The sequence below is a fragment of the Vibrio sp. Vb1026 genome (genome assembly GCF_033338745.1).
Classification (GTDB): domain Bacteria; phylum Pseudomonadota; class Gammaproteobacteria; order Enterobacterales; family Vibrionaceae; genus Vibrio; species Vibrio alginolyticus.
On the sequence record NZ_JAWOTH010000007.1, the window covers coordinates 173015 to 228570 of the forward strand.

Below are 55556 nucleotides of genomic sequence, written 5' to 3' on the forward strand. Positions count from 1 at the left end.
ATTCTATACCTAAGTAACATTTACTTTGGTCATCACAATGTTACTTAGGTATAAACTGCGAAAGCATCTTTATATACAAGAAATCACATAATGCAAGCTCTATCACAGTGAGGATTTCTGCATTATGTAAATTCGGGGTATGATAGCAACTACGCGGGAAGCGAGCATTAAATTCCAATCCATCAAGGACTTCTATGGACGCACTGGCACTGATAATGACAATGGCCGCCTATTTATTAGGTTCGGTTTCCAGTGCGGTTTTGATCTGTCGACTCTTAAAACTGCCAGACCCACGCAGTGTGGGATCTAACAATCCTGGAGCAACGAACGTATTGCGTATTGGCGGACGAGGAGCCGCTGTTTCAGTCTTGTTGTGCGATATGCTCAAAGGCACTATCCCCGTGTGGGGCGGATACTTTCTTGGTATCGACCCTATCATTCTTGGCGTCATCGCCATTGCTGCCTGTCTTGGCCACATGTACCCCATCTTTTTCCACTTTAAAGGCGGAAAAGGTGTCGCAACCGCGCTTGGCGCTATCGCTCCGATTGGTTTGGACTTAACAGGATTGGTGATGTTAACTTGGCTGTCAGTAGCCGCGCTATTCCGCTATTCATCCTTAGCGGCTCTCGTCACGGTTTTGGTCACTCCGTTTTATACTTGGATGTTTAAACCGCAATACACGTTACCTGTTGCTATGCTGTGTTGCTTAATCGTATTTAAGCATCATCAAAATATTCGTCGGCTTTTGTCTGGCGACGAGCCAAAAATCGGCGAGAAGAAACTGACACAAAAAAACTCGGCTTAATGCCGAGTTTTTCGTTTAAAGAGGGATGCATTGGTTACGCATGAACTCGATTCAGGAAGTTCAACAACATTTGGTTGACGAACTCCGGCTGTTCTAAACAACTGATGTGTCCCGCTTGCGGAATTTCTACCAACTCACTGCCCGTGATACAGTCTTTCATTAAATACGATTCGAAAACCGGGCGAGGCTTATCTTCACAGCCCACCGCAATTAACGTCGGCAGAGCGAATTTTTCCGAATCTTCAATCACATCACGGCGACCAAACACCATGCGCCCCATGCGAGCTACTTCCACCGCACGCTCACCGTTCAGCTCTTCTAAACTGCGTTTGAATGAAGCGACAAGTTTAGGGTTATCCTGATTGACGTTGTTGGCAAAGAACAGCGGCACAACGGCTTCAATAATTGGCGCAGGCACTGCTTGGACTTGGCTGATGGTATCAAGCATTGCAAAATACTTTTTATACGTAACTTCTGGCTCCCAGCCAATGAAGGTATCCATCAATACCAGTGACTTAACACGTTGCGGCGCTTGAGCCGTTAGCTCAGCTCCCCACATGCCGCCAACAGATAAGCCCACTATCGAGAATTCTTCGATATCTAAATGATCCATCAATGCCAACATATGTTGTGCATAGTCGGCCAATGACTGTGTCGATGCAGGTGCAGCGTCCGATTCACCATGTGCCCAAAGATCTGGCACAATACAACGGAATGACTGGCTTAAAACCTCAACTTGTGGCGCCCACATTTGGCTATCCCAAAGGTAACTATGACCAAATAGAAGCACAGGGCCCTCACCTTTATCTAGATAAGCAAGTTGCTGACCTTCAATTTCAAACTTATTCATTGTTATATCCATTTCTTATTCTTCCACGTCATCCTAGCACTGAAACAATCGCGAACTGATCGCATCAGTCAGAATGTAAAACGAGGCGGTTCATTGAATAATTAAAAATAAAGGCCTCTGAGGAGCAGAGACCTTTATTACAAAGAACCGGTTTCAAACCTACCGCATAAATTTGACTAAGCGACAGGTGTTAGTTGATCAATTGGCCAACGTGGACGAGCCTCTACTGACATATCAGCCACTTCGCCATTCTTCAAGCGCTGCATGCCTGCGTAAGCGATCATCGCACCGTTATCTGTACAGAACTCAGTACGTGGGTAGTAAACTTCGCCGCCAACTTTCTTCGCTAACTTCTCTAACTCAGCTCGCAAACGACGGTTAGCACTCACACCACCAGCAATAACAATGCGTTTCATGCCTGTTTGCTCAAGCGCGCGCTTACATTTAATAGCCAACGTAGCACACACAGCCTCTTCAAATGCCAATGCGATATCCGCGCGGGTTTGCTCGTCATCACCGTTTGCAGCAATCGTGTTAGCCGTAAAGGTTTTTAGACCAGAGAAACTCATGTCCAAACCTGGCACATTCGTCATTGGGCGCGGGAACTTAAAGCGGCCCGGTGTACCTTTTTCCGCCAGTTTAGATAATAGTGGACCGCCTGGGTAATCCAAACCCATTAGCTTCGCTGTTTTATCAAACGCTTCGCCCGCCGCATCATCAATCGACTCACCTAGAATTTTGTACTCACCGATGCCTCTCACTTCCACCATCATAGAGTGACCGCCCGATACTAATACCGCCACAAACGGGAACGGTGGAGGGTTATCTTCCAACATTGGGGCCAATAGGTGACCTTCCATATGATGAACAGGTACCGCTGGCACTCCCCAAGCATAAGCAATACTGCGACCGATAGTCGCACCCACTAATAGCGCCCCAACAAGACCAGGCCCCGCGGTATACGCGACACCATCGATGTCTTTTGAAGTTAAGTTCGCTTCTTTTAGTGCCTCTTTAATAAGAGGAATGGTTTTCTTTACGTGGTCACGTGAAGCCAACTCAGGCACCACACCGCCGTAATCTGCGTGCAGTTTTACTTGGCTGTATAGCTTGTGTGACAAGAGACCGTTTTCATCGTCATAAATTGCGATGCCAGTCTCGTCACAAGAGGTTTCAATACCAATAATGCGCATGGTTTTCTCAGTATGCTTTCTGTATAGAGGAAATTTGGGCGTCATATTACCTCGCCTTGGTGCTGCAAACAAATTTTGTACAGACAATAATCGACAAAAGGCTTTACAAAGTAGTTGTGATCGGATTAAAATTCCGCACCATTTTTGATCAAGCTGGTAAGAGACCTAACAATTGTGATTTGGTCTGTTGAATACCAGCGTTAACGAATAACCCCTGAGGTGAAAGGCATATGCCAGTAGTTAAAGTACGTGAAAACGAACCGTTCGACGTTGCTCTACGTCGTTTTAAGCGCTCTTGCGAAAAAGCAGGTATCCTTTCTGAAGTGCGTCGTCGTGAGCACTACGAAAAACCAACTACAGTTCGCAAACGCGCTAAAGCAGCAGCTCAAAAGCGTCACGCTAAGAAGCTAGCTCGCGAAAACGCTCGTCGCGTTCGCCTGTACTAATAACTGAGCTCCAAAAGGAATTTAGTTATGGCTCTGATTGATCAACTCAAAGAAGAGCAAAAATTAGCGATGAAAGCCAAGGACAAATTGCGCCTTGGTACTATTCGTTTAGCCCTATCAGCAATCAAGCAACGTGAAGTTGACGAACAGATTACTCTGAACGATGACGACATTCTTGCAGTATTGACCAAGATGGTTAAACAACGTCGCGATTCTGTAGCGCAGTTTGAAGCAGCGGGTCGTCAAGATCTTGCTGATGCGGAACAAGCAGAAATTACCGTTCTTGAGGACTTTATGCCTCAACCACTGACAGACGAAGAAGTAGCGGCTCTCATCGAGAACGCGATTGCTGAATCTGGCGCAGCTGGCATGCAAGACATGGGCAAAGTAATGGGCGTTCTGAAACCGCAAATTCAAGGGCGTGCAGATATGGGTAAAGTAAGCGGTTTAGTTCGCGCTAAATTGGCTTAAGGTACCCCACCCAATTGCAGCAAGCCGTGCTATCCTTTGGAGCGCACGGCTTGTTTGTATCTGGATGGATGGAATGAAATCAATGGGCAATACGCTCATTCTTTTAAGGCATTCACTCCACTCATCATCTTCTTTTTTTGTTAGGTTTTATGGCTGGACACATCCCTCGCAGTTTTATCGATGACCTTCTAGCTCGACTTGATATTGTCGATATCATCGACGCACGTGTGAAACTTAAGAAAAAAGGCAAAAACTACGGCGCATGCTGCCCGTTCCACAACGAAAAGACACCCTCATTCAGTGTCAGTCAAGAAAAGCAGTTCTACCATTGTTTTGGTTGTGGCGCGCATGGAAATGCCATCGATTTTTTGATGGAATTCGACCGACTAGAATTCGTCGAAGCCATTGAAGAACTCGCTTCATACTTGGGTTTAGATGTTCCTCGCGAACAACGTAGCGGCGGTAATGGTTCGTTTCAATCAGGCCCACAAGCAAGCAGCAGTGAAAAACGTAACCTATACGACTTAATGGGCAGCATTGCTCAATTTTATCGTAACCAACTCAAACAGCCAGCAAGTAAGGTGGCGATTGAGTATCTAAAAGATCGCGGCCTGTCTGGTGAAATCGTCCAGAAGTTTGGCATCGGCTATGTGGCTGATGAATGGGATTTAGTTCGTAAGAACTTTGGCCAGAATAAAGAAAACCAAGACATGCTCGTCACTGGCGGCATGTTGATTGAAAACGATAAAGGCAACCGCTACGACCGATTCCGTGGTCGAGTGATGTTTCCTATTCGAGACAGACGCGGTCGAGTAATAGGCTTTGGTGGTCGAGTATTAGGTGATGGGACACCAAAATATCTCAACTCACCCGAAACCCCGATATTTCATAAAGGTAAAGAGTTGTATGGCCTTTATGAAGTACTACAAGCGTACCGTGAGCCACCACAAATTTTAGTGGTTGAAGGCTATATGGATGTTGTCGCGCTTGCTCAATATGGCGTAGATTATTCCGTTGCCTCATTGGGAACCTCGACAACGGGCGATCACTTGCAAGTGTTATTCAGGCAAACAAGCACCGTCGTGTGTTGTTATGACGGTGACCGCGCAGGCCGTGAAGCCGCGTGGCGTGCCATGGAAAATGCATTGCCTTACCTAACGGATGGTCGCCAGTTAAAATTCATGTTTTTGCCGGATGGAGAAGATCCCGACTCTTATATCCGACAAAACGGAAAACAAGCATTTGAGCAGCAAGTGTCTAATGCGATGCCCTTGTCTGAATTCATGTTCAGCTCATTGACTCAGCAGGTCGATATGAGCACGAAAGAAGGCATGGCAAAACTGAGTACTCTTGCGGTTCCTCTCATTGATAAAGTCCCTGGCGGCACTTTAAGACTATACTTGAGAGAATTGCTTGGCCGCCGTTTGGGTTTGGTTGATGAACGCCAACTACAGCAGCTAATTTCAAAACAAGGTAAAGAGGATAAAAGGCCTCAACCTCATAAAGAAATCAAGCGAACGCCGATGCGAGAAGTGATCGCGTTACTGATTCAAAACCCACAATACGTAAGTATGGTGCCAGATCTAACTAGCGTTAGAGATTTGCCCATTCCTGGTCTAAGTTTATTTGTTGATGTACTTGATAAATGCCAAGCGCATCCCCATATCAACACAGGCCAATTATTAGAGCATTGGCGAAACAGCCAAAATGAGACCCTTCTGTCTCGTCTCGCGAGTTGGGACATTCCACTCGATGAGGACAACCAAGAAGAAATCTTTTTAGACTCACTGGATAAAATTATTGCCCAGTGCGTAGAAAAACAAATTGAAAACCTGCAGGCCAAAGCAAGAAGTGTCGGTTTATCAGCCGAAGAGAAAAGGGAGCTGCTAGCACTTATGCTAGATTTAAAAGCGTAACCCTGTTTAATTAGTCAGCAACGATTTAATTTGTTATAGTAAGTGGTTTGCATTTCGCATACTGATTCCTTCACCAGATTACGAAGTTGGATACCGTCTATGGATCACAATCCGCAGTCACAGCTAAAGTCACTTGTTATTAAAGGCAAGGAACAAGGCTATCTGACCTACGCCGAAGTAAATGACCACCTACCTGCTGAAATCGTAGATTCAGAACAGGTAGAAGACATCATTCAGATGATCAACGACATGGGCATTAAGGTAGTAGAAACTGCTCCTGATGCTGATGATTTAGCACTGAACGATGACACAAATATTACCGATGAAGATGCAGCCGAAGCTGCAGCCGCTGCACTTTCTAGCGTAGAGAGTGAGATTGGTCGTACAACAGACCCAGTACGTATGTACATGCGTGAGATGGGTACTGTCGAACTTCTAACTCGCGAAGGCGAAATCGACATCGCAAAACGTATTGAAGAAGGTATTAACCAAGTTCAATCGTCTGTTGCTGAATACCCAGGCACAATTCCGTACATTCTTGAGCAATTTGACAAAGTTCAAGCTGAAGAACTACGTCTTACAGACCTAATTTCAGGTTTTGTAGATCCAGATGCTGACGACACCGCTGCACCAACGGCAACACACATCGGTTCTGAACTGACTGAATCTCAGTTAGAAGAAGAAGACGATGAAGACGTTGATGACGACGAAGATAGCGATGACGATTCAGATGATTCTGAAGAAGATGTAGGTATCGATCCTGAATTAGCGCTAGAGAAATTCAACCAACTACGCAGCACCTATCAAAATCTTCAATTAGCAATCAACGAGTACGGCTATAACAGCCCGAAAGCAACCGTTGCTAATGAAATGATGCTAGACGTATTCCGCGAGTTTCGTCTAACGCCTAAACAGTTTGATCACCTAGTGAATGAACTGCGTACTGCTATGGATCGCGTTCGTACACAAGAGCGTCTGATCATGAAGTCAGTGGTTGAATACGGCAAAATGCCGAAGAAATCATTCATCGCGCTGTTCACTGGTAATGAATCAAGTGAAGCTTGGCTGGATGAAGTTCTTGCTTCAGACAAGCCATACGCTGAAAAGATCAAACGTAACGAAGAAGAAATCCGTCGTTCAATCGCTAAGCTAAAAATGATTGAAGAAGAGACTTCTCTAAACGTACAGAACATTAAAGACATCAGCCGTCGTATGTCTATCGGTGAAGCAAAAGCTCGCCGTGCGAAGAAAGAGATGGTTGAAGCGAACTTGCGTCTTGTAATTTCTATCGCGAAGAAATACACCAACCGTGGCCTACAGTTCTTGGATCTGATCCAGGAAGGTAACATCGGTCTGATGAAAGCGGTAGATAAGTTCGAATATCGTCGTGGTTACAAGTTCTCGACTTACGCAACGTGGTGGATCCGTCAGGCAATCACTCGTTCAATCGCGGACCAAGCACGTACGATTCGTATCCCGGTACACATGATCGAAACGATCAACAAGCTAAACCGTATTTCTCGTCAAATGTTGCAAGAGATGGGTCGCGAGCCACTACCGGAAGAACTGGCAGAGCGCATGCAAATGCCAGAAGACAAGATTCGTAAAGTTCTAAAAATCGCTAAAGAGCCTATCTCAATGGAGACACCAATCGGTGACGACGAAGATTCGCATCTAGGTGATTTTATCGAAGATACAACGCTAGAACTTCCGCTAGATTCTGCAACAGCAACTAGCCTTAAAGTGGCAACAAAAGACGTGCTTGCAGGTCTAACGCCACGTGAAGCGAAAGTACTTCGTATGCGCTTTGGTATCGACATGAACACTGACCATACTCTAGAAGAAGTTGGTAAGCAGTTCGACGTTACTCGTGAGCGTATCCGTCAGATCGAAGCAAAAGCACTACGTAAACTTCGTCACCCAAGCCGCTCAGAGACTCTGCGCAGCTTCCTAGACGAATAATCGCAGCGCATACAAGCTTTTAGAAATCAAAAAAGGTGACTTTAGGTCACCTTTTTTATTATCTACTGTTCTAAGTGGATAAAAACTAAGCGCAATTGCCCTAGTTGGTATCTAGACACCTTGCAACGCTTCCCCTATAATCGTTGTCCTATTAAGGCCCCTTAGCTCAGTGGTTAGAGCAGTCGACTCATAATCGATTGGTCCGCAGTTCAAGTCTGCGAGGGGCCACCATTCAAATCAAGCACTTATCGCTTATCCTCTTTTGAATGTTGCCTTTCTATACGTCCCGAGGTACAAAATCAGTACAGTGAGTATTCGGGAGTACTTTTATGGCAACCTTAGTTAAAACCCCTTCAGGCACATGGAAAGCTGTTATTAGAAAAACAGGCTGGCCAACTACATCTAAAACTTTTCGCCTCAAACGCGATGCAGAAGATTGGGCTAGGCGTACTGAAGATGAAATTGTTCGTGGCGTGTATATCAAACGCTCTTCTTCAGAACGGATGACGATAGAAGATGCTCTGCAACGTTATTTAGCTGAAGTATCTCCCACGAAGCGCCCAGCCACTGCTGCATGTGATGCAAGACATTCCAAACCAATCATCAAAGCTTTAGGCCAATATTCCCTAGCCGCCCTCACTCCAGATATCATTGCCAAATACCGTGATGACCGTTTAGCTGGCTTAGACCGATGCGACGCCAAAGGGAATCCTGCGCCGAAACCTCGTTCTCCAAACACAGTTCGTATAGACCTAGCGCTGCTCAGCCACCTATACAACATCGCGATTAAAGAATGGGGTATAGGCTTAGCAATTAATCCAGTACAAAATATCCGCAAGCCCTCCCCTCCTTCTGGGCGAGAACGACGCTTAACTCCAGAAGAAGAATTGAAGCTCCTAGAAGCCGTTGAGGCACACTCGAATCCGATGTTAACCTGGATTGTCCGTATAGCCTTAGAAACGGGTATGCGCTCATCAGAGATAACCTCTTTGCGCCGCTCTCAAGTTGATTTGAAAAAACGTGTAGTTTTCCTGGTTGAAACCAAAAACACCATGCCGAGAACCGTTCCGCTTTCTCTCCCGGCGTTAGAATCTTTTAAACAGGCAATTAACAATCCGGTACGGCCAATTGATACTGACCTGATTTTTTTTGGCGAGCCAGGTAAAGACGGCAAAAGACGTCCATACAATTTCAACAAGGTATGGATGAAGATTAAGACCAAGATTGGCCTGAAGGATTTCAAATTCCACGACCTGCGCCACGAGAGCGTCAGCCGTTTAGTAGAAGGCGGATTAAGTGATCAGCAAGTCGCGGCCATCAGCGGCCATAAATCGATGCAGATGCTACGCCGGTACACGCACCTCAGAGCCGAAGACCTGGTTGAAGAGCTGGACGCGATTGCAAAAGAGAAAAAAGCATAGGTAGAAGCGACCCTCAAATGTCAATACTATATCTATTAGATGAGTAATGCCGGCTTGTTCTCCTCTGATAAGCCCGACTTATTGAATCTTGGGGGACTAGAAAGATAAACATACCAGTGCTGACATATGAGGGGCAGCTATACTTGAACTGTGTGAAGCTTTCTCAGGTAAGTGGTAACTGAACTAATAGTAAGTTTTATATAACTCTCCCCTCTATATTTACCGCATACATTGATGTTTCCCCACAGTTACACCTCCCGACCTTTACCATTTATCTCTTTATTTTTTAAGCTGAGTCATAATTCTCGACAATCACATTGCAACCAGTTTCCTATCGATGTTATTACATCAAAAACTCAACACATAGGTATGGAAATGCAAACTGGATTATCTATCGCTGGACATCGTTCAAATCGTCCTGCAAACCCATCAGCGGCAGAATTAGCCTTAGATCGTTACGATATGTTAGTTAAAGACTTCTACGCCAAATATAAGACAAATAAAGCTCGTACCGCACCCAAAGCGCAAGTAAAACGAATGCTTGAAGCTGAACAAAGAGATCTAAAGTTTTTGAAGATGAAGCGTACACAATTGATTGCTCATGCCAAAGTCACAGAGATGGAAGCTGAGCTTCGAGATTATGTAAAGGAAAACCAGAGCAAAAAGTTGAAAGAGCTTGAGGAAGAAGAACATCACCCAACTCAAAAACTTGCAAGAAACCTAACCGCAGCAGGGGAGCCAAAACCTACTACCAATCACGAAGCCCACCACATTATTCCAGGTAAAGGTCGGTTCAAACAAACAGCAATTCAGGCAGCTCGACTTGAGCTGCACATGCACCAAATAGGTATAAATGATCCAAGAAATGGGGTCTGGATGATGAACTTCAAAAAGAACAACGACTTGAATTGGGTTGACCCAAAGTCACCGGCACACCGTTCAATACATCGATTTAACTATGAGAACTGGATCGCAAGAATATTTGTGACTGGTGGTATGACAAAACAGATGGTAATAGCTCGGTTAAATAGGATTAAAATGAGCTTGAAAGATGGAGAATACCCTTCAAAGATTACTCAGAAAAAAGATGTAAGTTGGAATGGCTCATGACCGTTTATAGAATCACAGAAGATCCTACTAAGTTTAAAACTCTTTCATTATTGCCTAGTGACCTAGCTGAACAATTAGGTGACTTTGAGCTTGTAAGAGACATACTGCATCAACCTTCGCACAATTCATCACTCCAACCGATATGGGGTAAGGTTAATTCGGAGTTTGCAGATGTTCTCAAGAAAGATTCGGAAACCCCAGATATAAGTATTTGGTGTAATACATTCCTCATATTTTCACCCAAAGCATTCAATTACTTACATAACAAGTTGTCGACATGTGGAGAGTTTTTGCCAATCAATGTAGGTAGTGAAACTTGGTATTTCTATGCAGCACTGACATTCGCAAGAGAAAACAAACAGTTAACGATTCCCAAAGTTGAATACGGTGAATTGATAGGATTGGAGACACTAGTCTTCGACGAAGAAGATACTCAAGATAAATATATCTTCAAGTCAGTAGAGGAAGGCCCCGTAAATTTATTCTGTACAGATATACTTCGAGAATTAGTGACCGAACATAAGCTGACAGGTATCGGTTTCTCAGAAGATCTAACAGGTTTAGATTTCATTGATGAGGCGGTGTAATTTCTCTTATAGGGTTACTTGGTCTTACTCATTGGTTCAATCATTGGTAGCTAACCAAGATGCTAATTAAAGAATCAGTTGTAATACTACAACCGTCCCGGTTTATCTCCAGGCGTTAGAGTCCTTCAGGTAGGCAAACGGCGTCCTTATAATTTCAATAAGGTATGGACGAAGATTAAAGCCCAAATTGGGCTACAGGACTTTAAGTTTCGCGACTTGCGACACGAAAGCGTCAGCCGATTAGTAGAAGGTGGTTTAAGTACTCAACAAGTCACAGCTATAAGCGGCCATAAGTCGATGCAGATGCTGCGCCGCTACACTCACCTAAGAGCTGAAGATCTGGTTGAAGAACTAGAAAGGCGTCGACAAAAGCGCCCCTCAAATGTCAATACGATTGAGATTAGCCCAGTAATAGAAGCTCATTCTCATTACATAAGTTAGGTTTATTGACACTTGAGGGGCTGTAATACAGAAAGGACTCTGATTGTTACAGCCAATACATTTCTAACTCTTTCATAGTTAAAGCTTAACGTGATTTAACACTCAAACCAAATGTTGGTTTATGTTTAATATTAAACCTAAAGGTAATTATCTTTGTTTAATCAAACTTAGTGAGACACTATGGATATCCTATTAAAACTACCAGCCATCAAAAGCGTTTCAAATTATTTAGTATTTCCTGCATTAGCTGTTGCATACATGAGCTACTTCCCCGCTTCCTTAGCCCAAGAAAACTGGATTGAATTCTTGTATAACCTATTGCCTGGAGTTGGAATTACTGCGAATGTAATCCTAGCCTTGTTAACAGCGATTGCCGGTTATGCAGCTCTTTTTTCATTCGCTAACTATTTTGAGTCTTATCACTCCATTCCAATGTTCATGATTACGGCGGGCCTAATGTTATCTGTCGTTATCGCCGCCACATTTGAAATTAGTGAGTTTAGCTGGGTAAATACACCTCTTTCTTTTGCTTTAGCTACTGTTAGCATGACATTTTTATTGGTAGTAGAAAAAGCTAGTAAAGACCGTCAATGAAGTCCGTACAACTTCAATAAAGTACAGCCTCAACAAAAGTGCCCCTCAAATGTCAATGAAGTCGGCTGGCTCTTGCGAAACTAGAGGGAGCTCGACGAAAGCCATGTTCAGTGATATTTGAGGGATAGATATCTACTCATTGTTCATCAGCTTCATATGAGCCCGATAAGCATCCCTGCCACCTTTTTTATTCATTATAAAACAACACGCATAAAATGGGACGTATACCAAAGAAGCCCCCTAGCTTATTAATTAGTATGGAGTTTAAATCGAATAATAAGGACTTTAATTATGGGTAGTACGGGATCTGGAAGCTTCACTGATTACACTAAGACCAGAAGCGAAGATGGTAGTACAGGTGGCACAAGTGGCGAAGATCAGTGTCAGCTATCAATATCTTGTCTTTTGGAAGAGGTCGCACAGTCGTCTTTTTATAATACAAAACAAGATGTACCTCCTGCTGGTAACACGGTTTTAATTCAATTTATGTCTCCCAGAATTGTGGCAGTTGATGCAATTTCTGGTAAAGACTGCGGCGCACTCCCTACTGGTTACAACTACTTACTCAACTGTATGGAAAATGGCTATTCATATGCTGGTGTTATATCCAACTCTTCGAACGGATTAAATCCAATAATTGAAATAGACATTCGTCCAATCACCACTCCATGATTGAGCAGGTAAGTGAACATGTTGATACTTGGTGAGATATTCATAGATTACACACTACCATCCGAACACAACTCATGCAAAATGCGTTTAGGAGGTATTATTCATGCCGCTAGAGGTCTTTGGGCAAATAACATTAAATACTCTGCTGCAATAATCTGCCCCAGCTACCTTACCTCAGAGGCAACCAATTATCTAAAGTGTCACGGTTGTGATGAAGTAATTGTAATTGGTGAGGTTCTTGGCTCACCGAACATTATGTCTTTAGTTGACCAAAGAGAAGTTGGTCAGCAAGGCTACGAAGAGTTGTTAAGGGATAGAAAAAGTATTGAGTTTACTCAAGACACACAGAAACTAACATCTTTCGATAACGTAATTCTTTTTCCTGGACGATTTTGCGTTAAAACACTAACCGACTGCTTTAGTCCCAATGCGAAGTTTAGCATCGATGTTGCTTACGACATTTCAGATCTAAGCGTGTTAAGCCCAATTACAGGAAAAATCGAAACTATTTACCTCTCTACATCTTCAGATTTATTTCTGGGTCTAGCAGCAAACGACATATCCAGTTTGATTACGGAAGCTCAAAGCTTATCTCCATGTAGCATTGTACTAAAAGAAAATAGAGGAGGAAGTAGGCTATTTGACTTAGCGTCCGATCGAATAGTGTCTGTCCCGGCAATCCTCCAGAAAACAGTGAACTCTGTCGGTGTAGGTGACGTCTTTACTGCTGTAGCAGCAGCTTATCGATTTTCTTCTCATTCAATTGAAGACGCCGTTTGGCGAGGTGCCCTTTCGGCGACTTACTACTCCCAAACAACATTTCCAGACGACTTTAAGAGAACCGTTCAAAGAAGCCACAATACACCTTTAGATAAACACAAAAGCATTGGCGGAACATCCCTGTCTTGGCATGCAAGGAAGAAATATAACATTTATATAGCCGCACCTGACTTCAGCTATATTGATAGAAAACATCTTGACTCAGCTATATCCAGCTTAGAGTACCACAACTTCAATATTAGAAGACCTGTACTTGAGAACGGGGAGCTAAACGAAAAATCTTCCAACTTTGAACGTCGAAAAGCTTATGAGGACGACTGCGCGCTCATTAATGTATGTGACGTGATATTTGCAATTCCACTTCAAAGAGACCCTGGAACATTGGTAGAGGTTGGTATTGGCTTAGCTAAAGGAATACCTGTAATAACTTATGACCCTAATCGAGAGAACGATAATAATATGGTAGTGACTGGTAGTAATAAATACTCTTCCGACCTCGACGAATGTTTGAATCATCTCTACGTTGAACTTTCATATTTGGAGAATAGAAAATGACAAAAGCCATAGTGTTAACATCAGGGGGGCTGGATTCCACCACTGTGGTATATAAACTTCTTGAAAAAGGGCATGAAGTTTATCCACTGTTCTTCGATTACGGACAGCATTGCGTCGAAACAGAATGGTCAAGATTAAATGAGGTCTTACCTGCTTCCTGTCCATGCCCAGAAAGAGTTGATATCAGTGAAATTTTTAGAGGCTCTACATCTAGGTTGATCGATGAAGCTGATTTGTGGGCAGACGACATAGTTGATGATGATCTGTACATCCCATATCGAACTATGCTATTTTTCGCAGCCGCTGCAGCACGAGCCCAGACGATCGGTATTCTCGATGTCTATACTGGTTTCATCAACAGCAATCATGCAAAGGAAATTGACTGTACTTCGAGTTTTATGAATAAGCTTGATGGTCTAACTGAATCCATTGGTCCTGTTAGGTTTCATTCTCCATTTAGATTCTCAAGTAAAGCTGATGTAGTACAAGAAGCTATGAAACTACGTGTACCTATAGGAAGAACGTACTCTTGTCAGGCAGCAAGCAGTTTCCCATGCGGAGCTTGTCCTAATTGTGTCGAAAGACTAAATGCATTGAAAGTTATTAGAGATGAACGCGATCACACCAAACCTGGAAGCGACGATTGAAATTCTTAAGTCCGCAAGAATTTTAGCAAACTATGCCAAAGAGCAAGGCTTGGAAGTTGATGGACATCAATACAGACCAACTTATGACCATATGGGAGCAATCTTAGCTGATTCAGTGCTCCAAGCAGGATTGAACTACACTACTGTAGTCAGACCTAGGGTACTCGCGATACTTAACACATACTCAGAAATGAAAAGTACTTGTGAGTTAGCTCGGTTGCTTCAACAAGATGGTCCACAAAAGATTCTTAACTGGACTCACTCGACAAAGCTCTCTAGATTCGAGAACCTTGTGTCTTATATGTTAAACAATGACATTCATACTGCCAGCGATCTGAAAAACAAACTCATGAAAGATGATTTTTGTTCAGATCTTCAATCCCTAAACGGTATTGGTCCAAAAACTGTTGATTACATGAAGTGTCTAGTTGGTATAGATTCTATTGCTGTAGATAGACACATCCGAAGTTTTGCTAAAAATGCAGGAATAGAGAGTTCCGAATATACTTTTCTGAAAGATGTATTTTGTTCAGCAGCAGACTTGTTAGCAATTTCTAGACGCGAGTTTGATTCATGGGTTTGGAGAACACTTGCATTGCAGACTTCCCCTCAACAATCTCTATTTTAATACTCTTAGGCACTATAGTAATGCATCGTCCTTGGCTTCATGACGAAAAACCACATACATGAACCTAGGAATATAACTTCCGAGAAATCTTTTTTACTCATATAGGCCGGGATAGCAATTGGATTTATGGATACTCGAGCCTTAAACCTCACGTTGTTCCTAAACAATCGTGAGACAGGTATCACATATCTCAAAATATTATTTAAAAAAGCGGCAGGAGTTTAGAAATTAGCATAATTCCTTCCTAAGTTTTCTCCCACTACTCAGTACCTTGAACAAATGATATTTCGCTCCATCCCCTATTCGATATATCGAAACCATTCTAATAAAACTCGCTTTTATCAATATAAAAACAACTTAATTCAAATATATATAATTACAATTAAGACAATATAAAATTTAAAATCCTATATATCGAAACAAAATAACAAATAATATTTCCCATAAAAATTTTAGCCGCTAAAATCCGATCGAAAACATTTAAATAAAATTACGATATATCGAAAACAAAGAAAAATTAATAATTCCAATCTTAAATTGTCGAAAATTTACATATTGATTTTTAGGTAATATTATTGCTTTAATTTACATAGACTGACATAAGGTAGTTGTCATTTTTAATTAAAATATATTCTTAACACTTATTTAAAGTAATTCTCCAGATGAAATAAATAAAATGCAAAGGAGGGCAATATGACCACTGAGGAATGCTTGTATAGAAAGTACGGAGGTTCACCACTTCTTTCGTTTTATCAAGTGGCTGAGATCCTACACCGCAGTCCACAAGGCCTAAGAATGACTCTTCGGAGCAACTGTGAACTGGCACATAAGCTCAAACCGAACCAAGTAAAAATAGGAAGACGTGTTTATTTTAAAGTTTCCGATATTGCTAATTTAATTGACCAATCATCTTATCAATACCAGGAGGCTTGATATGTCTGATTACGTCAAAGAACTACAGTCCTGGGTTATTCAAAGACAAAAAAACAATCGTTCGCCAAATAAGCAAGAAGTGCTTGCAACTTTTCTTGGCGTAAAAACCGATGTAGAGGAAGCAATTAACGCTGGTTACAACTTAAAAACGATTTGGACCTACCTAACAGAGAAGAATCTAATCGCATTTCGCTATGAGACTTTCCTGCGTTATGTGAAGCAATACATAACACAAACCTCAATGGCTACTCCGCCCACTAAAGAGAAATCAGAGAAGTCGCCCCCCTCTCGTGACATAAACGGTTTTTCTTTTAATTCACAGCCAAATAAAGAGGACTTGATATGAATATATTCAAACGCAGTGCATACGCAACTGTATCTCAGTTAAAACGCAACCAGTGCACTATTTTGTCTATTTTGGGCCATTTTCGCACCATTTTATGTCTTTTTCTACGCAATTGCGTGACAACAGTGCGATAGCGCCGCCCTTTTTTGATAACTAATGAGGGCGATATTGCGGGCAGGATGTGTGAAGGAGTCCCACTATGCAAGCATAGCGATGACTCTTCACTTTCCTTATTCGCACCTGCGGCGCTCAACGGCAATCCTGCCCTGCGGGAGCAATTCAGTGATAGATGATTAGATAGGAGAACACGTAATGCAGCATGAAGAAAAAGTCACCAGGAAGAACACAAGCCCTCTTAAAGTCTACTGCCTACCTGATGAACGTGAAGCGATTGAGGTTAATGCCAAACAAGCAGGCCTCAGTGTTTCAACCTATCTACGCCGAATTGGGCAAGGACGCCAAGTGAAAAGCGTCGTTGATGCAGAACAAGTACGTGAACTAGTCAGAGTTAATGGTGATCTTGGCAGGCTTGGTGGGTTACTAAAGCTTTGGCTAACTAATGATGCTAAAGCAGCTCAAATCGGCACACCTACCATTAGAGCAGTATTAAATCGCATCGATTCAACCAAAGCTCAGATGAGCGAGCTCATGGAATCTATTCTTAGTCAAAGGTCCTAGCCATGATTGCTAAACACATCCCAATGCGTTCAGCGAGTAAGTCCGATTTTTCGGGCTTAGTCCGTTACCTGACTGATACCCAAAGCAAAGAACATCGGTTAGGTCAGGTGCGGCTAACTAACTGCGATGCAGATTCAGTTAGAGACGCTATCTGCGAGGTATTGGCCACTCAGCAAACAAACACCAGAGCGAAAAATGACAAGACTTACCACCTGATTATTAGCTTTCGCGCTGGAGAACAAGTTAGTTCTGATGTTCTTTCTACAATCGAAGAGCGTATATGTGAAAGTCTAGGTTTTGGTGAACACCAACGTATCAGTGCAGTTCACAATGATACTGACAACCTGCATGTTCATGTGGCGATCAATAAGATCCATCCATCACGCTATACCATACATGAACCGTACTATTCACATCGTACGCTTGCAGAACAATGTGAACGATTAGAAAAGGCATTTGGACTACAACAAGACAATCACACCCCTAAACAAAACCGCGGTACTGCACGCGCTGTTGATATGGAGCGTCACTCCGGCATTGAAAGCCTAATTGGATGGATTAAGCGTGAGTGTATAAACGAAATAAAAGCCGCTCAAACATGGTCTGAGCTACACGCGACTCTATGCCAAAACGGATTAACACTTTCAGTAAAAGGCAATGGTTTGGTGATTTCATCCGACACAGGAATCACGATAAAGGCTAGCACGTTGGATCGTAATTTATCCAAACCAAAGTTGGAGTCCCGCTTCGGCGCATTTCAGCCACACCAAACTATTAATAATAAATTCAGCTCAAAACGCAGTTACCAAAAAAAACCTGTTCAGACTCGAATAGATACAACGGAGCTTTACGCCAGATATCAGAAAGAGCAGAAGAGCCTTGCAACTAATAGAACCACCGCATTAGAGACACTTCGTCAAAAGAAAAATCAGCAAGTTCTAAATGCCAAGAAGCAAGGCAAAGTACGTCGCATGGCAATAAAACTCACCAATAGCGGTAAGTTTACTAAGCGCTTGCTGTATGCCCAAGCCAGTCAAGCACTTCAAAAAAACATCGCTTTAGCTCAACAACAATACCAAAACGATCGCCAAGCAATCTACAAAACTTATAGCAAAAGAACTTGGGCCGATTGGTTAAAACATCAAGCCCATCAGGGTGACCAGAACGCTTTGGCCGCATTGCGAGCAAGAGAAGCAGCACAAATGCTAGACGGCAACACTCTACAAGGCAATGGACAAGAACAAACAAACTTCACAAGCGTTATTGATTCTATTACCAAAACTGGAACCATTTTGTTTCGATCCAAAAACGGAGCAATACGTGATGATGGTCAACGCCTTCAGGTATCGGGCCAAGCGGATAAGGAATCCATAGTCCAAGCACTAAAAATCACAATGGCACGATATGGCAACGAAATCAGCGTTAACGGCTCCCCTACATTTAAGGCTTACGTGATTCGTGCAGCGGTTGATACCCGCCTACCTATCACCTTTAGCGATAAAGCATTAGAGCAAAGGCGGCTCTCATTACTCTCTTCCAATCAAGATGTAACGAGGAACAACCAACGTCGTGATATCTCACCTATTGGCAAGGCTCCCCCAATAATTAGGCGGAATAAGCTCAGCAATCTCTCTCAGCTTGCTGTTCTGCGCTTTGAGAAGCCACAAGTTCAAGAACATTCAACATACGAACAGCGTAAAGCTCGGTTGATAGCTGAAATGGCAAAGAAACAAGAAAAACAATCTAGAAAAAGTAGAAGTCGATAAACACTTCACACCGTCAGTTAAGGAAATCGCAATGAAACTTAGAAGGAAAATTTTAGCGGCTAAAATTCACGTCCTAACTATTGGGATGCTTTGGAGTTATGTTGGTCCCACTTGGTCGGGGATTCCAGTCGCAGATGGCCTAAATCTGCCTCACAACATACTTTCCGCAATGGAGTCGGTAACTCAAACCGCACAGCAGATCCAACAATACCAAACGCAACTTCAGCAGTATGAAAACCAACTAAAAAACACAGTGGCACCAGCTTCGTACATCTGGGACCAAGCTCAAGCGACGATAAATGAACTTAACCAGGCGACCAATACACTCGCCTACTATCAGAACCAACTCGGTAGCCTAGATAACTACCTTGGTAAGTTTCAAGACGTTTCTTATTACCGTAACTCTCCGTGTTTTTCAGCTCAAGGATGCAGTGATACAGAGTGGGCTGCCATGAAGGAAAGCCACCGTATTTCCTCCGAGGCTCAAGTATCAGCGAGTAAAGCTGCAATCAAAGGGATTAGTCAGCAATTTAAAGCCTTACAAAACGACGCTAAGCAGTTAGAAAAGCTACAGCGACAAGCTCAAGGAGCCGAGGGGCAACTAGAAGCAATTCAATATGCGAACCAATTTGCTAGCCAACAAAGCAGTCAACTCTTACAGATACGTAGTCTGATGACCGCTCAATACAATGCTGTCGCGACACAAATACAAGCCGAAAACGATCAGAAAGCCCGACACCAAGCTGCACATGAAGAACTCTTCAATTTTGACTCACCTACAGATCGTTCGAAAAACAGGAAGTTTTAACCATGAGAATATTCATATCGATGCATTTATATCTCAGCTGCTTATTACTTTTAAGTGGCTGTGGACAGCCCACAGACGTAGAAAAAATTGATTGTGAGTCACCCGACTCAACGCAGTCGGAAGGTTGCTTATGGAATATGGGTACGCCAACAGAACGTAGCCAAAATAAAGGTTTCTAATGATGACATTTCGACTATTCACTCTCTCGTGGCTAGCCATAATTTCAACACCCGTTAATGCCACAATCGAAACTAACGGTGTGCTAGATGAAGTTGCAGTCCACTTTCTGACCGTGAGCAGCTCTTGGGCAGGCGTGATAACTAATCATGCAAGCTGGTTGTTTTGGTTGCTTGGGACAATCTCACTTGTGTGGACAGGAGGGAATCTATTACTAAAACAGGCAGATATAAGAGAGTTTTTTGCCGAGTTTACCCGCTTTATTATCACCTTCGGTTTCTTCTTATGGCTGCTTAGAAACGGTCCTAAGTTTGCCGCTTCTATCATAGATTCACTCAGAATAATTGGCGCTCAAGCGGCAGGATTACCTCGTGAGCTGACTCCATCAGAGCCGATCAGCATCGCTTTCGACATTATTACAAAATCAAGCGAAGCCTATAGCTATACAAGCCCCTTTGATAACTTAGCAATTTTCATTATTACCTTGTTAATTTTGGTTTGTATGACGGTTGTAGCAGCCAATGTCTTACTGTCTTTAGTTTCCGCTTGGGTTCTTACTTATGCTGGAATTTTTGTACTGGGTTTTGGGGGCTCAAAATGGACCTCTGATATTGCCATCAATTACTTTCGTAGTGTGCTCAGCATTGCCTTAAAGCTTATGACCATGACGTTAATGATCGGCGTCGCTATGTCAATTATGGATAGTTTTTATGCTGAGCTGTCAGCAAACACCTCAATGAAAGAGCTACTGGTTATTTTCGTAGTATCCGTAGTTCTAATGCTACTTATTCACTCCGTACCCAATGTAGTCGCGAGCTTAATACCAGGCTCAGGATCTGCTACTAGCTCAGGAAATGTAAGTGCTAGCGCGATGGCTGGAGCCGCAATGGCTACTGGTGGCATGGCTGCTGGTGCAGCTATTGGAACGGCGGGAGGAGCCTCGGCTCTGCAAGCTGCGTTCAAGGCGGCGTCCAACTCTGAAATGCTCGATTCAATGACAGGCTCTATTGGTAGCGACTCTTCTACAACATCCGAAGACCCTGGCACAGGTGACACCCCCTTCGCCCATGCATCAGGAATGCAAATGAACTCAAACAGCGTTGTCGCATCCACGGCTAAAGCAGGACGAATTGCAGCAGGGGCAGGAGTAAACCTAGCTAAAGGTATTGGAGATATTGCACGTAACCGTATCAGTCAAACTGCGGGAGGCCGCTTGGCTGAAACAATCAAAACTCAAAGTAACCAAGAAGACATTTAATGATGCCTTCACACAAAATCAGATAGGAGAATCACAATGGATTTGCATTTCCCACCTCAAAACTGGACAGACTTTGGAACATTTTTCGCAGTCATGTTCCTGGTGATGCTCGCATTTTATTTTGCCGGTCAGTGGGCACACTCAACCAAATACAGTAAGCAGCTTTATCGTTTAGCTGACGTCCTGGAAGGGGTTCAAAACAAAGTGGCAAACAAGGCGTATCGAAGAATGATGTCGTTAAATAAGCAAACCAACAAAACCAGAGGCTGGCCGTTCAAGTAACGCAAATAATCAAGACACATAGGCCGGTGCTCGCAACACCGGCCCACATTTTCACATTACACCTTCCATAGAGGTATAACATGACAGTTACTCATTATAGTGCACGCTTTCAAGATATAAAGTGCTCATTTTTCACCCTACCCCATGTATCTTGTGAGGACTGATATCATGTCACGCAAGAACACAAAGACGACAGCAAACAAAGGCTACTCTCCTGAAGTACGTATTGTTTTACGAGTCGTGAAGCAAAGGAGTGTACCTGAGGCGACGCGTCGCCTCATCGATAAATTAAAGCACTTTCAAGATAAACCTTTTGTCCTTAAATCACTAAACTCATTGATTAGCCCCCATAGAGATATGCAGCGCCGTGTGAGAATCAAAGCCTTTCGAGTACTGACTGTTTTAATCACTTATATGGATTGGGCAACGTTCCGCATTGGAGTACCAAAGGCTACGTTTAATGATCCTGTCAAACATAGAGCAATGATTAAACGATACGAAAAAATGTATGACGAAGTAATGCCCGAATCTACCTGGTTTCGTTATATCGATAAACTGACTCAAGCTGGCTACCTTAATAGCGCCAACATGGATATTCGTAACCAAGAAGGTCAGATACGTGGCACAGCTGGATTAAAGTGGCTAACAATGAAGCTAATGAAAGAACTTAACTTAAAATCAGGCTGGCTTGACGAGCAGAGGAACCACGCCTTGGAACGGTTGAAAAAGTCCGGTCGTTGTAATGTTTGGCCAACTTATGCTAGTAAACTAGCGAAAAAGAAACGAGTCCGTGTGATAACAGAGGAAAGTACACAAACTAGCTCTGCGCGAGGCCAATTTGATACTGCGCTAATTTCATTCGACGACAGAGCCCCACAATTCCAGTAACCACCTCTTATCTTTAAGCCAATTAGCTTTGGTCGATTCCTCACGCCTGAAGCATACATCTCTAGATAATTGCTCAAACCTTCATCAAATTATTAATGTAGATGCTCCTTCTGCCCCCTAATATCATAGTGCTCATTAGATATTAAGGCGGCATCAATTCAATATAGAGGTAGTTAAACAACAAAGTGAGAGTTGATAAAAGATGATGATATAACAAGTGGTTACTTCATTAACCTAAAGGTTAAGAACTATCACTTGTTTATTCATGTCTCGTACCTCGCCATGAATAAACTTTTTAAGCTAAATTTTGAAAGTTTACGCTGCGCTATGCCCAAAGGGACAAGCCCCTCTGGACTCCCTCATTGGTAGCTTGGTCACCTGCTGTCAGCATAGGTTGTTTATTGAGCATTAGTGCATATGGTGAGATGATGGTTTGAACGCCATGAAGGGAACGAATTAAATCACTGAGGTCAACATATCTTGATCAATTTGGGGGAATATGAAAAGAAAAGCACCCAACACAGAGTATCCAAGAAGCCTCACAGACGCTGAACTGGAAGAGTTGAGGAAAGACATGCAAGAGTCTTCAAAATGGGCCAGAGAGGAAATCAAAAGGCGGAAAAAAGCTAAAGCAACGAGTTCCAAGAACCTCGATCAAGATAAATACGAGAGCGATTTGAGTTGAAGAGAGTGAACTCTCAGCTGGGACATGAAAAATGCATCGGCTAAGATAGCAGAACTTCTATAAAACATGTATGGCGTAAAGTCACGGTACAGATACTGAAAGAACGTCAAATGCCTCCACACTCAACACGGTTAGGCTATCAATTGAATATTAGTTCATATGATGAGAAGATAGATTTGACAGCAAGAAGGAATAGATTATTAAAACTTAGTTCATTTAAATGTAAAGGTGAATATCAATGATACTTTTTATAATTAACTGTTCCAAAGAAAAAGCACGTCTCCCTTGCTTAGCTAAAGATATGTACAAATCAAAAAGGTTTATAGACAACCTGTCTGCTACTGACAAACCAAACTCAAACTGTCTTATATTTTCTGGTAAATATGGTCTTATAGAGCCTACAGAAAATATAGCCCCTTATGACATAAACCTAAATTGCACTTCTTGTAAATACAAAGAAGAAATAAAAATAAAATTAAAACAAAAATTAAATAAAATATTAGTTCAAAACGAGATAGAGGAAATACATACTGATTCAAAGGATAGTTACTATGAGGCAATCAAACAATCATTAATAAGTTTGAATTATTCTGGAAAATTAAAATCAATATAAAGTCTATTTAAATGAAAAATAAAAAGATAAGCATAGAATTAATAAAGGAATACCCAGTAGCAATATCACACCTAAGACAACTCTCATCTGAGAGAAAACTAGGTATAACACTTGGTGCTGGATTAAGCCTTTCAGCAGGTTTTCCCTCTTGGCCAAATCTATTAAACAGTATATCTAAAAAAATGCATAGTTCGGGAATTAATGGGGAACATAGAGAAAATAATGCCGAACCGATGCAAGCACAATATCTTTTTTCACGCTTTAAAAACCATCATGAATCAAGTGATGATTTTTGCAAATTAGATCCTATGCTTCATGAACCAGAAATTGCAACAAAATGGCGAGACTTACTGCGCCAATCATTATATGAAAACGTTGGAGATCTAAACGATGAAATAGATAATCATCCTTATCTAAATGAGTTAGCAAAACTTTGTCATAAAGTCCCTTTAGTTGTTAGCTACAATTATGATGAACTGTTAGAAAAAGCACTGAATAAAAACAAAAATTCAGAGGATACCATAGGGTATTATACTGCTTGGGGACCAAACTTTGTAATACAGAACAATAGACCTGTTGTATATCACCCGAATGGTTTTATTCCTGAGCATGCAGTCGATAGATATTCAGAGACAGTAGTACTAACAGAGGAATCCATATCAGATCAAATAATAGAATCAGCTACGGGAAAATACAGAATTCTATTTGACTATTTTTCAAGGTCTCCTTCCCTATTTGTTGGTTTCTCTTTAAATGATCCAGGGATGAGAAGCATATTAAGACAAACAGAACGCTCTTCTCCTGGTACTGTTCATTACTATATTCATTACTATAAAAAAGAAAAACCTACTCAAGAAGAAATTGAAGAAATAACTAGAGTAAATTTTGAATTATATAACTTTGTTACATTATTCCTTAATGATGAACAAATTTCTTGTTTAATAGAAATTATATCTCTTTTAGATGATGATAATTTTTCTGATTTATATGATGAAGCAGGTGTAAGTGAAACTTATCTTTATCATTTATCCGGTCCAGTATCTGTAGGAAAAACTTCTTGTATAAGTAGATTACAAGGAATGAATATCGTTGATGAATGGCTCGAGCAAAGAAATAATTTGATAGCCAAGCCATCAAATGAGCTTGATGATACAGAAAGAAAGCAAGTCGATAACTGGATATTAGGCCAAGTAAGACAAAAAAACAGAAGATTTAAAATAGCACAATCAGGTATATATGTTATGGATAGAGCACCTGTAGATGCCTTTGCCTTTGTCGATGAAACAAAATGGCCTGAAAAAGCTAAGCAAATCATAAAAATTGTTTGTAGAAATGACCTTGAAGATAAAGGGCTTATCAAAGCTGGTGTTATATTCTTAAAGGGTTCGCATAAGGAGCTAGAATATCGTCAAAAGTACCGTGGAAGAAAAGGTAACAGTACGTATCTTAAAGAGCAACAGGAGCAATTAATAAAGGTTTATAGTGATCCAGTTTTAGATGAAAATGTGAAATTTATCGATACAAGAAATAAATCTATAGCATCAGTAACTAAAGAAGTAGTGAGGAGTATTTTTTTATCAGAATATAAACCCTGCGATTTCAACAAGCTATTGACGAAACATAAAGGAGGTAATAAATGAAGAAAAAAATATACTTAGCGGCTCCTTTATTTTGTGATTCGGAAATGAATTTCAATATATACTTAGAAAGTTTACTGTCTTCGAAATTTGATGTTTTCCTTCCTCAAAGGGATAACGGGCTAGTCTTTGAAAAAATAGAAAATGGTGGAGATATTGCTAACTCTTTAAAAGGTGTATTTGATGGTGATATTGAAGCAATAAAAAAATGTGACATTTTACTGATACTTCTAGATGGCCGAAGCGTTGATGAAGGTGCTTGCTTCGAACTGGGGTACGCTTTTTCTTTAGGCAAACAGTGTATTGGTCTAAAGACAGATTCCCGGCAATTGATGAAGCATGGTAATAACCCAATGATAACTCAGGCATTATCGTCTTGCTTTGCAAGCGTTACAGAGCTTAAAGAATGGGTATCAGGTTTTGACAATGAATAAAGTACGATCAAATCTTATTTTAATTCGGTAAAAAGCAACACCGACGAAAAATCGGTACAATAGCGGTACAGTCGCTAGTTTTGACTAACTTATCTAAACTGCGCTAAACTACTGTTTAGTAAATGCTTTAGGCTATTTTAAATTGCACTAAACTTACCTCGGTTTTCCTAGACTTCCTGCGTTAGTGGCTAACTCATAATCGATTGGTCCGCAGTTCAAGTCTGCGAGGGGCCACCATATTTCGAAACGCGTAGCAGGTTAATACCTACTACGCCTTTTTTGTATCTTATATCTTTGGGTACAGTTTCGGTTGCGGTAACTCGTCACTAACCTCGTAATAGCTTTTCTTCTTCCCCTCTTCTTTAACTATTATCTGGCTTTCTATACGAGCAATAGAAACAAAATGTCTGCTCGTGATTTAAACCATTGACCCTCAGACAACTTCTGATAGTATGGACATATAAACGTATGGACGTCTAAAGCAAAAATGGAGCTACAATGAAAAGTATTGGTCACTTAAAGAAACTAGCTTTGATTCTCACGGCAGTAGTCGGCTTAAGCGCTTGTGGAGAAAAAGATGACTCTGTCATTAAAGTGGGCGCGACAGTTGGACCACATGCACAAGTAGTCGAGGCGGTAGCGAAGGAGGCAGCGAAGCAAGGTTTGAATGTCGAAGTCATTGAGTTTTCTGACTACGTGACACCTAATGCCGCTCTTAGCGATGGTAGCATCGATATTAATAGCTATCAGCACCAGCCATTTTTAGACAACTTCAACAGTAGCCATAACGCCCAATTAGTATCAATTGGTCAGTCCATTCTTATGCGTATGGGGCTTTATTCCAATAAGTATCGCTCACTGCAAGAGCTTCCAAACAATGCACGTATAGCGCTTCCAAATGACCCTACCAACGGTGGTCGTGGTCTGTTGCTACTCGCCGATGCAGGTTTAATTGAGCTGAAACAGGGTGTTGGCCATAAAGCCGCCCTAACTGATATCACAAAAAACGCAAAATCATTTGAATTTGTCGAGGTAGATGCCGCTCAGCTACCAAGAACATTAGATGATGTGGACGCGGCTGCGATTACAATGAACTACGTAATGTCTTCTGGTTTAGATCCGAAGAAACAAAGTATCTATCTTGAAGCAAAAGACGCCCCATTAGCAGTCATGGTCATCGCCACTCGTGACGCAGACAAAAATAATGAAGCGTATAAAAAGTTCGTTTCTATTTATCAATCTCAAGCGATTCGTGATTATCTCGATCGCACTTTCAAAGGCACAATCGAAGCAGCTTTTTAATCAATAAAGCAGCGACTACTTTGCCCCACGAATCAGATAGAAAAGAGGCTAATGTTTTCTCATAGCCTCTTCTTTTCATTACTCACTAAATCGACTCATTGTCGACTTTCAGCCTCTAACTTCATTGCCAAATAAGCTTGATCAGCAGAAACCAATTCAGGGCGGTTAATCAACTTCCAGAGGAAGTATGGTGGGATTAAAAATACGATGAAGTAGAGAGATTCATGGAAAAAAACATCGGCTATCGTTTGCTGATGCTCCCAAAGTGCCGTCAGTGCGAAGAGCTCTAACATCACGCCTAATACGCCAAAGACGACAGAGACAACAATCGCTAAACCCAGTAGTTCTCTAACAAAGTGCTTGTATGCCATGATACTAATTCCTTCTAGCAATAAGTCATACTAACTTACGCTCATAAGAAACAAGTGAGCTTGATTATTATCAAACTCACCTCATCACTGTTAAGAACTTAGTTTTATAAAAAAGTACTTGTATATAGCGTCAGCGAAGACTGATTTCCCTATCACAGAGCATAGATACCTCTACAAATAGAAGGTGATGGAACGACCAACTATTGACTATATGAGCGCAACTTTAATCAGATAAGTAATATTGAACCGTCGATACCACTCGTACTTTCTTAATGTAAGGCGTGTTGCTGTCTCGGTCATAAATCGAGAACTGCCCTTGAGTTGCACGTTTGATCTTACCCAGTGAACTCTGTGAGTCTTTCGCAAATTTCTCAGCCACTTCACGCGCATTCTTAGTCGCTTCTTCGATCATGTCTGGCTTCACATCATTCAGCTTAGTAAAGCTGTACTCAACACGATTTGCATAAGGATCTTGGTTAAGCAAAACGCCTTGTTTTCCTAGCTCACCTATTTCATTGATTGCCGCTCGAACAACATCAACACTCTGGCTGTAAACCGTAACGGTTCGCGAGGCCAAATAACGATACTCAATGTCTTGCTCGCTCCCATATTGCTGTGCTTTTCTGTCAATGACCGCTGGGGAAGAAAGGGAAACGCTGGTTTCAGGAAGCCCTTTGGCACTTAGAAAGTCCAAAATCAAACGGGTTTGCTGGTCAATTTCATCAAACATGGCCCCCATATCATTACTCGCTAGAGTAAATTGAATCGGCCAAATCACCGTATCAGCAGGATACTCACGCTCCGACAAACCTTTTACTGTCACGACTCTTTCATAGGCTCGGTATTTCACCGCCGTCTGCTGCATAAAATAGCCAAGGATGCCAAGACCAAGTATCAAACTTAGCCCAATCCAAAGTGCTGCTTTATTGGAAACTCGTTCCATTACTTCCCCCTGATAAATATCAACTTAGCTTAATCTTTGTTCTAAATAAGATAGCCTATCTCTTGTTTTAAGAGGGAGACATAACGCGAGTTTTGATTCATAGCACAGTGATATACCGTTTTCTTTAGTCAATAAAGCTTCATTAGTTTGTCACCAAAGGCTCATGCTTTTGCCTCTGAACTGTCATCTGTAATTTCTACTATCCAATCAGCAACTTGTACGCTGAGGTAAATATGGATAGTTCAACCCCTTTTCGTCTCCCTCGTAAAACGCCGTTTGGCATTGGTGAAAACGTTGCTGAATGGGCAACCGGTTTAAACCAACTTGATAAGTTCTACGCCCAACGCCCCGTTAATGCCGATACCAAAACTTTTCTCCGCTTCACGCTGGATATCTTAGGTATCGACTATCGCATTGCTCATGGTTCACTCGATTCAGTTCCTAAACAAGGTGCTACCGTCATTGTGGCGAACCATCCGCTTGGTTGTGTGGAAGGCGTCATCTTGGCCGAACTCTTGTTGATGGTACGAGACGATATCCAAATTCTAGCCAACCAATACCTGAAAACCGTGCCGGAGTTAGATCAGCTCTTCATTGGTGTCGATGTGTTTGAAGGCAAAGACGCCGTCAAATCAAATATGAAGGCCCTCAGAGCGGCTAATAAACACCTCGCAAGTGGCGGCTTATTGCTTGTCTTTCCTGCCGGTGAGGTTTCCCAGTTAGTCGATGCCAAACAGCAACGCTTGGAAGACAAAGCGTGGAGTCGAAGCGTAAGTAGCCTGATCCGCAAAAACAAAGCAACGACAGTTCCAGTATTCATCAGTGGTCAGAACTCGAAACGCTTCTATATGGCAGGGAAAATCCATCCACTTTTGCGTACCCTAATGCTCGGGCGGGAGCTACTGAACAAACATGCACAAACCATCAACTTGTCTTTTGGCCAAGCGATTAAATTCAAAGAGCTCAACACACTTAACGATGATCAAGTGGTGAACTATTTGCGGCTCAACACTTACTTGCTCAATCGTGAAACCCAATCAGTTAAGCCTTCTTCTTCATCAGAACTGCTCTCTCCAATAGCGGCAGGGTTACCCGTAGGCGAATTGCTTGAAGAGCTGAACAACTTACCAAAAGAGTCCAAGCTGCTAACAAGTGGTGAGTTCGATGTTTACTGCACGGAGTCGCAGAGTATCCCTTCCCTACTGCATGAAATTGGTCGCCTACGTGAGCTCAATTTCCGACAAGTTGGCGAAGGGACTGGACTAGCAATAGACATTGACCATTTCGATCATGATTACCTGCATCTGTTTGTGTGGGACAGAGAGAACCAATGCTTGGTGGGCGCGTATCGTTTAGGTCTGGTTGATCAACTGATTGAAAAGCGCGGCGTAGCAGGTCTGTATTCACGAACGTTGTTTAACTATGACCAACGCTTTATCGACCAAATGGGTAAATCCATTGAGATGGGGCGCTCTGTGATTGCACAGCAATATCAAAAGAGCATGAGCGCGCTACTGCTACTGTGGAAAGGCATCGCAACGTTCGTTCATCAAAACCCAGATTACACTCACCTATTTGGTCCGGTAAGCATTAGCAACGATTATAGCGATACTGCACGTCAATTACTGGCTCAATCAATGACACTGCACCACTACGACAACAATTGCGCAGAGTACGTCACACCTTCTAACCCACTTCCTGAGCACCACCGTGACTGGAACACCAGCATGCTCACTGCTCTGGGTGATTTACAGCTATTGTCACGTGTCATTGCCAGAATCGATGAAGGGAAAGGAGTGCCCGTTTTGCTACGTCAGTACTTAAGCCTCAATGGCAAGCTGGTATGCTTCAACGTCGACCCTGCATTCAATAACGCTCTAGATGGATTGATTATGGTGGATTTGCGCGATGTTCAAGAAAAGACGTTGGCAAGGTATATGGGACGCGAGCAAGCTCATGACTACCTCGTCTATCATACTAATAGCAACGATGATTAAGAACAGTGATTAAGTAGAGAGTTGGGAATAACAAGAAGAACCGTGTGGCGACTCTCTTTATTTACCCTTTCATCAACTAATTAGGCGTGCTCCGTGAAGTGCGCCGAAAAGACTCTTATAGATACAATCTATCGAAAGATCTAGATAGCATTTATCTCACCAATTCCGTCACAAACTTTCACAAAAAACAAAAACAGATCCAGATCACACTTTAAATCCACCACAACTCAACACAAAACGTGACATTGATCATTACAAGTATTTAATTCGAATTTCAAAAAAAATCAAAAGTGATCAAAGTCACAAAGTATTTTGATTTTAAATTTGTCAGAAGGTCGGATTGATCACTAAGATTTTTATTGACAGATTTAAAAGTGGCTTTTTGTTATTAAGTTACAAGTTAATAAGTTGAACTTGGTCACTTAAAAACCGTTTCTCAGCCTAAGAAATGCGGGCGTAGATCACGAAAAACCCGTTGTCAGTTCCAATTGGAAAATGTGTGGTAAATTGATTGGGTACTAAGCAATCAAACAAACGGTTTTGGCGAACCGTTTACTACAACAAGATTCATCAGAACATCGAACGGGGAATTGTTATGATATCACCAGATGCCAAGATCAAGATACAAAATTTTGGTCGTTTTCTGTCAAACATGGTAATGCCAAACATCGGCGCGTTTATCGCGTGGGGCTTTATCACTGCTCTATTTATCCCAACTGGATGGCTACCAAACGAAACGTTAGCCTCTATGGTTGGCCCAATGATTACCTACTTGCTGCCACTACTTATCGGTTACACCGGTGGTAAATTAGTTGGTGGCGATCGTGGTGCGGTAGTCGGTGCAATCACAACAATGGGTGTGATTGTCGGCACAGACATCCCAATGTTTATGGGTGCAATGATGGTCGGCCCAATGGGCGGCTGGGCTATCAAGAAATTCGATAACTACATCGATGGTAAAGTAAAAAGTGGCTTCGAGATGTTGGTTAACAACTTCTCTGCGGGCATCATCGGCATGCTGTGTGCGATCCTTGCTTTCATCTTTATCGGTCCATTCGTAAAAATTCTTTCTGGTGGCTTGGCGGCTGGCGTTAACTTCCTAGTTTCTGCTCACCTACTACCACTGACTTCAATCTTCGTTGAACCTGCGAAGATCCTTTTCCTAAACAATGCGATCAACCACGGTATTTTCTCTCCACTGGGTATCCAGCAAGCGTCTGAAACAGGTCAATCGATCTTCTTCCTAATCGAAGCAAACCCAGGTCCTGGTCTAGGTATCCTGCTAGCTTACATGGTGTTTGGTAAAGGTACGGCTCGTCAAACGGCAGGTGGTGCATCAATCATCCACTTCTTCGGCGGTATCCACGAGATTTACTTCCCATACATCCTAATGAACCCTCGCCTAATCCTTGCGGCTATCGCAGGTGGTATGACTGGCGTATTCGTTCTAACTATCTTTAACGCAGGTATCGTTTCTCCAGCATCACCAGGTTCAATCTTTGCAATCTTGTTGATGACTCAGAAAGGCTCAATCGTTGGTGTTCTAGCGTCTATCGCAGCAGCAACAGGCGTGTCATTCGCCGTAGCAGCACTGCTAATGAAGACGCAAACGTCAACAGAAGAAGACGGTGATGAAGCAGCACTAGAAAAAGCAACATCACAAATGAAAGACATGAAATCTGCATCTAAAAACGATGCGGTGGTAAACAGCCAAAGCAAAGGTGACGTAGACCTAGCGACAGTACAAAGCATCATTGTCGCTTGTGATGCGGGCATGGGCTCGAGTGCAATGGGCGCGAGCATGCTACGCAAAAAGGTTCAAGACGCAGGTCTGAACATCCACGTAACCAACCTTGCCATTAACAGCTTACCAGAGAGTGCAGATATCGTGATTACTCATAAAGACTTAACGGATCGTGCACGTAAGCATGCTCCAAACGCACACCACATTTCATTGACTAACTTCCTAGACAGCGAGATGTACAACCAGCTAGTCACCAAACTACTAGCAGCACAAAACCAATCCGCAGCCAATGACGACCAAATGGTAAAAGTGTCGCTCGTGGCAGCAAACGACGACAACTTCGAGCCACAGCAAACGTCGGTGTTCCAAATCCAGCGTGAAAACATTCACCTAGGTTTGAAAGCTGCCAACAAAGAAGAAGCGATTCGCTTCGCGGGCAACAAGTTGGTCGAACTTGGCTACGCAGAACCAGAATACGTAGACGCGATGTTTGAGCGTGAAGCATTGGTTTCTACTTACCTAGGCGAATCTATCGCAGTACCTCACGGTACGGTAGAAGCGAAAGACCGCGTGAAGAAAACCGGCATTGTAATCTGCCAATACCCATCGGGTATCCAATTTACTGAAGACGACGATGATGTAGCGAAACTGGTTATCGGCATTGCCGCTAAGAACGATGAGCACATCCAGGTGATTACCACCATTACGAACGCGCTCGATGAGCCGGAGGCAATTGAGAAGCTAACCAGCACCAACGATGTGGAAGAGATTCTAAACATCCTTGGCGGTCAACAAGCGGCTTAATTACCCCTTTAATTTGCTCCTGAGGCAAACCGAGGTCAGCTGTCACCCCCTATGCGGTTGGCCTCACCCTAAATTCGTTTAGTCAACATTTCAGACATTGGTAGGTAAGAATTATGAAAAACGCAGTTCATTTTGGCGCAGGTAACATTGGTCGTGGCTTCATCGGTAAACTATTAGCAGACGCAGAAGTCGAGGTGACATTCGCAGACGTTGACGCACCACTCGTAGATCAGCTGAGTCACAAGCAAGAATATAAAGTAAAAGTGGTCGGTACTGAGTGCCAAATCGACACAGTAACTCACGTCACCGCGGTTAACTCAGCTAGTGAAGATGTCATCGACCGCATTGTAAAAACCGACTTGGTAACAACAGCGGTTGGCCCTAACGTACTGGACATCATTGCAAAAACCATCGCTACCGGCATTGCTAAGCGCTTTGCAGCAGGTAACGATAAACCATTGAACATCATCGCGTGTGAAAACATGGTTCGTGGCACCACACACCTAAAAGGTGAGGTGTACAAACACTTAGATGAATCATTGCACGCAAAAGCAGACGAGTTGGTTGGCTTTGTCGATTCAGCGGTAGACCGCATCGTACCACCAGCAGAAGCGGCGAACGATGACCCACTAGAAGTGACGGTAGAAAGCTTTAGCGAATGGATTGTGGATGAGCAGCAATTCAAGGGCGAAATCCCTGACATCGCAGGCATGGAAAGAACCAACAACCTAATGGCATTCGTAGAACGCAAGCTGTTCACTCTCAATACTGGTCACTGCATTACCGCTTACCTAGGTTGTTTGAAAGGCCATCGCACCATTCGTGAAGCGATTGAAGACCCAAGCATTCATGCTGAAGTAAAACAGGCGATGCAAGAGAGTGGTGAAGTGCTGATCAAACGCTACGGCTTCGACCGTGACATGCACAACGCTTACATCGAGAAAATTCTGGGACGCTTTGCCAACCCTTACTTAGTGGATGAGGTTGATCGCGTAGGTCGCCAACCAATTCGCAAATTAGGTGCAAACGATAGATTAGTGAAGCCTTTACTCGGTACAATTGAGTATGGCACTGAAAATAAAACACTTTTGAAAGGCATTGCCGCTGCGTTGAAGTACACTAACGACACTGACCCACAAGCCGTAGAGCTACAAAACTCATTAAAAGAAGTGGGTGTGAAGAAGACGCTAGCGACATACACAGGTCTTGCAGAAGACAGCGATGAAGTGGCTCAAATCGAGACACTTTACAACCAACTTTGATTTACCTAGGGGAGCTCGGCTCCCCTTCTATGTCCTTCTCTGCTTGAAGAGTTGGGATAGCTAATAATTAGAAATGTATTCAGTATATGGCAGATAACATCAACGAAACCGAGATCATTGAGCGATTAAACAGCGCACCATCGGTACGAGGCTTTTTCATTGCAGCAGTCGACGTTTTTAACGATTCGATCGACGGGTTAGTGCAAAGAATCTTTCGTAAAGATAACTTCGCTGTTCAATCGGTTGTCGGTCCGCTGCTACAAGACTCTGGACCGCTGGGCGATCTGTCTGTTCGTTTGAAGTTATTGTTTGGCTTGGGAGTGCTCCCCGATGACATTTACCACGACATCGAAGACATCATCAAACTCAAAAACCAACTCAATAGTGACGCTTCAGATTACGAATTCACTGACCCGAATATTCTAGAACCAATTAAGAAACTGCACTTGGTGAAGAAAATGGGCATGGTGCAACTGGAAGTCAGCGAACCAGATGACGACATCGACCTTGAGTTTTATCAGCTACAACTGCAACGTCAACAACAAATCATTAAGTCAGGGCTCTCACTTGCCATTGTCGAGATTTGCAATGAGCTCGGCAAAGACAGCCCTTTTTAATCGAAAAACTGGCAAGGAAGCCTCCTCAACTCGCCCCTCTTTTTGCACATTCTTCTATACAACGTGCGTGAAAGCCATCACAGTCCATATTCCGATGTCTCTGTAACATCAGACCAATCTATCGCTAGTATTGAAACGGGATCGCATGCTTTCAATCGAAGACACTAAAACTAAGTGGGAGTTTTTCCAGAAACACCACTGGGTATCTCCAGAATTTTCCCGCACTCCCGTCCTCGAGTCGTGGGAGCGTTGCATAAAGCAATGCAGCCCTTACACCTGGTCAAAGCCACATATTGCCTCTGGATTTACCTTCTCATCTCTGATGAAACGCAACGAGCACCTCATCGAATGCGCCACGACCGTACTTGAAGACACTTACGACATGCTAGGGGACGAAGACCTGCTATTGATGGTAACCGATGGCAACGGCTGTATTCTCTCCACCGTCGGGCACGACTCTATGCGACAAGAGATGCAAACGCTCGGCATAAAACAAGGCTGTTTTCTCTCCGAAGGAAAGATAGGCACAAATGCAGTCAATCTCTGTATCAATACTCATATCCCGTGTGAAGTTTTTGCTGCCGAACATTTCAATCGCCACTTGCACTCTTATGCCTCTGTAGCTGCGCCTGTTTTTGACCAATTTGGAAAATTACGCGGTACAACATGCCTTTTCAGAAAAGCGGAAAGCTATAAGAAAGAAGACTTAGTCATCATCGCGTCGAGCGCGAAAGAAGTCAGCTTGCAAATCCACATTCAGTCGGAACAAGAAAACATGAACCGCCTCACTTGTGCGCATAACGCAACGTTAGAGTGCATGGATGACGGCCTTCTAGCGTGGGATGAAGAAAATCGCATCACCATGGTAAATCACCAGTCCGAGCGTTTGTTAAACATTGAAGCCAGTCAGGTCTTGGATAAAGAAGTCTTTTCTGTTTTGCGCTTCCCACCGAATGTCCTTACTAGTATTGAGTCAGGTGCGAGCATAAACCGTAAACTCACAACGGTAGAGGTTCGTGGCGAGTTTGTTGAGGCGATCATCACCTTGCGTCCACTCAACGACGGCACACACTTATTGTTCTTGCACCCTATCGATAAAATTCGCGAACTTGCTCAACAACAAATAGGTGGCAGTGCGCGCTATACGTTCAGCACTTTGCCCGTCATTTCACGAAAAATGAAGCATGTCATTACCGTGGCAAAACGGGCCATAAAGTCAAAATCACCGATTCTAATTACAGGTGAAGAAGGCGTAGGAAAAGCCACTCTCGCCATGGCGATTCATAACGAAAGCGCCTACAAAGAAGGACCATTCATTACGCTCAACTGCCGCTCCATCAATACAGAGCAACTGGTCAAAGAAACCCTGGGGTACGACGAAGGGCAAGGCATGCCTTCAAAGTTTGAGCTCGCCCATGGCGGTACGCTCTTTTTAGAAAAGGTGGAATATCTGTCGCCCGATTTACAAGCCGTGCTACTTAAGTTGTTAAAAACTGGGCTCGTCAGCCGCAGCGACAGTTTGCGATTGATCCCCGTAGATTTTCAACTTATTACCAGCACCGCTTCAGAGATCAGCGAGTATGTCACTCAGCGCTCATTTGGTCGGCAACTTTATTATGAAATCTCCTCGAACGAGCTGCATATTCCACCACTACGAAAGCGTAAAGAAGACATTGAATTTCTCGTCCAGCAGCTTATCAGCCATTATGAACGCCGCCACAATGTGACGATCTCGATAGAGCCAGTCGCACTGGAAGCGTTGATGAATTTTCGTTGGTCAGGCAACAACTCTGAATTAAGAAATCGAACTGAGCGAATTTTGCTTAACCGCAGTTCCAACTTAATCAAGCTGAACGATATTCCTGAAGACATTAAACTGAATTCTCGCCATACCGCAGAGAATATGCCGGTAATCACGCTAGAAGAAGCTGAGAGAAGAGCGATTGTTCAGGCTTGGAATCAGTGTGATGGAAAAATGCATGATATGGCGAAAGCATTGCAAATTGGCCGCACGACCTTATGGAGAAAAATTAATAAGTTTGGGCTGCAGGAGCAAATGAAGCTGTATTAAGTCGTGAATTGGCGTTCCTATAACAAAAGTAAAACCGGCGTAAGCACGCCGGTACAGATGTACTAACGATAAGATATCGACTAAACATCGACAGACAACTGACGAATCTGCGCTTTTAGTCCCGGTAGCAGACTCGCACTGGCGCTGAATTTTCGCAACCCCACGCGAAGCAATGTTTCTGTGGCATTTGGATCGCCAGCCATCTCACCACACATACTAACCGGTATGCCCGCGCGATCGCCTGCTGCACACGTGAGCTCAATGGCTTTTAGTACCGATGGTTCAAAGTAGTTCACCAATTCAGCAACAGCGGCGTTACCTCGATCGGCGGCCATAACATATTGAGTCAAATCATTGGTGCCGATAGAGAAAAAGTCGACTTCTTGGGCTAACGCATCAGCATTTAATACCGCGGCGGGTACCTCAATCATAATACCAACGGGCAAATGAGTCGCATCCAAGCCGAGTTGGTTTGCTTGATGCGCCAACAGCGCTTTTACTTTTCTCACTTCTTCAACCTGAGCCACCATCGGTATCATCAATTGAATATTCGGTTGCTCGTGAAAGGCTCTCAGAATGGCTCGAAGTTGAGCGGTAAACAATGACTCATGTTGAAGGCACAACCGCACCCCTCTCAAACCTAAAAATGGATTATCTTCCGATGGCATAGGATAAGCGGCTAAAGGCTTGTCACCGCCAACATCTAGACTACGAATCGTAAGTGGCTTATCACCAAGTGCAGCGGCAATATCACGATACACTTGATATTGCGCTTCCTCAGTCGGCAACTCATCACTGTTTTGAAATAAAAACTCAGTCCGGAATAGACCCACGCCCTCAGCTCCTGATGTTAGTGCATCATCAATATCTTTAGGTCCACCAATATTGGCGAATACTGGAATATGGATACCATCACAGGTGACTGCGGCTTGCTGAGCACTCGCTAATGCACGTTGTCGGATGCTTTGCCACTCAATTTGTTGCGCTTCTAATTCCTGCTGTACGGCATCTGAAGGAGAGAACCATAAATGCCCTCGGAAGCCATCAATAGTCACCACTTGACCTGCACGCACAGCATCAAGGCAGCCCTGAGCTTTAACGATGGCAGGAATCCCCATCGCACGAGCAAGAATCGCACTGTGAGAGGTTTTCCCTCCCTCACTCAAACAGATACCAAGCACTTTCGATTTATCAAGCCCGGCCACATCAGAAGGCATCAGGTCGCGGCCCAACAAAATACTCGGTTCCTGAATGTCGATGGCATTAGGCGTTACGCCTGTCATTTCGACCATAACTTGGCGTGCGATATCATGCACATCTGCTTCGCGTTCCCGCATGTACTGACTTTCTGCCTGGCGAAACTCTTCGGCCAACGTTTGCAGTGATTCTACCCAAGCTTGCTCGGCTATCATGCCCGTTTGAATTCGCGACTCGACCGATGCCCATAATTCTGGGTCACTGAGCATCATGCTATGAGCGGAAAATATTTCCCCTTTCGGCTGCTTCGCTTGCTCCTGCAAATGTTGAACAACCACGCCTATCGCACGCTTAACCCGTTCAATTTCATCTTGTTCACTTTGGAAATCACGTTCAGGCACTGCTGGCATTTCATGAGTAAAAAGGACAGCAGGAGCAGTAGCGATACCGTCATTGACTCGAATACCAACAACAGCACCTTCAATCTGATTTGAGGCCATGCCATCGAGCAGAGTATCCGAGCTTTCTTCAGGTTCGACAATGCCTTGCTCAACCGCCTCTTTTTCTCCGAAGTGCTCATAAGCTAAGGCTTCAAATGCCTTGATTGCTTCACTGGATTGAGAGCCGAGTGCGCACAGCGTGATCGTCTCTTGACTACGAACGCCAAGTTTCGCAATGCTGTTCAAGCTTTTCGCGTTCACACGGCGCTCGCCTTTTTTCAACCATAATTGACAGTCGAAAGGCGCGAGTGCACCAACAATGGCCGCAGCGGGACGAGCATGTAATCCATGCGGATTTTGCACTACCCAATCAAATGTCCGTTCTTGCTCAAAGTTCTCTGATACTGGCGCTATCTCAGCGGATGTTAGTGGCTGATCACCAAGATGCTCTTGTTTTACGCTTAACGCATTCTGTGCCTCTTCGACTACCGTCGATAAAGGTAGTCCGGCAGCAGCAGCCACCGACGCCGCCATGGTTCCTTCAACAATAGGTGCCGAGATAAGGGTGACATTTTCCCTCACATGATCATCAATCAGGTCCAGAGCCATTTCCGTGCTAAGCAACGCGCTGCCAAGATCCATCAACACAACAACCCCTTGTTGATCTTGTACCTGCTCAATCGCTTCCATCACGGCAATGGCATCGGTTCCGATCGGGTTCTCTGGATCATCAATCCCAGCAGCAATCGCAAGCTTGGCTTTGCCTTGCGTCATTTGGGTGGCAAGTTCGGCCACCCCTTCAGCAAGGCGACGACTATGAGATACAACTACAATTCCCACCATCTTAATTACCTGCTATTGCCTGCTGTAGTGCTTTAATCATTAACAAAGAAGAGGTTGCACCGGGATCTTGGTGGCCAATACTGCGTTCCCCCAGATAGCTTGCTCGCCCTTTTTTCGCCAACATTTCAATCGTGGCAACCGCGTTCGTTTCTGCTAGCTCAACCATTTCATTCAATAAATGGTCAGCGCTCATACCATTTTCTAACGACGCCTTCACGCTAACTAAAACGGGTAACCAAACATCACACATGGTTTTGTCACCCTGTTCCGCTTTACCACGAGACACCACGCCATCCACACCGCTTTTTAGTGCATCCACCAACTCTTCAAACGTTAATTGCTCTCGAGTTCCGACAGCGGCGGCCGTGCGAATAAACAGCGTGCCATACAGAGGGCCACTTGCCCCACCGACACTAGAAAGCAAGGTCATGCCCGTATTCTTGAGAATGCTGCCGATATTTTGGTCCGCAAATTGCGGCAGTTTTTCCGCGACTTTTTTAAAGCCACGGTTCATATTGAGACCGTGGTCTGCGTCACCAATATCACGATCAAGGTCGGTCAGAAAATCTTGATTCTCTTGATACGTTTTTGCACATAACTCTAGCCAGTGAACGATATGTTGTTTTTCAATTTGCATGTTTGCTCCCCCCTCTTACCACTTGATCGCAGCCGTATCGACAGGAGCATCAAACAGCTCCAACATCTCTTTGTCTGCCTTCAGCAACGTAATCGAAACGCCTTCCATATCGAGTGACGTACAGAAGTTACCAACCATATTACGCACGATACGGAACCCTGCTTGCTCGCAGTTATGAGCCAGACGACGGTACACTCCGTAAAGCTCTGAAGTTGGCGTACCACCCATACCATTCACCATCACGATGTAGTCGTGTTCAGCGGCGAAAGGCTCAATGCTGGATTCCACTTCATCCCATTCACCTTCGTCACGATTCCAACTACGCAATGTGCGCTGATAAGGTGTGTTTTCAGCAACTTCAGCAAACATTTCATCCACTAACGTATCGACATCGGTGTATTTCACTCGCTTGATACCTGGTTCGCCATGGATACCAACACCAAACTCCACTTCATCATCTTCCAGAACAAAAGATGGTTTACCTGCCGCTGGTACAACACAAGCATTAAGTGCCACACCAAATGAACGACAGTGATTATTCACGCGACGAGCCAGTGCTTCACATTGCTCCAGCGAATAACCTTTGTTCGCGGCAGCCCCAACTAACTTTTCAACCAATACCGTTCCAGCAACGCCACGGCGACCAGCGGTGTATAGGCTGTCTTTGACTGCAACATCGTCATCCACCAACACCGACCCAACTTTGATACCATCGGTATGAAGGAGCTCCACGGCCGTTTCAAAGTTCAACACGTCTCCGGTGTAGTTTTTAATGATAAATAGCACGCCTTCACCAGTATTCACTTGGTTGCCACATTCGTACATTTGATCTGGCGTTGGTGAAGTAAATACCTCTCCAGGGCAGGCGCCTGTCAGCATGCCTTTACCAATAAAACCTGCGTGCAAAGGTTCATGACCACAGCCACCACCAGAAACCAGTGCCACTTGCCCCGGTGTTTCCTCGTGCCACATGTAACGAGGTTCGTAGTTCGCTTTTAGCTCTGGGCGAGATAAAGCCAGACCTTCCATTTGCTGCAATACAACATCATCAACTTGGTTAATTAACTTTTTCATCGTTCTATCTCATTCCATTTATATTTTTATGTAGGGTATGAATTCATCTTAAACAGAGAAAATGCGTGCTCAACAAAAATCAATCCGTTTCATATTGAAACAAAAACTTCGGCATTATTGTTTCAATATGAAACGAAAAACGACAAATTTTCCTGAATAGTGATCGTCGCCATAAAGCATGCTGATGCTTATTACTTCTGGCAGTCGGTTTGACACAGAGGTCATAAAAGCATGGAACAAAAGCAGAGATATCCTTCACCACTTACCACACCAAACCTAATATAAACCTTATCCCTACAATGGATATTCATTGCAGTCCAAAACACACATAAAAAAGGTTAAAGGTTTGAATTATGGACAAAATTATTATCAGCCCAAGCAAATACGTCCAAGGTGAACAAGTACTTACATCTATCGCTCACTATGTGAAAACATTGGGTGAACGTCCGTTAGTAATTGCCGATGAGTTCGTGACTAACCTGGTTGGTGATGACGTCAAACAAAGTTTTGCTGACGAAAAGCTTCCACTCACTATGAACATTTTTGGTGGCGAATGTTCACGCGTTGAGATTGAACGCATCACGGACATTTGTGCCACTCAGAAACACGATGTCATTGTCGGTATTGGTGGTGGTAAAACGTTAGATACAGCAAAGGCTGTTGCGTTTTACACAAAAATTCCTGTCGTGGTGGTTCCTACGATTGCCTCGACTGATGCGCCAACCTCAGCGCTTGCGGTGATATACACACCTGAAGGTGAATTTGCAGAATATTTGATGATCCCTAAAAACCCAGACATGGTCATCATGGATACGTCAGTCATCGCCAAAGCCCCTGTTCGCTTACTTGTATCGGGGATGGGCGACGCGCTTTCCACCTACTTTGAAGCTCGTGCCAACATGACTTCTGGTAAGGCAACAATGGCTGGTGGGTTAGCGACGCGTTCAGCACAAGCGCTTGCGAAACTTTGCTATGAAACCTTGCTTGAAGATGGTGTAAAAGCAAAAGCTGCAGTAGAAAATGGTGTGAGCACCAAAGCGGTAGAAAACATTATTGAAGCCAATACATACCTTAGCGGTATCGGTTTTGAAAGCAGTGGTCTAGCGGGTGCTCACGCTATTCATAACGGCCTAACTAAGCTTGAAGAGTGTCATCATCTCTATCATGGTGAGAAAGTCGCGTTCGGCACACTAGTTCAGCTGGTACTAGAAAACGCAGCGATGGAAGAGATTAATACGGTTCTTGCATTCTGCCGCTCTGTAGGTCTACCAACCAACTTATTTGATATGGGCGTTAAAGAGCTTAACCACGCTAAGTTGCGCGAGGTCGCCGAAGCCTCAACGGCCGAGGGAGAAACCATCCACAATATGCCATTCCCAGTGACGGCAGAAAATGTCTACTCTGCAATTCTAACCGCTCACCAGTTGGGTCAATAACTCACCCCCTTAAAGTGGGCTTAAATAAAAAAGCGGCACATACTCTCGCATGTGCCGCTTGGATTTTTGCTGTTAAGCGTAATTACTCAACCGTTACCGCTTTCGCCAGGTTACGTGGTTGGTCTACGTCCGTACCTTTGATCAGTGCTACGTAGTAAGACAGCAATTGCATTGGGATGGTGTAGTAGATCGCCGCCGTGATTTCACTAACGTGAGGCATCGTGATGATCTTCATTGTTTCATCGCCTTCGAAGCCTGCGTCTGCATCTGCGAATACATACAGAAGACCGCCACGCGCACGTACTTCCTCAACGTTTGATTTTAGCTTTTCAAGTAGGTCGTTGCTTGGTGCAACCACAACAACAGGCATGTCAGCATCAATCAGCGCAAGAGGACCGTGTTTTAGTTCACCCGCCGCGTACGCTTCTGCGTGGATGTAAGAGATCTCTTTCAGTTTTAGAGACGCTTCCATCGCGATTGGGTAGAACTCGCCACGGCCTAGGAACAATGTGTGGTGCTTGTCTGCAAAATCCGTTGCTAGTGCTTCAATTTCTTTCTCGAAAGAAAGTGCCGCGTTGATTTGCTTAGGAAGTGCATGCAGCGCTTCAACAATCTCTTTTTCTTTCTCTTTGCTGATGCGGCCTTGCTCTTTACCTAGTGCTGTTACCAGCATAAGTAGTGCAGAAAGCTGAGTCGTGAACGCTTTGGTTGAAGCCACGCCGATTTCGACGCCAGCGCGAGTCATGAATGCAAAATCTGATTCACGAACCAGAGAAGAGCCTGCTACGTTACAAATGGTCATCGCCGCCATATAACCTTTCTCTTTCGCAAGACGAAGTGCTGCTAACGTATCTGCAGTTTCACCAGACTGAGACAACGTAATAAGAAGGCTGTTTGGACGAGTCACAAACTTGCGGTAACGGAACTCAGACGCGATTTCTACATCACAGCTAACGCCAGCAATGTCTTCAAACCAGTAACGCGCTGTCATACCTGCGTTGTAAGACGTACCACACGCGACGATTTGTACGTGTTCTACTTTGCTTAGAATGTCTGCCGCGTGCACACCGATCGCGTCTGTCACAACAGAGTCTGCCGTGATACGACCTTCCATTGTGTTGATCAACGCTTTAGGTTGCTCATAGATTTCTTTTTGCATGAAGTGACGGTATTGGCCTTTATCACCTGCATCATGCTCTGCGTTAGATTCAACAATTTCACGCTCAACTGGCTCACCCGTTGCATCAAACACAGTGACTTCACGGCGAGTAATTTCTGCTACGTCCCCTTCTTCTAGGTACATGAAACGGCGCGTAACGTTAAGTAATGCAAGTTGGTCAGACGCTAGGAAGTTTTCACCTACACCAAAACCGATCACGATCGGGCTGCCTGAACGCGCTACTACGATGCGTGAAGGATCTTTGCGATCCAACGCTACCGTGCCGTATGCGCCTTCAAGTTGTTTTGCTGTTTTTTGTACCGCTTCTAATAGCGTTTCTGAAGTACGAAGTTCCCACTCAACCATGTGTGCGATAACTTCTGTATCCGTTTGCGATTCAAACACGTAGCCACGAGATTGAAGCAGCTCACGCAGCTCTTCATGGTTTTCGATGATGCCGTTATGGACAACTGCGATATCACCAGACATGTGTGGGTGAGCATTGATTTCAGAAGGTTCACCGTGCGTCGCCCAACGAGTGTGCGCAATGCCAGTTCCGCCGATCACTTTTGCTTCTTCTACTGCATCAGCCAATTCTTGTACTTTACCCAAGCGACGAACGCGCGTTAGGTTTGATTCGCCATCAACAACCGCAACGCCAGCAGAGTCGTAACCGCGGTACTCTAAGCGGCGTAGACCTTCAACCAAAATTTCTGCAACATCTCGTTGTGCTACTGCACCTACGATTCCACACATGTGTTTATCTCCGTTTGTAGTTTTGTTCTTCCCTAGCCATGATTTCAAATAGAGGCAGCAAGCAAAGGCCTTTATCCAGAGGGAAGTGAAATATGAAACTGATTACATCATTAGGCGCAAATGACTTTCACGCCATGTTGTTCAATCTGTACTTTATGCTCTGCTTGGATATCTGCATCGGTCACCAACACATCAACTTGATGCCAAGCGAGCTCTAAGTTTGGGATCTTACGGCCGATTTTTTCGGACTCTATCATTACGATCACTTCACGTGACGCTTCTGCCATTACCTTACTTAAGCCAACCAACTCATTAAATGTCGTGGTTCCACGCTCGAGATCGATGCCATCCGCACCGATGAATAGTTGGTCAAAGTCGTAAGCTCGTAATACAGATTCGGCCACTTTGCCTTGAAAGGACTCTGAGTGCGTATCCCAAGTACCGCCAGTCATCAGCAGTGTCGGTTCGCTCTCTAATTCATTTAGGGCGTTAGCAACATGCAACGAGTTGGTCATGACCACTAAGCCACGTTTGTCATTCAACTGTTGAATCAGCGCGGCAGTCGTGCTGCCACTGTCGATCACGATGCGATTATGATCGCGAATCAATGATGCTGCTGCTTTTGCTAAGCTTAACTTTCGAGTCGAAACATTAGCGCCCAATTCTTCGTGAATGACTTCCTTTGGGATAGCAATCGCACCGCCATAGCGGCGTAGAAGTTGGCCGTTTTTCTCTAAAGAAGCTAAATCCTTTCTAATCGTGACCTCTGAGGTTTCGAATTTCTGAGCAAGTTCATCAACGCTGACTTCTCCTATTTCAGAAACCAAGTTAGAAATGGCGTGTCTTCTTAATTGAGTGTTTCGTTTCGACATTTAAGTTTTTATTTTAAGTTTCGATGTGAAACTTATTATAGTCAAACCGAAACTTTCAAGTCCATTTATTTCGATCCAAAAAATTAATATTTCTCGATAAAACCTTGTCCTAAGACAATTCTTAAACAGTGATATTGGATTCATTCAGTGGTAGAATTCGCCACCGAAAAGAAAAAAAATTACAGAATTGAAGGCTATTTTTTTGCAACTTTCTGCATATAAAGTGGGATTAGTCACAAAAAGGTAACCAAAATCGCCGATCTTTTAGTCATAAAATGACTAAACTTGGTGAAAGACTTTCAGAATCTGAAGTTCTAATAATGAGACGAAAAATCGGTGGGTGACAGGTACTAAATGTCATCAAAAACGTCCTGACTTCAGAGTAAATAACCGACTTTCAAATTGTAACTATACTTACCGGAGAGTATCTTCCATGAAAAAGACCAAAATCGTATGTACGATTGGCCCTAAAACAGAATCTGTAGAGAAGCTAACTGAACTAGTTAACGCAGGCATGAACGTAATGCGCCTTAACTTCTCTCACGGTGACTACGAAGAACACGGCACTCGTATCGCGAACTTCCGTAAAGTAATGGAAGCTACTGGCAAACCACTAGCAATTCTTCTAGATACTAAAGGTCCAGAAATCCGCACTATCAAGCTAGAAGGCGGTAACGATGTTGATCTAGTAGCAGGTCAAGAATTCACTTTCACAACTGACACTTCAGTTGTAGGTAACAAAGATAAAGTTGCAGTAACTTACGCTGGTTTCGCAGCCGACCTAAACGTAGGTAACACTATCCTAGTAGACGACGGTCTAATCGAGATGGAAGTTATCTCTAAGACTGAAACTGAAGTTAAATGTAAAGTTCTTAACAACGGTGCACTAGGCGAAAACAAAGGTGTTAACCTTCCTGGCGTTTCTGTAAACCTACCTGCACTATCTGAAAAAGATAAGAACGACCTTAAGTTTGGTTGTGAGCAAGGCGTTGACTTCGTAGCAGCTTCTTTCATCCGTAAAGCGTCTGACGTTCAAGAAATCCGTGAAGTACTTGCTGCAAACGGCGGCGAGAACATCCACATCATCTCTAAGATCGAAAACCAAGAAGGTGTTGATAACTTCGACGAGATCCTAGATCTTTCTGACGGCATCATGGTTGCACGTGGTGACCTAGGTGTTGAAATCCCAGCTGAAGAAGTAATCTTCGCTCAGAAAATGATGATCGAGAAGTGTAACCGTGCACGTAAGATGGTTATCACAGCAACTCAAATGCTTGATTCTATGATCAACAACCCACGTCCTACTCGTGCGGAAGCAGGCGACGTTGCTAACGCGGTAATGGACGGTACTGACGCAGTAATGCTTTCTGGTGAAACGGCGAAAGGTAAATACCCTGTTGAAGCGGTAACTATCATGGCTCAAATCGCGAACCGTACTGACTCAGCGCTAAAAGCTGAACTAGGTTCTCGTCTAGACAGCCCACGCCTACGCATCACTGAAGCAGTATGTAAAGGTGCAGTAGACACAGCTGAGAAACTAGCTGCTCCACTTATCGTTGTTGCAACTGAAGGCGGTAAGTCTGCACGTTCAGTACGTAAGTACTTCCCAACTGCAAACATTCTAGCGCTAACAACTAACAAGAAAACTGCTGCACAGCTAGTTCTAACTAAAGGTGTTACTCCTGTAGTTGTTGATTCAATCGAAAGCACTGACGCATTCTACGTAGCGGGTAAAGAACTTGCTCTAGAATCAGGTCTAGGTAACAAAGGCGATATCGTTGTTATGGTTTCTGGCGCTCTAGTTGCTTCAGGTACTACGAACACAGCTTCTGTACACGTGCTATAAGACTGAACTTTTAACACTTCAGTTTCTTGAGAAGGAGGGCTTATGCCCTCCTTTTTTATATGGCCTTCTTGCTCTCATAATAGGCTAATTGTATTATTCACCTCTATCAGAATTTCGTACTGTTTAATTTTATCGTCACGATTAAAGTTTCTTCTATGAGGTGTATGTGTCTAGTCCCACTCTTACCGACAAAGTATTAAGAATGATCCGTCAGGATATTCTCGATGGCGAGCTTAAACCAGGTCAAAAACTCGTGGTTGCCGAACTCAAAGAGAAGTACAACGTAGGAGCGTCACCCATTCGAGAAGCATTGGTGCAATTATCTTGGAGCAAATACGTCAAACTCGAGCCGCAAAAAGGCTGCTGGGTTGCACCTGTATGTAAAGATGAGTTACATGACTTGTACGAAAGCCTACAAATGGTCTCCGCATGCTTACTCAGTAAGGCAATTATGATTGGCGATGAAAAATGGGAACTGGATGTACTAACTGCTTATCACAAGTTATCCCGAGTAAAACCTGGAGAAAGCTTTTGTTGGAGGGAATGGGAAGAGCGCCAAAATCAGTTTCTTACTGCGCTGTTTGAAGGTGCTGGCTCTGTCAATATGTTTGGGTTTTTCTGCGATCTACTCACGCAAATTAAACGCTACCAATACTTCGCGATGCAGATTTTAGGCACAGGGAACCCTGGGCACTGTAATCTCGATGAGCAAGAAATACTGATGAAGGCATCGCTAGACAAAAAGAGTCAGGATGCTTTAGGTTATCTAGAGCGTTATTTGAGACAGTCAATACAGTGTATCGAAGCCGCCATCGACAACCAATGTCGCATACTGGCTAGCGAATAACGCTGAGACTAAAAAGCGGGGGTCTATCCCCGTTTTTTCGTTTTTGTAAAAGCACTAAGCAATATCATCATAACTATGACATAGCGATACGCAGTTACGCCCTGCACTTTTTGACTCATACAAAGCAATATCAGCACATTTATACGTTCTTGTACGATCAGAGGTTAAATCACTATACCCAGCACTGACAGTAATGCCTCTATCACTACGCATTTGAACCGCGACACGTAGCCTATTCAATACAATTTCAGCCTCTTCTAGTGTTGTATGCGGCATAATCACTGCAAATTCCTCACCACCGACACGAGATACAAAGTCTGTGCTGCGGACTTCTTCTAGGAGGGTTTCTGCGACACTACAAATCACCTTGTCTCCTTCGTCGTGGCCAAGCTCGTCATTAATACGTTTAAAGTGGTCAATATCAAACAACGCCAAACAAGCAGGAGGGCTATCAGGATAGCGTTCAATAATCCCCGCATATTGCGCCAATTGCTCTTCAAATTTTCGGCGGTTCCACAACCCCGTCAAGCCATCTTTTTCGCTTAGGTTTCGTAATTTTTCTTCTAACTCTTTTTGCCCAGAGATATCCACCAGCGACGTAATGTAATAACTCACTTTACCTGATTTGGTTAAATTCGCCTGAATACGCATTATTGCAGTAAAGACTTGATTAAACTTAGTTCGACAACGAATCTCCCCTTCCCATACGTGTTCACTCTTCAGTGTTTTCCAGATACTCAGGTTTGCTTCGAGATCTTCAGGTAAGAGAATTAAATGATGTGCACTCCAACCTTGGGCATGCTTGGTTGAGTAACCCATCATGTTTTCAAACTCTTGATTAACCATGATGATTCTATGTGAAGCATCCGAGATCATCACCGCAGTCATACCATCAAGAGCAGCTCGAGCCAACTTCGATTCCATACTATGACGCCGATAATGCAGAGCAAGGGCTGCCGTCGGCAAAGTGAAGCCGAGCACCAAACTTAAAACAAAAAACGCTTCTTGGATTAAGTCATCAATATCCCTCTGAGCTCGGGATAATAACTGCTCATTGGTAAGATCAATAACCAGATGAAGAGGTTCGCTAGAAACAAACTGGATGGTGCGATACGCGACCAAATTCGAACCATTGTAAGCATAGCCCGAATCTTTTGAATTTAAACTACGCCAAATGTTTGGGTACATCCGGCCAAAATTAAATTGAGAGCGAGCGGGAATTATATGGCCATACAAACGAGCTGATTTAGGGCTATCAATGTAAAATCCGTCACTCTTAATCAGCTCAATATGGAAATCAAGCACTGACGAATAGTTGAGTCGAGAGGATAAATAGTCAATATCAACATTAAGCACAAGATACCCTTCGCGCTTTCCGTTAAGCGAAATAGGCATCAAAATACGCAGTGACGGGCTATAGGGATAGACTAACTCGCCATACTCTCGTTCTAAACCTATCCCCCACGAAGCGATTTCGCCATCGTCTAAGTTCTTAGCGAATTGAAAGTAATCTCGCTCTGACTTATTTTGCAATTTGATCGCGGGCAACGCAGCGCCTGTTTCAATCTCATAATTAATCCTCACTTTTTCTCGACCAGAAACATCAAGAAAGCGAATTTGCTTATACAACTTTTGATTGATTGCGACCGAGATCCACATGTCTTCTAAGATGGAACGGTTCACCCGGTTAGGTTGGCGCAGATATTCATACAGACTTTGGCTGTGACCAAGTAGGTCACTGATCGTTTCGATTTGATCCTGAATATTGCTGTATTCACGGCCAGTATAGGCCAATTGATGTAACGCTTCTTGAGCGGTGTTCTCAACATTGTTTTCTAACAACGTCAGATATTTCTGATAGTAGTAAGCGGCAGTGAGTGCACTAAAAAATAGTGCTGTCGCCAATAAGGTGCCGACTCGCTTAGGTACTTTCACACGTCTAATGCCTATCATGCTTACTAAAACGACAATTATATCATTAATTGTTATTTTCTAAACAAAAAAGCCACTTAGATTAAGTGGCTTTTCTATATGCAATCAGAGAGTTAAGGTTTGAGGGCTCGCTCTCCTCGCGCAATGCCAACGACACCACTACGAGCAACTTCGACAACTTCGGTCACTTCGGATATCGCTTGAATGAAGGCATCTAGCTTTTCACTCGTACCCGCAAGTTGTACGGTGTATTGGGAAGCCGTGACATCCACGATCTGGCCACGGAAGATGTCTGCCGTCCGCTTCACTTCTGCTCGCGCAAAACCACTGGCTTTCACTTTCACCATCATCAGTTCACGCTCAATGTGCTCATACTCGGTGACTTCTTGTACTTTCAGCACATCGATCAATTTGTGTAACTGCTTCTGAATTTGTTCCAACTGCATCTCATCAGATGTCGTGGTAATGTTCATTCGCGACAAGGTTTCATCATCAGTCGGTGATACCGTCAAAGATTCAATGTTGTAACCACGTTGAGAGAACAAACCAACAACACGAGACAACGCACCCGGTTGGTTTTCCAATAGCAATGAAATAATGTGTCTCATATTAAGTTCTCTCCGTTTTGCTTAGCCACATTTTATCCATACCCTCACCTTTGATTTGCATCGGGTATACGTGTTCGGTTTCGTCTACGTTGATGTCCACAAACACCAGACGATCTTTCATATCCAACGCTTTTTGTAGCCCTTCTTCGAGCTGATCAGGCGTTTCGATACGAATACCGACGTGACCATAAGCTTCTGCAATCGCTGCAAAGTCAGGAACAGAACTCATGTAAGAATTAGAGTGACGGCCTTGATAAATAATGTCTTGCCACTGTTTTACCATGCCTAAGAATCGGTTGTTCAGGTTGATGATCTTCACTGGAATGTCGTATTGCATGGCTGTCGACAATTCTTGAATATTCATCTGAATACTGCCATCACCAGTCACAACCACGACCTCTTCTTGTGGCATGGCAAACTTCACGCCCATGCCAGCCGGAAGACCAAATCCCATGGTGCCAAGACCACCAGAGTTTATCCAACGGCGCGGCTTATTGAATGGGTAGTACAGCGCCGCAAACATCTGATGCTGGCCCACATCAGACGCCACATATGCGTCGCCATTAGTTAGCTTGTGCAGCGTTTCAATTACTTGCTGTGGCTTGATTCGTTCTGGAGACGTTTCATAAGACAAGCAGTTGCGGTCACGCCATACTTGAATGTCATCCCACCATGCGGTGATAGCATCTTGATCATTTCCACTACCTTGCTCTGCAAGCAGCCCGAGCATGGTTGTCAGCACTTTTTCCGCAGAACCTACGATCGGCAAATCCACTTTCACGTTTTTCGAGATCGATGACGGATCGATATCAATATGCATCACTTTTGCGTTTGGGCAGTACTTTTCAAGGTTGTTGGTTGTACGGTCATCAAAACGCACACCGATACCAAAAATAAGATCCGCTTCATGCATTGCCATATTAGCTTCGTAAGTGCCGTGCATACCCAACATGCCCAGTGAGTTTTTATGTGTACCCGGGAATGCCCCCAAGCCCATCAAAGTACTCACAACGGGTAGGTTCAGTTTGTCGGAAAGCTCTAAAATATGTTCATGAGCGCCAGAAATCACCGCACCACCACCGATATAAAGCACTGGTTTTTTCGCTTCTAATAGCGATTTAAGCGCTTTTTTAATCTGGCCTTTATGGCCCGAAGTTGTCGGCTTGTAAGAACGCATTGAAAGCGTTTCTGGATATTGATAAGGCAGTTTGATTTGCGGGTTCATCACATCTTTTGGCAAATCAATCACAACTGGACCAGGTCGACCCGTAGTCGCGATATAAAACGCTTTTTTGATTGTTTCAGGAATATCTTCCGCTTTTTTTACTAAAAAGCTGTGTTTGACCACTGGGCGGGAGACACCAACGATGTCACACTCTTGGAAAGCATCATTACCAATTAGGCTATTCGGTACGTTACCCGAGATAACGATCATTGGGATAGAGTCCATATATGCTGTTGCAATACCCGTAATGGTATTGGTCGCGCCCGGCCCCGAGCACACAAGTACGACACCCGGTTTACCGGTAGCTCGAGCGTAACCATCTGCCATATGAGTGGCGGCTTGCTCATGCCTTACAAGTACGTGTTTGATTTGATCGGTTTTGGCATGCAGTGCATCGTAGATATCCAAAACAGAGCCACCTGGGTAGCCAAAGATCTGCTCTACGTGCTCTTCTATCAGAGATTGAACCACCATCTCTGCGCCTGACAACATTGCTGTCATAATTGCTCTCCTTAGCCAGTTTCCTCACCGTAAGGTCAACGGATTGGTCTGGTTTTACATAGTCTAGGTCTTATTCGTAGCCTAATCGAAATACTTCCACGTTTTCGGCTATGTCTTGCGTTCGTCATAACATCCCGCAAGGTTACCCAACAAATGTAACGTTTTATTATCAAAGGGTCTAATGAGAGATTGGTCTACTTTTTAAACAAGATACTAGTAATTAGAATGTTAGTAGGAATAGTAGCCACACATCTCCTATTTCACAGTACAACCTAAAAAGTTAACGCTCAAAAAAAGAGCATTATTTCATAAGCTTTTAGCTATAGGGTGCGAAATAGCGTTATTTGACGAGCAAAACAGAAAAAATCAATACAAACAAAAATCCCCAGCAATGCGCGATCACATCACTGGGGATTTTTTCATCAATATAAAATCTAAGTCAGCTTAAGTTACTTTTTATCCGACTTTTCCTTATACATTTCTTCAATTTCATCTTGGTATTTGTCATTGATGACTTTACGACGAAGTTTTTGAGTTGGCGTTAACTCACCATCATCCATAGAGAAAGCTCTTGGTAACAGTTTAAACTTCTTCACTTGTTCAAACTTTGCCAACTCTTTTTGAAGATCGTTCACACGCTTCTCAAGCATTTCGACCACCTGGTGGTGCTTAATCAACTCAACGCGATCGTGATATTTGATATTCAGCTCTTTCGCGTATTCTTCTAGCGAGTCATAACAAGGCACGATAAGTGCAGAAACAAACTTACGAGTATCCGCAATGACTGCGATTTGCTCGATGAAGTGGTCTTTACCAATCGCACCTTCAATCATTTGTGGAGCGATGTATTTACCACCTGAAGTTTTCATCAACTCTTTGATACGGTCGGTGATGAACAAGTTGCCATTTTCATCAATGTAACCAGCGTCGCCCGTTTTTAGGAAACCGTGCTCATCAAAGGTCTTTTCCGTCTCTTCTGGCATTTTGTAATAGCCACGCATCACCATTGGACCACGAACCAGAATCTCGTTGTTTTCGCCGATCTTAACCTGTGCGCCAGGCATCGACATACCAATAGAGTCGGGGTTAAAACATTTATCATCCCAACACGATACTGTCGCCGTGGTTTCAGTCATGCCGTAGCCCAACTTAACGTTGATACCAATCGCATGGAAGAATCGACCGATGGTTTCATCCAGCTTTGCACCGCCACAAGGCATAAAGTTGATTTGCCCGCCAAGTAGCGCACGCAGTTTGCTCAGAACCAACTTATCCGCCAAAGCGTATGACTTACGCAGCAAGAGCGATGGCTGACGTTTTTCTTGATGACAAGCGGCCATTTTTGCGCCCATGTTGACTGCCCAAGTAAACATGATCTTACGGTGAATCGGCGCGCGAGACACTTTCTCGTGAATCGCAGAGAAGATCTTCTCATAGAAACGCGGTACGGCACACATCACGGTAGGTCGCACCTGGCTCAGTGCATCACGTACTTGCATGGTGTCTTGCAAATAGCAGTTGGTCGCCCCTTTGTACAATACATAAAAGGTCCAAGCGCGCTCAAATACGTGTGACAACGGAAGGAAACATAATGACACGTCACTTTGAGAAAGGCTCAAGCGCTGATCGTGCCCTTCCAATTGCGCCGCAATGTTTGCGTAGTCCAACATAACGCCTTTTGGCTGCCCTGTTGTACCCGAGGTGTAGATCAGCGTGAGTAGATCATCTTCTTTTGCCTGATCTAAACGCGCATCCAATTCAACTTGATATGTAGTGTCGCCTTTGGCAACAAATGCTTGCCAAGAGATAACGAAATCATGATCGCCAAGTTCTATATCATCAGACATCGCAACAATGAGCTCTAACTGTTCGCACTGGTCGAAAATGCTCACGGCTGCATCAAATTGAGGCTGTTCACCAACAAACAGAACTTTGACGTCTGCATTGTTAATGATGTACGCCGACTGAGCGGCAGTATTGGTTGGGTAAATAGGTACTGTCACGCTGCGTAATTGCAGTGCTGCGATATCAGCGATCGTCCATTGCGGCATGTTGTTCGAGAAAATGCCGATCTTATCTTGGACTCCTAATCCCTGAGCCAAAAGTGCAAGTGATAAAGCATCAACTTGCTGACCAAATTGCGTCCACGTAATACCTTGCCACTCCTCACCCACTTTATGCTTGAGTGCAACGCGTGTACCACCGTTCGCAATTTGTTCACGAATACGTTTAACGATATGAAAATCTAACTTGGCCATTCTTTTACTTACCTTTTGGCTTACAGGCGTAAGCTAATTGAGCGAACAAGTGTACTCACGGCTTGCTAAAACGCAACTGACCAGTATCAAACTTATCACTAATAAGAGACAACTATCACTTATACGTCGCGTAACGTAACTCAAATTGCTGAATGATTACTCTATTTAACTTACTGTTTCGATTGTTGATTACGAAAACAAAAAGCCCCGAGAGACAAAAATCGCTCGGGGACCAATGAATTGTAAAAATTGATGATTACCAATATGGTCTAATCGAGAAGACCAAACGTCATCTTATTTTGCGGCAACGACTTCACCACAAGTGATCATCAGTTGATCGCGCAGCCAAATGTGGCCTTTATCTTTTTCGCTTGATTCATGCCAGCTTAAGAAGCCGCTGATTTCTTTGTTCGCAAATGGGAAATCAAGAATTTGCAGTTGATCGCTGTTTACCGCATTTTCCGCCATCCAACGTGGTGCAATAGTCACAAGCTCAGATTGACCCACCACGTATAGTAGGTTGCTTAAACTAGAACCTTCATACGCCGCTTGGCAATCCAGTTCACGGTACGCTTGCTCTGAGAAACTACGTTGGCCATGCACTTTCGATAACTTCGCATGCTTTTCGTTAAGCAGTTGCTCAGCCGTCACACCACCTTGAATGCGTGGGTGTGTTTTTGATGCGATAACCACTAATTCATCTTTGAAGATTTCAGTACTTGAGAAACCTTGCTCATCAAAACGAGCGTAGTCGATCACGAAATCAATTTCTTGGTAGCGCATACGCTCAGACAACAAACGGTCAAATTCTGCATCTAGGTGAAGCTGAACGTTTGGTGCTTGTTGATTCACTTTTGCCATGATCTTCGGAGCAAAACGCATGTCGCAAGGGCTGCAAATCGCAAGCTTGAATAAGCGAGTCGAAGATTCTGGCTGGAATACGGAGCTAGGAAGTTCATTGCGAATCAGCTGCAGTGCTTGGCGAATAGGACCAAACAGTTGACGTGCTCGTTGCGTAGGCTGAATACCACGGCCTTGGCGCATGAATAGCTCGTCGTTAAACATCACTTTTAAGCGTGCCACGGCGTTACTTACCGCCGGTTGAGACATGCCTAGGTTATGTGCTGCACGAGTAATATTTTGCTCTTGCATTACAGCATCAAATACAGTCAGTAGGTTTAAATCTACACCACGCAAAGTGCTTTCCATACGGTAGCTAGCAATTGCGCT

The 55556-nt window shown here is 43.7% G+C and carries 46 protein-coding genes, 1 tRNA gene and 1 pseudogene; 34 read left to right on the forward strand and 14 right to left on the reverse strand.

Features of this window, described 5'->3' with window-relative positions:
- Positions 1-194: 194 nt before the first annotated feature.
- Entirely contained in the window at positions 195-806 is a 612-nt protein-coding gene (gene plsY, locus R7E47_RS13150; RefSeq protein WP_005379857.1) for a glycerol-3-phosphate 1-O-acyltransferase PlsY, read from the forward strand.
- Positions 807-840: 34 nt separating this feature from the next.
- Here the strand turns inward: plsY and R7E47_RS13155 are convergent, their stop codons facing one another.
- Complete coding sequence (locus R7E47_RS13155; protein WP_005379855.1) at positions 841-1656, reverse strand: alpha/beta fold hydrolase; 816 nt, start codon at positions 1654-1656, stop codon at positions 841-843.
- A gap of 176 nt (positions 1657-1832) precedes the next feature.
- The gene (tsaD, locus tag R7E47_RS13160; protein ID WP_005379854.1) at positions 1833-2849 is read right to left on the reverse strand and encodes a tRNA (adenosine(37)-N6)-threonylcarbamoyltransferase complex transferase subunit TsaD; all 1017 of its coding nucleotides are present in this window, start codon (positions 2847-2849) and stop codon (positions 1833-1835) included.
- Between the two features lie 230 nt (positions 2850-3079).
- Between tsaD and rpsU the strand changes: the two genes are divergently transcribed.
- The 25 genes and pseudogenes from rpsU (at position 3080) to R7E47_RS13285 (ending at position 26886) form a co-directional block, all read left to right on the forward strand.
- Positions 3080-3295: a 30S ribosomal protein S21 gene (gene rpsU / locus R7E47_RS13165; RefSeq protein WP_001145625.1), complete on the forward strand. Its 216-nt coding sequence runs from the start codon at positions 3080-3082 to the stop codon at positions 3293-3295.
- Positions 3296-3322: 27 nt separating this feature from the next.
- Positions 3323-3766 (forward strand): GatB/YqeY domain-containing protein, encoded by a 444-nt coding sequence (locus R7E47_RS13170; RefSeq protein ID WP_005379720.1) that lies wholly within the window; start codon positions 3323-3325, stop codon positions 3764-3766.
- Between the two features lie 149 nt (positions 3767-3915).
- Positions 3916-5682: a DNA primase gene (gene dnaG / locus R7E47_RS13175; RefSeq protein ID WP_005379719.1), complete on the forward strand. Its 1767-nt coding sequence runs from the start codon at positions 3916-3918 to the stop codon at positions 5680-5682.
- A gap of 99 nt (positions 5683-5781) precedes the next feature.
- Entirely contained in the window at positions 5782-7644 is a 1863-nt protein-coding gene (gene rpoD / locus R7E47_RS13180) for an RNA polymerase sigma factor RpoD (protein ID WP_005395986.1), read from the forward strand.
- Between the two features lie 155 nt (positions 7645-7799).
- Positions 7800-7875 (forward strand) — tRNA-Ile (locus R7E47_RS13185).
- A gap of 98 nt (positions 7876-7973) precedes the next feature.
- A complete protein-coding gene (locus R7E47_RS13190; protein WP_058966373.1) occupies positions 7974-9065 on the forward strand; it encodes an integrase in 1092 nt (363 codons plus the stop codon).
- Positions 9066-9440: 375 nt separating this feature from the next.
- Positions 9441-10175: an AHH domain-containing protein gene (locus R7E47_RS13195; RefSeq protein WP_054578491.1), complete on the forward strand. Its 735-nt coding sequence runs from the start codon at positions 9441-9443 to the stop codon at positions 10173-10175.
- 290 nt (positions 10176-10465) lie between these two features.
- Positions 10466-10762 carry an imm11 family protein gene (locus R7E47_RS13200; protein ID WP_182039652.1) on the forward strand — a complete coding sequence of 99 codons (297 nt, stop codon included), beginning with the start codon at positions 10466-10468 and terminating at the stop codon, positions 10760-10762.
- Between the two features lie 159 nt (positions 10763-10921).
- A pseudogene (locus R7E47_RS13205) lies at positions 10922-11203 on the forward strand (tyrosine-type recombinase/integrase); the annotation flags it as partial.
- 180 nt (positions 11204-11383) lie between these two features.
- The gene (locus R7E47_RS13210) at positions 11384-11797 is read left to right on the forward strand and encodes a hypothetical protein (protein WP_058966371.1); all 414 of its coding nucleotides are present in this window, start codon (positions 11384-11386) and stop codon (positions 11795-11797) included.
- A gap of 291 nt (positions 11798-12088) precedes the next feature.
- A complete protein-coding gene (locus tag R7E47_RS13215) occupies positions 12089-12469 on the forward strand; it encodes a hypothetical protein (protein ID WP_058966369.1) in 381 nt (126 codons plus the stop codon).
- Between the two features lie 18 nt (positions 12470-12487).
- Complete coding sequence (locus tag R7E47_RS13220) at positions 12488-13804, forward strand: nucleoside 2-deoxyribosyltransferase (RefSeq protein WP_079757311.1); 1317 nt, start codon at positions 12488-12490, stop codon at positions 13802-13804.
- Positions 13801-14451: a 7-cyano-7-deazaguanine synthase gene (locus tag R7E47_RS13225; RefSeq protein WP_058966367.1), complete on the forward strand. Its 651-nt coding sequence runs from the start codon at positions 13801-13803 to the stop codon at positions 14449-14451. The genes R7E47_RS13220 and R7E47_RS13225 overlap by 4 nt, the downstream gene beginning before the upstream one ends.
- A complete protein-coding gene (locus tag R7E47_RS13230) occupies positions 14414-15079 on the forward strand; it encodes a hypothetical protein (RefSeq protein ID WP_058966365.1) in 666 nt (221 codons plus the stop codon). The genes R7E47_RS13225 and R7E47_RS13230 overlap by 38 nt, the downstream gene beginning before the upstream one ends.
- A 934-nt stretch (positions 15080-16013) precedes the next feature.
- The gene (locus R7E47_RS13235) at positions 16014-16358 is read left to right on the forward strand and encodes a TraK family protein (protein ID WP_058966361.1); all 345 of its coding nucleotides are present in this window, start codon (positions 16014-16016) and stop codon (positions 16356-16358) included.
- A 312-nt stretch (positions 16359-16670) separates the two neighbouring features.
- Entirely contained in the window at positions 16671-17036 is a 366-nt protein-coding gene (traJ, locus tag R7E47_RS13240) for a conjugal transfer transcriptional regulator TraJ (protein ID WP_025607208.1), read from the forward strand.
- 2 nt (positions 17037-17038) lie between these two features.
- The gene (gene traI / locus R7E47_RS13245) at positions 17039-18802 is read left to right on the forward strand and encodes a TraI/MobA(P) family conjugative relaxase (protein WP_058966359.1); all 1764 of its coding nucleotides are present in this window, start codon (positions 17039-17041) and stop codon (positions 18800-18802) included.
- 31 nt (positions 18803-18833) lie between these two features.
- On the forward strand, positions 18834-19610 hold the full coding sequence (gene trbJ / locus R7E47_RS13250) for a P-type conjugative transfer protein TrbJ (protein ID WP_029856133.1): 777 nt from the start codon (positions 18834-18836) through the stop codon (positions 19608-19610).
- Positions 19611-19788: 178 nt separating this feature from the next.
- Positions 19789-21045 carry a P-type conjugative transfer protein TrbL gene (trbL, locus tag R7E47_RS13255; protein ID WP_373920854.1) on the forward strand — a complete coding sequence of 419 codons (1257 nt, stop codon included), beginning with the start codon at positions 19789-19791 and terminating at the stop codon, positions 21043-21045.
- A gap of 36 nt (positions 21046-21081) precedes the next feature.
- Positions 21082-21327: a hypothetical protein gene (locus R7E47_RS13260; protein ID WP_318084346.1), complete on the forward strand. Its 246-nt coding sequence runs from the start codon at positions 21082-21084 to the stop codon at positions 21325-21327.
- A 168-nt stretch (positions 21328-21495) separates the two neighbouring features.
- The gene (locus R7E47_RS13265) at positions 21496-22215 is read left to right on the forward strand and encodes a hypothetical protein (protein ID WP_058966353.1); all 720 of its coding nucleotides are present in this window, start codon (positions 21496-21498) and stop codon (positions 22213-22215) included.
- Positions 22216-23138: 923 nt separating this feature from the next.
- Positions 23139-23513, forward strand: coding sequence for a DUF6884 domain-containing protein (locus R7E47_RS13270; protein WP_058966349.1), 375 nt, complete (start codon positions 23139-23141; stop codon positions 23511-23513).
- 11 nt (positions 23514-23524) lie between these two features.
- Entirely contained in the window at positions 23525-25153 is a 1629-nt protein-coding gene (locus R7E47_RS13275) for an SIR2 family protein (protein ID WP_058966347.1), read from the forward strand.
- Positions 25150-25584, forward strand: a complete 435-nt coding sequence (locus R7E47_RS13280) for a nucleoside 2-deoxyribosyltransferase (protein WP_058966344.1) — start codon at positions 25150-25152, stop codon at positions 25582-25584. The genes R7E47_RS13275 and R7E47_RS13280 overlap by 4 nt, the downstream gene beginning before the upstream one ends.
- Positions 25585-26082: 498 nt before the next feature.
- A complete protein-coding gene (locus R7E47_RS13285; protein ID WP_017633488.1) occupies positions 26083-26886 on the forward strand; it encodes a MetQ/NlpA family ABC transporter substrate-binding protein in 804 nt (267 codons plus the stop codon).
- A 95-nt stretch (positions 26887-26981) separates the two neighbouring features.
- Here the strand turns inward: R7E47_RS13285 and R7E47_RS13290 are convergent, their stop codons facing one another.
- Positions 26982-27257 (reverse strand): hypothetical protein, encoded by a 276-nt coding sequence (locus tag R7E47_RS13290; protein WP_005379716.1) that lies wholly within the window; start codon positions 27255-27257, stop codon positions 26982-26984.
- A 223-nt stretch (positions 27258-27480) separates the two neighbouring features.
- Positions 27481-28200: an SIMPL domain-containing protein gene (locus R7E47_RS13295; RefSeq protein WP_005379714.1), complete on the reverse strand. Its 720-nt coding sequence runs from the start codon at positions 28198-28200 to the stop codon at positions 27481-27483.
- A 233-nt stretch (positions 28201-28433) separates the two neighbouring features.
- Between R7E47_RS13295 and R7E47_RS13300 the strand changes: the two genes are divergently transcribed.
- The 5 genes from R7E47_RS13300 to dhaR all read left to right on the forward strand — a co-directional run bounded on the left by R7E47_RS13300 (position 28434) and on the right by dhaR (position 36695).
- Positions 28434-30197: a lysophospholipid acyltransferase family protein gene (locus R7E47_RS13300; RefSeq protein ID WP_213972401.1), complete on the forward strand. Its 1764-nt coding sequence runs from the start codon at positions 28434-28436 to the stop codon at positions 30195-30197.
- 595 nt (positions 30198-30792) lie between these two features.
- Positions 30793-32745 carry a PTS mannitol transporter subunit IICBA gene (locus tag R7E47_RS13305; protein ID WP_225466384.1) on the forward strand — a complete coding sequence of 651 codons (1953 nt, stop codon included), beginning with the start codon at positions 30793-30795 and terminating at the stop codon, positions 32743-32745.
- Positions 32746-32858: 113 nt separating this feature from the next.
- Positions 32859-34007, forward strand: coding sequence for a mannitol-1-phosphate 5-dehydrogenase (locus R7E47_RS13310; protein WP_213868543.1), 1149 nt, complete (start codon positions 32859-32861; stop codon positions 34005-34007).
- 86 nt (positions 34008-34093) lie between these two features.
- Positions 34094-34624: an MltR family transcriptional regulator gene (locus R7E47_RS13315; RefSeq protein ID WP_005379708.1), complete on the forward strand. Its 531-nt coding sequence runs from the start codon at positions 34094-34096 to the stop codon at positions 34622-34624.
- A gap of 145 nt (positions 34625-34769) precedes the next feature.
- On the forward strand, positions 34770-36695 hold the full coding sequence (gene dhaR, locus R7E47_RS13320) for a dihydroxyacetone kinase operon transcriptional regulator DhaR (protein WP_318084354.1): 1926 nt from the start codon (positions 34770-34772) through the stop codon (positions 36693-36695).
- A gap of 80 nt (positions 36696-36775) precedes the next feature.
- Here dhaR and ptsP read toward each other — a convergent pair whose 3' ends face one another.
- The 3 genes from ptsP to dhaK are packed head-to-tail and all read right to left on the reverse strand — an operon-like array spanning position 36776 to position 40886.
- On the reverse strand, positions 36776-39175 hold the full coding sequence (ptsP, locus tag R7E47_RS13325) for a phosphoenolpyruvate--protein phosphotransferase (RefSeq protein ID WP_318084356.1): 2400 nt from the start codon (positions 39173-39175) through the stop codon (positions 36776-36778).
- Position 39176: 1 nt separating this feature from the next.
- A complete protein-coding gene (dhaL, locus tag R7E47_RS13330) occupies positions 39177-39812 on the reverse strand; it encodes a dihydroxyacetone kinase subunit DhaL (protein WP_262668727.1) in 636 nt (211 codons plus the stop codon).
- A gap of 15 nt (positions 39813-39827) precedes the next feature.
- Positions 39828-40886, reverse strand: a complete 1059-nt coding sequence (dhaK, locus tag R7E47_RS13335; protein ID WP_318084360.1) for a dihydroxyacetone kinase subunit DhaK — start codon at positions 40884-40886, stop codon at positions 39828-39830.
- Between the two features lie 353 nt (positions 40887-41239).
- Between dhaK and R7E47_RS13340 the strand changes: the two genes are divergently transcribed.
- Positions 41240-42322: a glycerol dehydrogenase gene (locus R7E47_RS13340; RefSeq protein ID WP_005379703.1), complete on the forward strand. Its 1083-nt coding sequence runs from the start codon at positions 41240-41242 to the stop codon at positions 42320-42322.
- 82 nt (positions 42323-42404) lie between these two features.
- On the opposite strand, the gene glmS is transcribed toward R7E47_RS13340, so the two are convergent.
- A complete protein-coding gene (gene glmS / locus R7E47_RS13345) occupies positions 42405-44237 on the reverse strand; it encodes a glutamine--fructose-6-phosphate transaminase (isomerizing) (protein WP_033906046.1) in 1833 nt (610 codons plus the stop codon).
- A gap of 110 nt (positions 44238-44347) precedes the next feature.
- A complete protein-coding gene (locus R7E47_RS13350; RefSeq protein ID WP_318084362.1) occupies positions 44348-45109 on the reverse strand; it encodes a DeoR/GlpR family DNA-binding transcription regulator in 762 nt (253 codons plus the stop codon).
- 433 nt (positions 45110-45542) lie between these two features.
- On the opposite strand from R7E47_RS13350, the gene pykF reads away from it, so the two are divergent.
- A complete protein-coding gene (gene pykF, locus R7E47_RS13355) occupies positions 45543-46955 on the forward strand; it encodes a pyruvate kinase PykF (protein ID WP_005379700.1) in 1413 nt (470 codons plus the stop codon).
- A 160-nt stretch (positions 46956-47115) separates the two neighbouring features.
- The gene (locus R7E47_RS13360; RefSeq protein ID WP_258483281.1) at positions 47116-47802 is read left to right on the forward strand and encodes a GntR family transcriptional regulator; all 687 of its coding nucleotides are present in this window, start codon (positions 47116-47118) and stop codon (positions 47800-47802) included.
- Between the two features lie 54 nt (positions 47803-47856).
- Here R7E47_RS13360 and R7E47_RS13365 read toward each other — a convergent pair whose 3' ends face one another.
- From R7E47_RS13365 to calR, 5 genes are all read right to left on the reverse strand, one after another.
- Positions 47857-49737, reverse strand: a complete 1881-nt coding sequence (locus tag R7E47_RS13365) for a GGDEF domain-containing protein (protein ID WP_005379698.1) — start codon at positions 49735-49737, stop codon at positions 47857-47859.
- 110 nt (positions 49738-49847) lie between these two features.
- On the reverse strand, positions 49848-50342 hold the full coding sequence (gene ilvN, locus R7E47_RS13370; RefSeq protein WP_005379697.1) for an acetolactate synthase small subunit: 495 nt from the start codon (positions 50340-50342) through the stop codon (positions 49848-49850).
- A 1-nt stretch (position 50343) separates the two neighbouring features.
- Positions 50344-52068: an acetolactate synthase 3 large subunit gene (locus R7E47_RS13375; protein WP_005379695.1), complete on the reverse strand. Its 1725-nt coding sequence runs from the start codon at positions 52066-52068 to the stop codon at positions 50344-50346.
- A gap of 449 nt (positions 52069-52517) precedes the next feature.
- Positions 52518-54326 (reverse strand): AMP-dependent synthetase/ligase, encoded by a 1809-nt coding sequence (locus R7E47_RS13380; protein WP_033906039.1) that lies wholly within the window; start codon positions 54324-54326, stop codon positions 52518-52520.
- 294 nt (positions 54327-54620) lie between these two features.
- A partial coding sequence (gene calR, locus R7E47_RS13385; protein WP_318084366.1) for a LysR family transcriptional regulator CalR occupies positions 54621-55556 on the reverse strand: 936 nt, incomplete at its 5' end.

Excerpts from the sequence above, each read along its gene's own strand:
- plsY (WP_005379857.1), top strand. The coding sequence starts at position 195 with ATGGACGCACTGGCACTGATAATGACAATGGCCGCCTATTTATTAGGT.
- R7E47_RS13305 (WP_225466384.1), top strand. The coding sequence starts at position 30,793 with ATGATATCACCAGATGCCAAGATCAAGATACAAAATTTTGGTCGTTTT.
- R7E47_RS13195 (WP_054578491.1), top strand. The coding sequence starts at position 9,441 with ATGCAAACTGGATTATCTATCGCTGGACATCGTTCAAATCGTCCTGCA.
- trbJ (WP_029856133.1), top strand. The coding sequence starts at position 18,834 with ATGAAACTTAGAAGGAAAATTTTAGCGGCTAAAATTCACGTCCTAACT.
- R7E47_RS13340 (WP_005379703.1), top strand. The coding sequence starts at position 41,240 with ATGGACAAAATTATTATCAGCCCAAGCAAATACGTCCAAGGTGAACAA.
- R7E47_RS13275 (WP_058966347.1), top strand. The coding sequence starts at position 23,525 with ATGAAAAATAAAAAGATAAGCATAGAATTAATAAAGGAATACCCAGTA.
- R7E47_RS13380 (WP_033906039.1), bottom strand. The coding sequence starts at position 54,326 with ATGGCCAAGTTAGATTTTCATATCGTTAAACGTATTCGTGAACAAATT.
- trbL (WP_373920854.1), top strand. The coding sequence starts at position 19,789 with ATGATGACATTTCGACTATTCACTCTCTCGTGGCTAGCCATAATTTCA.
- R7E47_RS13290 (WP_005379716.1), bottom strand. The coding sequence starts at position 27,257 with ATGGCATACAAGCACTTTGTTAGAGAACTACTGGGTTTAGCGATTGTT.
- R7E47_RS13375 (WP_005379695.1), bottom strand. The coding sequence starts at position 52,068 with ATGACAGCAATGTTGTCAGGCGCAGAGATGGTGGTTCAATCTCTGATA.
- ptsP (WP_318084356.1), bottom strand. The coding sequence starts at position 39,175 with ATGGTGGGAATTGTAGTTGTATCTCATAGTCGTCGCCTTGCTGAAGGG.
- R7E47_RS13310 (WP_213868543.1), top strand. The coding sequence starts at position 32,859 with ATGAAAAACGCAGTTCATTTTGGCGCAGGTAACATTGGTCGTGGCTTC.
- ilvN (WP_005379697.1), bottom strand. The coding sequence starts at position 50,342 with ATGAGACACATTATTTCATTGCTATTGGAAAACCAACCGGGTGCGTTG.
- R7E47_RS13260 (WP_318084346.1), top strand. The coding sequence starts at position 21,082 with ATGGATTTGCATTTCCCACCTCAAAACTGGACAGACTTTGGAACATTT.
- R7E47_RS13285 (WP_017633488.1), top strand. The coding sequence starts at position 26,083 with ATGAAAAGTATTGGTCACTTAAAGAAACTAGCTTTGATTCTCACGGCA.
- R7E47_RS13235 (WP_058966361.1), top strand. The coding sequence starts at position 16,014 with ATGTCTGATTACGTCAAAGAACTACAGTCCTGGGTTATTCAAAGACAA.
- tsaD (WP_005379854.1), bottom strand. The coding sequence starts at position 2,849 with ATGCGCATTATTGGTATTGAAACCTCTTGTGACGAGACTGGCATCGCA.
- rpsU (WP_001145625.1), top strand. The coding sequence starts at position 3,080 with ATGCCAGTAGTTAAAGTACGTGAAAACGAACCGTTCGACGTTGCTCTA.
- R7E47_RS13280 (WP_058966344.1), top strand. The coding sequence starts at position 25,150 with ATGAAGAAAAAAATATACTTAGCGGCTCCTTTATTTTGTGATTCGGAA.
- dhaK (WP_318084360.1), bottom strand. The coding sequence starts at position 40,886 with ATGAAAAAGTTAATTAACCAAGTTGATGATGTTGTATTGCAGCAAATG.
- R7E47_RS13300 (WP_213972401.1), top strand. The coding sequence starts at position 28,434 with ATGGATAGTTCAACCCCTTTTCGTCTCCCTCGTAAAACGCCGTTTGGC.
- R7E47_RS13265 (WP_058966353.1), top strand. The coding sequence starts at position 21,496 with ATGTCACGCAAGAACACAAAGACGACAGCAAACAAAGGCTACTCTCCT.
- pykF (WP_005379700.1), top strand. The coding sequence starts at position 45,543 with ATGAAAAAGACCAAAATCGTATGTACGATTGGCCCTAAAACAGAATCT.
- R7E47_RS13230 (WP_058966365.1), top strand. The coding sequence starts at position 14,414 with ATGAACGCGATCACACCAAACCTGGAAGCGACGATTGAAATTCTTAAG.
- dhaL (WP_262668727.1), bottom strand. The coding sequence starts at position 39,812 with ATGCAAATTGAAAAACAACATATCGTTCACTGGCTAGAGTTATGTGCA.
- traI (WP_058966359.1), top strand. The coding sequence starts at position 17,039 with ATGATTGCTAAACACATCCCAATGCGTTCAGCGAGTAAGTCCGATTTT.
- R7E47_RS13155 (WP_005379855.1), bottom strand. The coding sequence starts at position 1,656 with ATGAATAAGTTTGAAATTGAAGGTCAGCAACTTGCTTATCTAGATAAA.
- traJ (WP_025607208.1), top strand. The coding sequence starts at position 16,671 with ATGCAGCATGAAGAAAAAGTCACCAGGAAGAACACAAGCCCTCTTAAA.
- rpoD (WP_005395986.1), top strand. The coding sequence starts at position 5,782 with ATGGATCACAATCCGCAGTCACAGCTAAAGTCACTTGTTATTAAAGGC.
- dnaG (WP_005379719.1), top strand. The coding sequence starts at position 3,916 with ATGGCTGGACACATCCCTCGCAGTTTTATCGATGACCTTCTAGCTCGA.
- R7E47_RS13350 (WP_318084362.1), bottom strand. The coding sequence starts at position 45,109 with ATGTCGAAACGAAACACTCAATTAAGAAGACACGCCATTTCTAACTTG.
- R7E47_RS13315 (WP_005379708.1), top strand. The coding sequence starts at position 34,094 with ATGGCAGATAACATCAACGAAACCGAGATCATTGAGCGATTAAACAGC.
- R7E47_RS13295 (WP_005379714.1), bottom strand. The coding sequence starts at position 28,200 with ATGGAACGAGTTTCCAATAAAGCAGCACTTTGGATTGGGCTAAGTTTG.
- R7E47_RS13270 (WP_058966349.1), top strand. The coding sequence starts at position 23,139 with ATGATACTTTTTATAATTAACTGTTCCAAAGAAAAAGCACGTCTCCCT.
- dhaR (WP_318084354.1), top strand. The coding sequence starts at position 34,770 with ATGCTTTCAATCGAAGACACTAAAACTAAGTGGGAGTTTTTCCAGAAA.
- R7E47_RS13215 (WP_058966369.1), top strand. The coding sequence starts at position 12,089 with ATGGGTAGTACGGGATCTGGAAGCTTCACTGATTACACTAAGACCAGA.
- R7E47_RS13190 (WP_058966373.1), top strand. The coding sequence starts at position 7,974 with ATGGCAACCTTAGTTAAAACCCCTTCAGGCACATGGAAAGCTGTTATT.
- R7E47_RS13170 (WP_005379720.1), top strand. The coding sequence starts at position 3,323 with ATGGCTCTGATTGATCAACTCAAAGAAGAGCAAAAATTAGCGATGAAA.
- R7E47_RS13220 (WP_079757311.1), top strand. The coding sequence starts at position 12,488 with ATGTTGATACTTGGTGAGATATTCATAGATTACACACTACCATCCGAA.
- R7E47_RS13225 (WP_058966367.1), top strand. The coding sequence starts at position 13,801 with ATGACAAAAGCCATAGTGTTAACATCAGGGGGGCTGGATTCCACCACT.
- R7E47_RS13210 (WP_058966371.1), top strand. The coding sequence starts at position 11,384 with ATGGATATCCTATTAAAACTACCAGCCATCAAAAGCGTTTCAAATTAT.
- glmS (WP_033906046.1), bottom strand. The coding sequence starts at position 44,237 with ATGTGTGGAATCGTAGGTGCAGTAGCACAACGAGATGTTGCAGAAATT.